The organism is Thalassotalea sp. G2M2-11 (genome assembly GCF_017168195.1).
Lineage (GTDB): Bacteria > Pseudomonadota > Gammaproteobacteria > Enterobacterales > Alteromonadaceae > Thalassotalea_E.
Genome location: NZ_JADNYL010000002.1, coordinates 1,038,083 through 1,095,753, shown reverse-complemented (window position 1 = coordinate 1,095,753; position 57,671 = coordinate 1,038,083). Strand labels below are relative to the sequence as shown.

The 57,671-nt window shown below is 40.7% G+C and carries 55 protein-coding genes and 1 riboswitch (2 of these 56 running past the window's edge); of the genes, 25 read left to right on the top strand and 30 right to left on the bottom strand.

The features are described 5' to 3' along the window. A protein-coding gene (locus IV514_RS10765; RefSeq protein ID WP_206485216.1) for an outer membrane lipoprotein-sorting protein crosses the window boundary here: on the bottom strand, positions 1-663 show its 5' portion. It extends 126 nt beyond the left edge of the window; 663 of the gene's 789 nt are visible here — the first part of the coding sequence; its start codon is at positions 661-663; its stop codon lies beyond the left edge, outside the window. A 9-nt stretch (positions 664-672) separates the two neighbouring features. After that, entirely contained in the window at positions 673-3,219 is a 2,547-nt protein-coding gene (locus tag IV514_RS10760; protein WP_346776916.1) for an MMPL family transporter, read from the bottom strand. Positions 3,220-3,317: 98 nt separating this feature from the next. Here IV514_RS10760 and IV514_RS10755 point away from each other — a divergent pair, with 98 nt between their 5' ends. Further along, on the top strand, positions 3,318-3,629 hold the full coding sequence (locus IV514_RS10755; RefSeq protein WP_206485215.1) for a metalloregulator ArsR/SmtB family transcription factor: 312 nt from the start codon (positions 3,318-3,320) through the stop codon (positions 3,627-3,629). Positions 3,630-3,646: 17 nt separating this feature from the next. On the opposite strand, the gene IV514_RS10750 is transcribed toward IV514_RS10755, so the two are convergent. Further along, a complete protein-coding gene (locus IV514_RS10750) occupies positions 3,647-4,660 on the bottom strand; it encodes a helix-turn-helix domain-containing protein (protein WP_206485214.1) in 1,014 nt (337 codons plus the stop codon). A gap of 131 nt (positions 4,661-4,791) precedes the next feature. Here IV514_RS10750 and IV514_RS10745 point away from each other — a divergent pair, with 131 nt between their 5' ends. After that, positions 4,792-6,693, top strand: a complete 1,902-nt coding sequence (locus tag IV514_RS10745) for a beta-ketoacyl synthase (RefSeq protein ID WP_206485213.1) — start codon at positions 4,792-4,794, stop codon at positions 6,691-6,693. Between the two features lie 62 nt (positions 6,694-6,755). Here IV514_RS10745 and IV514_RS10740 read toward each other — a convergent pair whose 3' ends face one another. The 4 genes from IV514_RS10740 to folE2 form a co-directional block, all read right to left on the bottom strand. Next, a complete protein-coding gene (locus IV514_RS10740; protein ID WP_206485212.1) occupies positions 6,756-7,529 on the bottom strand; it encodes a transporter substrate-binding domain-containing protein in 774 nt (257 codons plus the stop codon). Positions 7,530-7,671: 142 nt separating this feature from the next. Continuing rightward, positions 7,672-9,087 (bottom strand): FAD-dependent oxidoreductase, encoded by a 1,416-nt coding sequence (locus tag IV514_RS10735; RefSeq protein ID WP_206485211.1) that lies wholly within the window; start codon positions 9,085-9,087, stop codon positions 7,672-7,674. A 30-nt stretch (positions 9,088-9,117) separates the two neighbouring features. Further along, complete coding sequence (gene gltB / locus IV514_RS10730; RefSeq protein ID WP_206485210.1) at positions 9,118-13,578, bottom strand: glutamate synthase large subunit; 4,461 nt, start codon at positions 13,576-13,578, stop codon at positions 9,118-9,120. 469 nt (positions 13,579-14,047) lie between these two features. Next, positions 14,048-14,974, bottom strand: a complete 927-nt coding sequence (gene folE2 / locus IV514_RS10725; RefSeq protein ID WP_206485209.1) for a GTP cyclohydrolase FolE2 — start codon at positions 14,972-14,974, stop codon at positions 14,048-14,050. A 212-nt stretch (positions 14,975-15,186) separates the two neighbouring features. On the opposite strand from folE2, the gene IV514_RS10720 reads away from it, so the two are divergent. Next, positions 15,187-15,615: an Hpt domain-containing protein gene (locus tag IV514_RS10720; protein ID WP_206485208.1), complete on the top strand. Its 429-nt coding sequence runs from the start codon at positions 15,187-15,189 to the stop codon at positions 15,613-15,615. A 41-nt stretch (positions 15,616-15,656) separates the two neighbouring features. Here IV514_RS10720 and arcA read toward each other — a convergent pair whose 3' ends face one another. The 3 genes from arcA to IV514_RS10705 all read right to left on the bottom strand — a co-directional run bounded on the left by arcA (position 15,657) and on the right by IV514_RS10705 (position 19,336). Then, a complete protein-coding gene (gene arcA / locus IV514_RS10715; RefSeq protein WP_206485207.1) occupies positions 15,657-16,358 on the bottom strand; it encodes a two-component system response regulator ArcA in 702 nt (233 codons plus the stop codon). A 201-nt stretch (positions 16,359-16,559) separates the two neighbouring features. Further along, positions 16,560-18,188: an ATP-binding protein gene (locus IV514_RS10710; RefSeq protein ID WP_206485206.1), complete on the bottom strand. Its 1,629-nt coding sequence runs from the start codon at positions 18,186-18,188 to the stop codon at positions 16,560-16,562. Positions 18,189-18,301: 113 nt separating this feature from the next. Then, the gene (locus tag IV514_RS10705; RefSeq protein WP_206485205.1) at positions 18,302-19,336 is read right to left on the bottom strand and encodes a methyltransferase; all 1,035 of its coding nucleotides are present in this window, start codon (positions 19,334-19,336) and stop codon (positions 18,302-18,304) included. A gap of 149 nt (positions 19,337-19,485) precedes the next feature. Between IV514_RS10705 and IV514_RS10700 the strand changes: the two genes are divergently transcribed. The 7 genes from IV514_RS10700 (at position 19,486) to IV514_RS10670 (ending at position 26,420) form a co-directional block, all read left to right on the top strand. Continuing rightward, a complete protein-coding gene (locus tag IV514_RS10700; protein WP_206485204.1) occupies positions 19,486-19,710 on the top strand; it encodes a DUF4266 domain-containing protein in 225 nt (74 codons plus the stop codon). Beyond that, positions 19,701-20,990, top strand: a complete 1,290-nt coding sequence (locus IV514_RS10695; protein ID WP_206485203.1) for a DUF3570 domain-containing protein — start codon at positions 19,701-19,703, stop codon at positions 20,988-20,990. Before IV514_RS10700 ends, IV514_RS10695 begins: the two co-directional genes overlap by 10 nt. Before the next feature lie 27 nt (positions 20,991-21,017). Beyond that, on the top strand, positions 21,018-21,926 hold the full coding sequence (locus tag IV514_RS10690; RefSeq protein ID WP_241242285.1) for an FAD:protein FMN transferase: 909 nt from the start codon (positions 21,018-21,020) through the stop codon (positions 21,924-21,926). A gap of 122 nt (positions 21,927-22,048) precedes the next feature. Continuing rightward, a riboswitch (Lysine riboswitch) is annotated at positions 22,049-22,254 on the top strand. Between the two features lie 83 nt (positions 22,255-22,337). Beyond that, positions 22,338-23,279: a 4-hydroxy-tetrahydrodipicolinate synthase gene (gene dapA / locus IV514_RS10685; protein ID WP_206485202.1), complete on the top strand. Its 942-nt coding sequence runs from the start codon at positions 22,338-22,340 to the stop codon at positions 23,277-23,279. A gap of 2 nt (positions 23,280-23,281) precedes the next feature. Next, positions 23,282-24,031: a 2,3,4,5-tetrahydropyridine-2,6-dicarboxylate N-succinyltransferase gene (locus IV514_RS10680; protein WP_206485201.1), complete on the top strand. Its 750-nt coding sequence runs from the start codon at positions 23,282-23,284 to the stop codon at positions 24,029-24,031. 12 nt (positions 24,032-24,043) lie between these two features. After that, a complete protein-coding gene (locus IV514_RS10675) occupies positions 24,044-25,276 on the top strand; it encodes a PLP-dependent decarboxylase (RefSeq protein ID WP_206485200.1) in 1,233 nt (410 codons plus the stop codon). Positions 25,277-25,292: 16 nt separating this feature from the next. Next, the gene (locus tag IV514_RS10670; RefSeq protein WP_206485199.1) at positions 25,293-26,420 is read left to right on the top strand and encodes a succinylglutamate desuccinylase/aspartoacylase family protein; all 1,128 of its coding nucleotides are present in this window, start codon (positions 25,293-25,295) and stop codon (positions 26,418-26,420) included. Positions 26,421-26,504: 84 nt separating this feature from the next. Here IV514_RS10670 and yjgA read toward each other — a convergent pair whose 3' ends face one another. Then, complete coding sequence (yjgA, locus tag IV514_RS10665; protein ID WP_206485198.1) at positions 26,505-27,023, bottom strand: ribosome biogenesis factor YjgA; 519 nt, start codon at positions 27,021-27,023, stop codon at positions 26,505-26,507. Between the two features lie 92 nt (positions 27,024-27,115). Between yjgA and pmbA the strand changes: the two genes are divergently transcribed. Further along, on the top strand, positions 27,116-28,459 hold the full coding sequence (gene pmbA / locus IV514_RS10660) for a metalloprotease PmbA (protein WP_241242284.1): 1,344 nt from the start codon (positions 27,116-27,118) through the stop codon (positions 28,457-28,459). A gap of 5 nt (positions 28,460-28,464) precedes the next feature. Here the strand turns inward: pmbA and mgtE are convergent, their stop codons facing one another. The 12 genes from mgtE to IV514_RS10600 all read right to left on the bottom strand — a co-directional run bounded on the left by mgtE (position 28,465) and on the right by IV514_RS10600 (position 37,854). Next, on the bottom strand, positions 28,465-29,823 hold the full coding sequence (gene mgtE, locus IV514_RS10655) for a magnesium transporter (protein ID WP_206485197.1): 1,359 nt from the start codon (positions 29,821-29,823) through the stop codon (positions 28,465-28,467). Between the two features lie 202 nt (positions 29,824-30,025). Further along, positions 30,026-30,304, bottom strand: a complete 279-nt coding sequence (locus IV514_RS10650) for an HPr family phosphocarrier protein (protein ID WP_206485196.1) — start codon at positions 30,302-30,304, stop codon at positions 30,026-30,028. 19 nt (positions 30,305-30,323) lie between these two features. Next, positions 30,324-31,178 carry an RNase adapter RapZ gene (rapZ, locus tag IV514_RS10645; protein WP_206485195.1) on the bottom strand — a complete coding sequence of 285 codons (855 nt, stop codon included), beginning with the start codon at positions 31,176-31,178 and terminating at the stop codon, positions 30,324-30,326. Between the two features lie 36 nt (positions 31,179-31,214). Beyond that, positions 31,215-31,667: a PTS IIA-like nitrogen regulatory protein PtsN gene (gene ptsN, locus IV514_RS10640; protein ID WP_206485194.1), complete on the bottom strand. Its 453-nt coding sequence runs from the start codon at positions 31,665-31,667 to the stop codon at positions 31,215-31,217. A gap of 29 nt (positions 31,668-31,696) precedes the next feature. After that, positions 31,697-31,984 (bottom strand): ribosome hibernation promoting factor, encoded by a 288-nt coding sequence (hpf, locus tag IV514_RS10635; protein WP_206485193.1) that lies wholly within the window; start codon positions 31,982-31,984, stop codon positions 31,697-31,699. 23 nt (positions 31,985-32,007) lie between these two features. After that, a complete protein-coding gene (locus IV514_RS10630; protein WP_206485192.1) occupies positions 32,008-33,510 on the bottom strand; it encodes an RNA polymerase factor sigma-54 in 1,503 nt (500 codons plus the stop codon). 58 nt (positions 33,511-33,568) lie between these two features. Next, positions 33,569-34,300 carry an LPS export ABC transporter ATP-binding protein gene (gene lptB / locus IV514_RS10625; protein WP_206485191.1) on the bottom strand — a complete coding sequence of 244 codons (732 nt, stop codon included), beginning with the start codon at positions 34,298-34,300 and terminating at the stop codon, positions 33,569-33,571. Further along, positions 34,300-34,821: a lipopolysaccharide transport periplasmic protein LptA gene (lptA, locus tag IV514_RS10620; protein WP_206485190.1), complete on the bottom strand. Its 522-nt coding sequence runs from the start codon at positions 34,819-34,821 to the stop codon at positions 34,300-34,302. Before lptA ends, lptB begins: the two co-directional genes overlap by 1 nt. Further along, on the bottom strand, positions 34,787-35,353 hold the full coding sequence (gene lptC / locus IV514_RS10615; RefSeq protein ID WP_206485189.1) for an LPS export ABC transporter periplasmic protein LptC: 567 nt from the start codon (positions 35,351-35,353) through the stop codon (positions 34,787-34,789). Before lptC ends, lptA begins: the two co-directional genes overlap by 35 nt. Further along, entirely contained in the window at positions 35,350-35,898 is a 549-nt protein-coding gene (kdsC, locus tag IV514_RS10610; protein WP_206485324.1) for a 3-deoxy-manno-octulosonate-8-phosphatase KdsC, read from the bottom strand. Before kdsC ends, lptC begins: the two co-directional genes overlap by 4 nt. Beyond that, on the bottom strand, positions 35,898-36,863 hold the full coding sequence (locus IV514_RS10605) for a KpsF/GutQ family sugar-phosphate isomerase (RefSeq protein WP_206485188.1): 966 nt from the start codon (positions 36,861-36,863) through the stop codon (positions 35,898-35,900). The genes kdsC and IV514_RS10605 overlap by 1 nt, the downstream gene beginning before the upstream one ends. A gap of 7 nt (positions 36,864-36,870) precedes the next feature. Next, entirely contained in the window at positions 36,871-37,854 is a 984-nt protein-coding gene (locus tag IV514_RS10600) for a calcium/sodium antiporter (RefSeq protein ID WP_206485187.1), read from the bottom strand. 280 nt (positions 37,855-38,134) lie between these two features. Here IV514_RS10600 and mlaF point away from each other — a divergent pair, with 280 nt between their 5' ends. From mlaF to murA, 7 genes are read left to right on the top strand one after another with little or no spacing between them, the layout of a single operon-like run. Next, on the top strand, positions 38,135-38,938 hold the full coding sequence (mlaF, locus tag IV514_RS10595; protein ID WP_206485186.1) for a phospholipid ABC transporter ATP-binding protein MlaF: 804 nt from the start codon (positions 38,135-38,137) through the stop codon (positions 38,936-38,938). Continuing rightward, positions 38,938-39,717 carry a lipid asymmetry maintenance ABC transporter permease subunit MlaE gene (mlaE, locus tag IV514_RS10590; RefSeq protein ID WP_206485323.1) on the top strand — a complete coding sequence of 260 codons (780 nt, stop codon included), beginning with the start codon at positions 38,938-38,940 and terminating at the stop codon, positions 39,715-39,717. Before mlaF ends, mlaE begins: the two co-directional genes overlap by 1 nt. Before the next feature lie 50 nt (positions 39,718-39,767). Continuing rightward, positions 39,768-40,238, top strand: coding sequence for an outer membrane lipid asymmetry maintenance protein MlaD (gene mlaD / locus IV514_RS10585; protein WP_206485185.1), 471 nt, complete (start codon positions 39,768-39,770; stop codon positions 40,236-40,238). 2 nt (positions 40,239-40,240) lie between these two features. Beyond that, positions 40,241-40,981 carry an ABC transporter substrate-binding protein gene (locus IV514_RS10580; RefSeq protein WP_241242282.1) on the top strand — a complete coding sequence of 247 codons (741 nt, stop codon included), beginning with the start codon at positions 40,241-40,243 and terminating at the stop codon, positions 40,979-40,981. A 9-nt stretch (positions 40,982-40,990) separates the two neighbouring features. Then, the gene (locus IV514_RS10575; RefSeq protein WP_206485184.1) at positions 40,991-41,287 is read left to right on the top strand and encodes an STAS domain-containing protein; all 297 of its coding nucleotides are present in this window, start codon (positions 40,991-40,993) and stop codon (positions 41,285-41,287) included. A 40-nt stretch (positions 41,288-41,327) separates the two neighbouring features. Then, a complete protein-coding gene (locus tag IV514_RS10570) occupies positions 41,328-41,585 on the top strand; it encodes a BolA/IbaG family iron-sulfur metabolism protein (RefSeq protein ID WP_206485183.1) in 258 nt (85 codons plus the stop codon). Positions 41,586-41,613: 28 nt separating this feature from the next. Next, positions 41,614-42,876, top strand: a complete 1,263-nt coding sequence (gene murA, locus IV514_RS10565) for a UDP-N-acetylglucosamine 1-carboxyvinyltransferase (protein WP_206485182.1) — start codon at positions 41,614-41,616, stop codon at positions 42,874-42,876. 64 nt (positions 42,877-42,940) lie between these two features. Here murA and IV514_RS10560 read toward each other — a convergent pair whose 3' ends face one another. From IV514_RS10560 to IV514_RS10550, 3 genes are all read right to left on the bottom strand, one after another. After that, positions 42,941-43,942, bottom strand: a complete 1,002-nt coding sequence (locus IV514_RS10560; protein WP_206485181.1) for a trypsin-like peptidase domain-containing protein — start codon at positions 43,940-43,942, stop codon at positions 42,941-42,943. Between the two features lie 217 nt (positions 43,943-44,159). Next, positions 44,160-45,524 (bottom strand): DegQ family serine endoprotease, encoded by a 1,365-nt coding sequence (locus IV514_RS10555; RefSeq protein WP_206485180.1) that lies wholly within the window; start codon positions 45,522-45,524, stop codon positions 44,160-44,162. A 66-nt stretch (positions 45,525-45,590) separates the two neighbouring features. Further along, positions 45,591-46,058 (bottom strand): DUF1043 family protein, encoded by a 468-nt coding sequence (locus IV514_RS10550; protein ID WP_206485179.1) that lies wholly within the window; start codon positions 46,056-46,058, stop codon positions 45,591-45,593. Positions 46,059-46,221: 163 nt separating this feature from the next. Here IV514_RS10550 and zapE point away from each other — a divergent pair, with 163 nt between their 5' ends. From zapE to IV514_RS10520, 6 genes are all read left to right on the top strand, one after another. Beyond that, positions 46,222-47,337 (top strand): cell division protein ZapE, encoded by a 1,116-nt coding sequence (gene zapE / locus IV514_RS10545; protein ID WP_206485178.1) that lies wholly within the window; start codon positions 46,222-46,224, stop codon positions 47,335-47,337. A 193-nt stretch (positions 47,338-47,530) separates the two neighbouring features. Then, the gene (locus IV514_RS10540; protein ID WP_241242281.1) at positions 47,531-49,687 is read left to right on the top strand and encodes an adenosylcobalamin-dependent ribonucleoside-diphosphate reductase; all 2,157 of its coding nucleotides are present in this window, start codon (positions 47,531-47,533) and stop codon (positions 49,685-49,687) included. A gap of 23 nt (positions 49,688-49,710) precedes the next feature. Next, positions 49,711-50,376 carry an NrdJb gene (locus IV514_RS10535; protein WP_206485176.1) on the top strand — a complete coding sequence of 222 codons (666 nt, stop codon included), beginning with the start codon at positions 49,711-49,713 and terminating at the stop codon, positions 50,374-50,376. Between the two features lie 289 nt (positions 50,377-50,665). Next, the gene (gene rplM, locus IV514_RS10530) at positions 50,666-51,094 is read left to right on the top strand and encodes a 50S ribosomal protein L13 (RefSeq protein ID WP_206485175.1); all 429 of its coding nucleotides are present in this window, start codon (positions 50,666-50,668) and stop codon (positions 51,092-51,094) included. Positions 51,095-51,097: 3 nt separating this feature from the next. Next, positions 51,098-51,490, top strand: a complete 393-nt coding sequence (gene rpsI / locus IV514_RS10525; protein WP_206485174.1) for a 30S ribosomal protein S9 — start codon at positions 51,098-51,100, stop codon at positions 51,488-51,490. Positions 51,491-51,801: 311 nt separating this feature from the next. After that, a complete protein-coding gene (locus IV514_RS10520; protein ID WP_206485173.1) occupies positions 51,802-52,197 on the top strand; it encodes a hypothetical protein in 396 nt (131 codons plus the stop codon). Between the two features lie 42 nt (positions 52,198-52,239). On the opposite strand, the gene hemL is transcribed toward IV514_RS10520, so the two are convergent. The 4 genes from hemL to IV514_RS10500 form a co-directional block, all read right to left on the bottom strand. Continuing rightward, entirely contained in the window at positions 52,240-53,520 is a 1,281-nt protein-coding gene (hemL, locus tag IV514_RS10515; protein WP_206485172.1) for a glutamate-1-semialdehyde 2,1-aminomutase, read from the bottom strand. 24 nt (positions 53,521-53,544) lie between these two features. Then, positions 53,545-54,573: an aspartate carbamoyltransferase gene (locus IV514_RS10510; protein WP_206485171.1), complete on the bottom strand. Its 1,029-nt coding sequence runs from the start codon at positions 54,571-54,573 to the stop codon at positions 53,545-53,547. 226 nt (positions 54,574-54,799) lie between these two features. Further along, positions 54,800-55,228, bottom strand: a complete 429-nt coding sequence (locus IV514_RS10505) for a CopD family protein (RefSeq protein WP_206485170.1) — start codon at positions 55,226-55,228, stop codon at positions 54,800-54,802. After that, complete coding sequence (locus IV514_RS10500) at positions 55,225-56,904, bottom strand: chloride channel protein (protein ID WP_206485169.1); 1,680 nt, start codon at positions 56,902-56,904, stop codon at positions 55,225-55,227. Before IV514_RS10500 ends, IV514_RS10505 begins: the two co-directional genes overlap by 4 nt. Positions 56,905-56,970: 66 nt before the next feature. Here IV514_RS10500 and IV514_RS10495 point away from each other — a divergent pair, with 66 nt between their 5' ends. Next, a protein-coding gene (locus IV514_RS10495) for a DUF6776 family protein (RefSeq protein WP_241242280.1) crosses the window boundary here: on the top strand, positions 56,971-57,671 show its 5' portion. 55 nt of this gene lie beyond the right edge of the window; only the first 701 of its 756 coding nucleotides appear in the window; it begins with the start codon at positions 56,971-56,973; its stop codon lies beyond the right edge, outside the window.

The window sequence follows — 57,671 nt, the reverse complement described above, 5'->3', positions numbered from 1 at the left end:
CATTTTAGCGTGCAATACCGTAGGAAAACCTTGGATATTTTCAAGCTTCAACACCTTTAATTCCCGAATCGCAACATCCGATGGGTTAAAGTATTGCACTTGCATAGGAATATAATTTTGCTTGTCTATGGTGACATGATAATAGGCATATTCCACTGAGTTAGCATCTTTAGGTGTAGCCTTGATCACATAGTGCTCTGGTGTTTCTTTAATTAAACTAAAATTGTCTTCAGCTGGGTTTCTTCCTGATACATCTTCATAGTAGAAGTGAGCGCCAACAAACGAGGTACGTTTATCACCTGCGGAAATTCGTTTAACTAAATCAAGTGCGGGTAAATATAACCAACGGTCATCATCAGAGGTCATTTTTTTCGTTACACGAAATACTGTACCTTTGACATCGGTAGGGCGAGAAAAAAATACCAACATGTCTTGATCACCAAGATCAGCCTGATCTTTGCGTAAGATGGTAAACAGGCGCATTTGCTTATTACCATTGGCATCAACAATGATCATTCGTGCTTGGGCACGACCATCATCGCCTGCATAATATGAGGCTAAATTACTTTTTTTGATGATTTCATTGACATCTGCCGCATATATCAGCGATGACATTAGGCCACTGATGATGACAATAGCCAACAATCGTATAATTAATAACATGATAACTCCTTAAACTGCCTTGCTGGCGTTGGTTTTACCTTTAATAAGTGTTAATAGTGCCGGTAGCAACAATAGAGTCACTATGGCTGAGACCATCATAATGCTCGCCAGAAAAAAGCCGACGGTAATGTAAGGCACTAATGGCGACAGTAATAATGGTGTAAAGCCAACGGCGATAACGATAGCGTTGCGCGATATTGCTCTGCTTGGTTCTTCAAACATCATCGCTAACGCTTTACGCAGGCTTTGTGTTTCTTTTTCTAGTTCACGTGCTCGTTGTAAAAAGTGAATGGCAAAATCAATCGATAAACCTAAAGTGAGTGCCGACAACACCGCAATAGGCATATCATAGGCTTTACCGAACCAACCGATTAAACCGTAAATCATACTGATGGTGAAGGTCAGTGGTAACATGGCCATCACTCCGTATTTAAATGAACGGAATAATGCCACCATCATTAAAAACACGATGACAAAAGATGATAACAAGCTGTTGATCATGCCGTTGACCATGGCATCTTGCCACACTATGTTTAAGTAAGATTTACCCGCCCATTCAATATCAACAGGCATAGGGGAAGGGTGTTGCTCAATGTATTGGTTGACCCAATCAACCACTGCACTGGTATGTTGGTTATCACCACTGGTCATTTGCAGCCAGATCAACGATTGTTGATAGTCTTGACTAACAAAGTGCCATAAGTCTTGTGGGCGGTGCGATGATTGATATTGTAATAAGGTTTGTGCGACCCCTTCACTGCTGTTGGGAATAACAAAATCACTAGCTTGACCAGAATGTAGTTCACGATTAACGGTGCGAACAATATCACTTAAGCCATTAGACTTACCCACCAAGTCGGTTTGGTTCATTGCTTGTTGAAGCTTAGCGAGCCAATTGAGCATCGCAGGTTGCATAAAGAGTTTTTGCGCATTGATTTGCTTATCAACAAATTGTAATAACCGTTCAACATACGGCAGTTGCTCATCAGTGACACTAAAGGCTAAATCATCGATTGTAATTAACATGGCTTGATCAAAGAGTGCTTGTTGATTGCTTTGCTCAAGCTTGGCTTTGATAGCTGTCGTATCAATACCTGCAACAGTGGCTTGATTAACAAGTTCATTAAATTCAAGCGTATGTTGGCCATTGGTGTTTTCTTTGTTCTTAAATACTAACCACGCATCATACGTACCGGCAAAGTGTTGGTTAAGTACCTTGTCAGCAATACGAATTTCATGATCGGCTTTAAACCAGTTAACCGGATTATCATTGATTTCAATGCGTGAAATACCCACTAGGCTAAATATTAATAACAAGGAGAAAACGGTTAAAATCGTTTTTGTTTTTTGAGTGGCAATCGCACCCAACCAATGAAGTACCGAGGATAATTTCCCTTTTTGCTCCATGTGAGCAACGGCTGTTTGTAAATTGGTCAAAGCTTTTGGGCTTAATCTTGATAAATACGCAGGTAAATACAGCACGGTTAGGGCAAAGGCTAATAAAATACCGGTACCTATAAAGGCGCCAAATACTTTAACGGGTGGAATTGGGGTTAACAGTAAAGAGTAAAAACCGACTGCTGAGGTAATTGAGGTGTACAGCATCGGGGTAAACAGGTGAGACATCACTTTTTGAATGACAGAATCAACATGATCACCTTGACGATAACGATCCGCAAATTCTGACAGTATATGGACTGAATCAACGACCGCAATTGGCATCAAGAATATCGCAATCATCGACGACATAATATGGACAGTAAAGCCAAGACCAATTAATGAGCCCATAATAATGATTACTGTCGCCATCGCGACTGCCATTGGAGCAATGATCAATGGGATATTACGAAAGAAAAACCAGAGTAACGCAAAGATCGCACAACCTGCTAATGGCGCAGCTACCCCCATTTGGACAAACATTTCATAACCAAACTGATCTTCGGCAATGGGTAAGCCTGTGATGTGAAATTGCACGGGGTTATCGGCAAATTGCTGACTAATTGCTCGTATTTGCTGAGCCACTGGGTAGCTAAGATCTTTGGCTTCAATTGGGACATAAATAGCAGCGGCTTTATCGTCTCCTGATACCAAGGTATTATTTAGCATAGGTAATCTTTTTACCGCTTGAGCGACAGCTTGGCTTGCTTTTAGCGTTGTTGGTGCCTGTTTCATTAAATACTCAAAACGGATACCACCATTGCTTTCTTGGCGAATGTTATCCACGACACTGAGTGAGAGTAAATCTTGGGTGATAACACCATCAATGTCGAGAATTTGATCAGACAGTTGCTGTAATATTGCCAGTGTTTCTGGTTGATAAATGCTTTGTTCACTGACCACACCAACGACGATCATATCGGGCATATTAAATTGTGTTTTTACTTGGTTATGCAGTACACGATCGGGATTATCCTGACTGAGCATATTTTCAGGATCGGTATCTATCGTCAGTTTTGGCATCATGGCTAAACTGGTCACGACCATTAGCATGACAATTGCGTAAATGACTTTAGGCTTAGCTAAGACAAACTGTAGTAATTGTGAATAACGCAACACAATGTGGCCTCTTTATTATATTAGGTTTTGTTAATATACTTTTATATTAGCATATACTAATGTAAAATCAATTGTAAGTTTTACTAAGGTTAGTGCAGATGAGTAAAAATACTGAAATAGATATTGCCGAAATGCGAAATAATGCAGGACAAGCGGCTGATTTACTAAAAGCAATGAGTAATGAGAATCGCTTATTGATTTTATGTCACTTGGGGGAAAAAGAGCTTTCAGTGACTGAATTAAACCAGTTTGTAGATTTAAGCCAGTCGAGTTTATCCCAGCATTTAGCCAGATTACGTAACGATGGGTTAGTGAAAACTCGCCGAGTATCGCAAACTATTTATTACAGTATTGCTAATCACTCAGTGGTGCGTTTAATTGCATTCTTGCAAGATGAATTTTGTCAGTAAAAAACGTTGTCGCTCAATTACTGACTAAATAGTTTTCGTTTTACCATCTTACGGTACTGACTGGGAGTGGTGTTAAGATCACGTTTAAATAGTTTTGTCAGCTGTCCCTGATCTTGGTAACCCACTTGAAACGCAATTTCCTGTATCGACAAATTACTTGATGTCAGTAAATCCTTGGCTAATTCAAGTTTTAATTGCCGCCAATAGCTCATGGCGTTTACCCCGTTTGCGGCTTTAAAACGTCGGGTAAACGAGCGTTGACTGATGCCAAACTGTTCGGCTAATTCGCGTAATGACAGATCTGCACTTAAGTTGGTTTTCATCCAGAATTGAATTTGGGTGATCAACTCATCGGAATGCCTGTTGACGGCACCTTCTAAATAGCGTTGTTCTTCATATGGTTTACGAATTTCATGGGAGAAGTTACGTTCAACATGCTGTGCTGCACTTTTGCCATAAATTTGTTCAATAATATGAACGACAATGTCTGCCAGCGCATTTAAACTGGCTGCACAATAAATGCGTTCTGATTGGGTGATAAAAAAATCAGGCTTAAGTTCAACTTTTGGGTAATCACGTTTAAATTGTTCAACATAATGCCAATGGGTCGTTGCCGAGTGGCCGTCTAGCACACCGGATTCTGCTAAAAAACAAACACCAGTACCGCCGCCTACTAAGGTACTGCCTTGATGCCAAATATTGTTTAGCCATTTTATGAGTTGAGGTTGTTTTTTTATGCCAGGGCGTGGATTGCGCCATAAGCTGGGAATAAATGCGTAATCAGGTGTTATGGCCTGTGCAACACTGGTATCGGGCAGTAACTTGATTAAAGCTCGCGTTGTTACCGCTTCGGTTGTTTCTGCCACCATTTGAATGGCCAAACGTGGTGCTTTCTTGTTTTCTCTAATACCAATTGCTTCACCAGCACGTAGCATTTCTAACGGTAAACTCACGCTGGTCGCCAACATATGATCATATAACACTAGGGCGATAGTGATTTTATTGTCGCGTAACTTACGTGATCTCGGCATATGAATGATGTTTTGGTTACTTTTGGCTATTTTGGCATAATAAATGGCTAAATTTAACCATTATTTATGAAGGTTTATTTTTACACTAGTGTAATAAGTATTTTAGTTACCCTATATTGAGAGAAAATTTAATGACTGCATTACCAGTAATTGTTGGAATGGGTGGTATCAATGCCGCTGGACGAACTTCATTTCACCAAGGTTTTCGTCGTATTGTGATTGATAAATTAAATGAAGAAGCACGCCAAGAAACTTTTGTTGGCTTAGCGACTTTGATGAATTTATTAACTTACACAGATGGTAAGTTACAAGATCAAGACGGTAATGAAGTGACTCCAGATCAAGTGGAAGCAAAGTTTGGTGAACAAATTTTAGCAGGAACGCTTATTCGCAAAATTGAAGCAGAGCATTTTGATCCGGATGCGACCTCTTGGCAACAAAAATTAACCATGCAGTCTTCAGAGACAGGTATTTGTTTTGAAACGCGTGCTCGAGACTTACCAGTACCGTTACCGAGAAGTTGGAAAATCACAGAGCTTAGTGATAAGCGTGTGCGGGTTGAAATTGCCGGCGAAGTTGAAGTGATGCATGCCTCAACACGAGACAATCCGATTAAAGCCGCGGGGCAGTTTCCTACTGGGTTCGATCCAGCAGTGCTTTACAATAGCCGATACCAGCCTCGCGGGTTACAAGCGACAATTTTTGGCGCGGCAGATGCTATCCATTCCACTGGTTATTCGTGGGATACGCTGGCCAGTCATGTCAGTCCTGATGAGATAGGCACTTATTCAGCTTCGGTATTTGGCCAAGTTCAGGCCGAAGGCCATGGCGGTATGATGCAAAATCGTTTACGAGGAGAGCGTGTTTCAACGAAAAACTTAGCGCTTGGTTTAAATACCATGTCAACTGACTTTATCAATGCTTATGTCACAGGTAGTGTCGGGACAACATTTACTTCAACCGGAGCCTGCGCGACTTTTTTATATAATTTAAAAGCGGCTGTTCAAGATATCAAGGCTGGGCGTATTCGACTTGCTATTGTCGGTGGTAATGACTGCTCTATCACACCAGAGGTGATAGAAGGCTTTGGTAATATGAGTGCCTTAGCAAATGAAGAAGGGTTGAAGAAACTTGATGGTATCACCGAAGGTGAAGCCGATCATCGAAGAACTAGCCGACCGTTTGGCGAGAACTGTGGCTTTACTATCGGTGAAGCGGCTCAGTTTTTGGTGATTATGGATGATAGTTTAGCCTTGGAACTAGGTGCTAAAGTGTTAGGTTCTATCGCGGATGTGTATACCAATGCAGATGGCATCAAAAAGTCGATTACAGCGCCGGGTCCAGGTAATTATATTACTATGGCCAAATCGGTCGCTTTAGCAAAAAGTATTCTCGGCGAAGAAGCGGTACAACAACGTAGTTTTATCTTAGCGCATGGCTCTAGTACACCGCAAAATCGTGTCACGGAATCATTAATATATCACCGTATCGCTGACAGCTTTGGTATCTCAAATTGGCCTGTAGCAGCGCCTAAAGCATATTTAGGTCATACTATTGGCCCTGCTAGTGGTGATCAGGTTGCGTGGGCGCTAGGGGTTTTTGAATATAATATTATGCCGGGTATCACCACCATTGATAAAGTGGCAGACGATGTCTATGACGAGCGATTAAATATTGCCACTGAGCATTGGCAATGTCAGGATATGGATATTGCATTTATTAATTCAAAAGGCTTTGGTGGTAACAATGCAACCGCGACTATTTTCTCACCTAATGTGACCTTATCTATGATGGAGAAACGTCATGGCGCGAAAGCCATGGAGTGTTATCGTGATAAATTGATTTCCGTTGAATATGCTCAGCAAGCGTATCGTCATCAAGCGGATAATGCACAATTTGATTTGATCTATAAGTTTGGTGATGGTGTATTAGCGGATCAAGATGTGGAATTAACCGCGGCTAGCATCTCAATGACTGGTATGAAAAATACCATTGAATTGCCAAGCGTCAACCCTTTTAGTGACATGGTATAACCTACACTTTTACAATTATTAATAATTAAATGCGGGCAGTTGTCCGCATTTTTTTGATCAGGTTACTGTGTTTCTGTGATTTGCCATTTTTGTTTAAGCTGATTGAGTACCCCGTTTTTGCTGATCTCACCATAAGCTTGTTGAAAGTGTTTTACCATTTTTTCATCTGAGTTGAGATTAAAGGCGATAGCTAAATCATTGTTCAGCTCTATTACTTCGCCTATCTTTTTTATTATATCAATATCTAAGCCTAGGCTTCGTGTTTTTGCAATCATGTTAATTTCTGTGTCAATGATAAGATCTACTCGATTGAGATAAAGCATACGTATGGCTTGGGTTTCTCTGGTAATAAGGTGAGTGTTGAAAAAGTTATGACGGGTTAAGTATTTTTCAATGTTTGAATTTTTTGTTGCTGCGATTCGCTTACCTTTTAATAAAGCCAGAGGGATTTCATCCTGAAAGAATTGGTTTTTTAATCCCCAAAAAAATAACCGTTCTTTTGTTAACTTGCCAACCCAGCGAAATAAAGGTGTCCGTTTTGCTGTCTTGGCCATTGAATATATCATGATATTTTCATTAGTTATCGCGGTTTGGTAGGCACGAGCCCAAGGCATTACAGTGATGTTAGCTTCGCTTTGGGCTTGTTCAAATAAGGCGTGTATCACTTCAGTGGCAAAGCCGCCGAGCGAGCCGTCACTATTTTGAGTTTGATAAGGCGCTAAATACTCAGTGACGACATCAATTTGATAATAAGTTGTTTCAGCAGTAAAAGCATTCAGAGGGTATAGTGACAATAATACCAAGATATAACTGAAGAAGTTCACTAATTTGTACATCAACTACTACCCAATTGAACAATCAATATCTAGTATAACAGATTGTCATAGTACTGTTTTAATGACACCTTTGCAGAGACACTTTATTCAAATAAAAAAAGATAGCCAAAGCTATCTTTTTTGGGAAAGTTAGAGGGTTAGATTAGCTGAGCACGTAGTCTAATATTCCTAATGCAGCTTTTCGTCCTTGGTCAATCGCAGTAACGACTAAGTCTGAACCAAGTACCATATCGCCACCAGCAAATATGTTTTGCTTAGAGGTTTGTAAAGCGAATTCGCTATTATCTACTGCGATCACGCGCCCTTTTTCATCTAATTCAACACCGGCGTCTTTCATCCATTGTGGCGGGCTTGGTAAAAAGCCAAAGGCAATCACCACAGCATCAGCTGGCATGACAAATTCACTACCTGCTATAGGCTCTGGACGGCGACGACCGTTGCTATCAGCCTGACCAAGTTGGGTTTTAACAAATTTTACCCCACACGCTTTACCTTCATTATCTACAGCGATATCAAGTGGTTGAATGTTGAATTGGAAGTTAACGCCTTCTTCTTTAGCATTTTGTACTTCACGAGGTGAGCCTGGCATATTTTCTTCATCACGACGATAAGCGCAAGTGACTTGTTCTGCGCCTTGACGAATTGAAGTACGGACACAGTCCATCGCGGTATCACCACCACCAAGCACAACGACTTTCTTGCCAGAAAAGTTCACATAGGGCTTCACGTTTTCTGTTAACCCCATGACGTTTTGGGTGTTGCCGATCAAGAAGTCGAGGGCATTATATACACCTGGTGAGTTTTCATTGTCAAACCCTCCCGACATATCTGTGTACGTCCCTAAGGCTAAAAATACTGCGTCATATTCATCACTTAATTGCTTAAATTCGATATCCACACCAACATTGGTATTTAAGCGGAATTCAATGCCCATGCCTTCAAATATTTCACGACGTTTTTTAATCACCGATTTTTCAAGTTTAAATGACGGAATACCAAAGGTAAGTAAACCGCCAATTTCAGCGTGTTTATCAAACACGACACAGTCGACACCATTACGTGTCAATACGTCAGCACAGGCGAGACCCGCTGGTCCAGCACCAATAACGGCAACTTTTTTACCTACTTTCGTCACTTGTGATAAATCAGGTGTCCAACCTTGGGCAAATGCAGTATCGGTAATGTACTTCTCGATATTGCCTATGGTAACAGCACCAAACTCATCATTTAAGGTACAAGCAGACTCACATAACCTGTCTTGTGGGCAAACTCGGCCACACATTTCGGGTAAGCTGTTGGTTTGATGGCATAGTTCAGCGGCTTCAAATATTTTACCTTCGGTCACTAACTCTAACCACTGTGGAATATAGTTATGCACTGGGCATTTCCATTCACAGTAGGGGTTACCACAATCTAAACAGCGATCGGCTTGTCCTGCACTTTGATCGCTACTTAATGGATTATAAATTTCAACAAAATCGATTTTGCGTTGGTCAATCGGTTTTTTGGGAGGATCAATGCGATTGACATCGATAAATTGATAAACATTTTTACTCATGTGAACTCTTCCTCAATTCGCGTTCTATCATTACTGCGCTTGAACGCGAAGTTCAGCAGATGAACGGCTACGATGACCCAGTAGGGTTTTAACATCTGTAGCTGTTGGTTTAACTAATTTAAATAACGGGGCAAACTTATCAAAATTGGCTAAAATGTCTTGTGCCCGAAGACTACCTGTTTCTTCAAAGTGTTGACTGATGATGCCACGTAAATGCTCTTGATGTATGGTGAGATCTTCAATTGGTAAACTTTCAATTGATTCATTGTTTAAGCGTACCGCTAAGTCATCCGCTTCATCAAGTACATAAGCAAAGCCACCTGTCATGCCCGCACCAAAGTTAACGCCAACTTGACCAAGAATTGTGACAATACCACCTGTCATATATTCACAGGTGTGATCGCCTGTGCCTTCGACTACTGCATGACAACCTGAGTTTCGAACGGCAAAACGCTCACCCGCTCGGCCACAAGCATATAAATGGCCGCCAGTAGCACCGTATAAGCAAGTGTTACCCATGATCATGGTTTCATGGCTCTGATAAGCAACCCCTTTAGGTGGTTTGATTGTCAATTTACCACCTGTCATGCCTTTACCAACGTAGTCATTGGCATCACCGGTAAGTGTCATTTCTAATCCACCAGCATTCCAGACACCAAAACTTTGGCCAGCTGTGCCCGATAGTTGTACTTTTATCGGAGTAGATGCCATGCCTTGGTCGCCGTGATGTCGTGCGATCTCACCAGAAAGAGCTGCACCTACGGAACGATCTGTATTTTGAATGCTGAAGCGGAATTCACCGCCGCTACTGTGGGTAACCGCATCAAGACAAGTGTCAACAAGTTTTTGATTAAGCAGACCTTTATCAAATGGGATATTGGCTTCCGTTTGGTGTAATGCGGTATTTTCTCCAGCAACCACCGGGGCAATAATTGGCGATAAATCCAATTTTTGCTGTTTCGCACTAATACCGGCCAGCGGTGTTAATAAATCGGTGCGACCTATGATGGCTGTCAGGCTTTCCACGCCCAGCTTAGCAAGTATCTCACGGACGTCATGAGCAATAAATTTAAAGTAATTCATCACTTGATCAGGTAAGCCTTTAAAGTACTGCTCTCGTAATACATCATCTTGTGTGGCAACACCTGTTGCACAGTTATTTAAATGACAAATACGCAAGAATTTACAACCTAAGGTCACCATAGGAGCCGTACCAAAGCCGAAGCTTTCAGCACCTAAAATTGCCGCTTTAACAATATCTAAACCAGTTTTTAAGCCGCCATCGACTTGTAAACGTACTTTATGACGTAAGCCATTATCAACTAATGACTGATGAGCTTCCGCTAAACCAAGCTCCCAAGGACAACCCGCATATTTCACTGAGGTTAATGGGCTGGCACCTGTGCCGCCGTCATAGCCTGAAATGGTGATAAAATCTGCATAGGCTTTGGCAACGCCTGAAGCTATGGTACCTACACCTGGGCCAGAAACGAGCTTAACGGAAATCACGGCTTTAGGGTTGACTTGTTTTAAGTCAAAAATCAGCTGTGCTAAATCTTCGATAGAATAAATATCGTGATGTGGCGGTGGCGAAATTAAGGTAACACCAGGCACTGAAAAACGTAATTTTGCAATCAATGGTGTGACTTTATCTCCAGGTAATTGACCACCTTCACCTGGTTTTGCACCTTGAGCAACTTTGATTTGTAACACATCGGCATTCACTAAGTAATGCGGTGTTACACCGAAGCGGCCTGAGGCAATTTGTTTAATACGTGAATTTTTTACGGTACCAAAGCGGCGCTCATCTTCACCACCCTCACCAGAGTTTGAAAAACCACCGAGGCGGTTCATGGCAATCGCCAATGCTTCGTGAGCTTCAGGGCTCAATGCACCAATTGACATTGCTGCGCTATCAAAGCGTTTAAATAACTCACTTTCTGGCTCTACCTTATCAATACTAATGGCTTGCGTATCATCTTTTAGAGCAATTAAATCTCGCAATGCGGCGGCAGGGCGATTATTAACTTCTTGAGCGAATTGTTGATAGTCACTGTATTCACCACTGCGCACTGCTTTTTGTAACAAGCTCACTACGTCAGGATTGTAAGCGTGGTATTCACCACCGTGCACATATTTTAATAAGCCACCATGGTTGATTTTTTGGTGCGCTAGAAATGCCTTACGAGCGAGGTTGATATTATCTTGTTCGATATCAGCGAAGTCTGCGCCAGCGATCCTGCTTGGCAGCTCAGGAAAACACAGTTGCATAATGTTTTGGTTAAGGCCAATAACTTCAAATAACCCTGCACAGCGATAACTTGCTATGGTCGAAATACCCATTTTAGAGAGTATTTTTAGTAGTCCTTTATTAATACCATTACGATAATTAATTACGGCATCACGCGCCGATAATTCAATCTGTCCTTGATCAACCAATTGTTCGACGGTTTCTAACGCCAGATATGGATAGATAGCGGTAGCACCTAAACCAAGTAGTACCGCAAACTGGTGCGAGTCACGTACTGACGCAGTTTCAACAATAATGTTTGAATCACAACGTAGTTGTTCAGCAACTAAACGTTTTTGTACCGCACCTACAGCCATTGCCGCCGGAATAGGTAATAAGCCTTTTTGTATATTGCGATCCGATAGCACTAAAATAACAGTATTTTGATTTCTTACCAGATCAACTGCCTCGTCGGCAAGTCTTCTGATAGCAGCTTCTAAGCCTTCTTCAGGATCATAATTTAGCGTTAAAGTGTCTGAGCGATAATGCTTCGGATCGAGTTCGCGTAATTGTTTTAGACCGGTATACATCAAGATCGGTGTTTCAAACAAGATGCGATTAGCATGTCCGGTTGTTTCATTAAATACATTATGCTCACGGCCAATACACGTACCTAGCGACATTACATAGCGTTCACGCAATGGGTCTATTGGTGGATTAGTCACTTGGGCGAATTGCTGGCGGAAGTAATCATAAAGGGTACGAGGCTGGCTAGATAATACAGCCATCGGCGTGTCATCACCCATAGATCCTGTTGCTTCTTGGCCATTTTCAGCGAGTGTTTTAATCACTTGCTGAATTTCTTCATAACTATAGTTAAATAGTTTGTGATATTCAGCAATGTGTTGATCATCAAAAACGCGTTTACCGATTTGCTCTGCAGCTAATTTATTAAAGGGTACTAAGCGACGGATATTGTTATCTAACCACTCGCGATAAGGGTGACGACCTTTTAATTCATTGTCGATATCATTCGATAGAAACACTTTGCCGTTATAGGTGTCTATGGCTAACATCTCACCGGGACCAACACGACCTTTTTCTATCACTTCATCTTCACCGTAATCCCAAATGCCGACTTCAGAGGCTAACGTGATAAAGCCATTTCTGGTAATCACATAGCGGGCAGGACGTAAGCCATTTCGGTCAAGGTTACAGGCAACATGACGACCATTGGTCATTACTACCCCAGCTGGACCATCCCAGGGCTCCATGTGCATCGAGTTAAACTCATAGAATGCTTTTAATTCATCATCCATTAATGGACTATTTTGCCAAGCTGGTGGCATTAGCAAGCGCATGGCTCGGAATAAGTCCATACCACCGGCTAAAAACAGTTCTAACATATTATCGAGTGATGAAGAGTCAGAATCTGTTTCATTCACAAATGGCGCGGCATCACGTAAATCTGGCAATAAAGGTGATTGGAAACGATAAGTACGTGCTCGACACCACTGTCTATTACCTTTGATAGTGTTGATTTCACCGTTATGGGCTAAATAGCGGAACGGCTGAGCTAAGTGCCATTGTGGTGAGGTATTGGTAGAGAAACGCTGGTGGAAAACACAGATAGCCGTTTGCATGCGAATATCAGCAAGGTCTAGATAAAAGTTAGGCAAATCTACCGGCATGACTAAGCCTTTGTAGATTGTCACTAAGCATGACAAACTGGCAACATAAAACTTTTCATCATCAATACGGTTTTCAGCACGGCGACGTGCCATATATAAACGACGTTCTAGATCTCGATTGCGCCATCCAGGAGGGGCATCAACATATACTTGCTCAATAGCCGGCACATTGCTGGCGGCTATTTCACCTAAAATTGAAGGGTCGGTTGGTACTTTTCGCCAGCCAACAATTGTTAAGGTTTCTCGGTCTAACTCTTCTTCGAGTATTTGCTTTGATTTTGCTGCAATCACAGGGTCTTGATTCAAAAAAATCATACCTACGGCATATTTACGCCCTAGCTTCCAATTGTTTTCTTCGGCGATTGCTCGAAAAAAAGAATCAGGCTTTTGCATTAATAAACCACAACCATCGCCGGTTTTTCCATCTGCGTTAATACCGCCACGATGTTGCATGCGATCGAGCGCAGAAATTGCAGTTTTTACAAGTTTATGACTGGTTTCACCCTGCTGATGGGCAATTAGACCAAATCCGCAGTTATCTTTTTGACTATTGGGATCATAAAGTTGCATGTTGTTTCTCCTATAAAAATACCGACTTGGTTACAGATTTTAAAAAGGATAAAGTCATGCAAAAAATGCATAAATAATCTGTTTTGACCTAAGAGGAACCCCTAACATTAAACACTTATTTGGCAAAGGTCAATAAAAATAGAGTTTTTGCTCGTAATTTTTTTACATTTGTATATCTCGCTGTTTTTTAAGGGTTTAGGTGGTTATTTGTGGGTTTTTGATAAAATAAAATGAGAATAATAATCAGTTATGATGTGTTGTTGTCTGTTAAAGGTAATAAAATGTAGTTTTATTACATTTTATAGGTGCTTGATAAATTGTAAAAATATTGATTATTTATTCAAGAAATAGTCATGTTGTCTATACAGGTTTAGCGAGTAAATATTATTTTTTACTATGGTATAAACAAAGGTAACAAATAAAAAAGCCAGCAATGATGCTGGCTTAGTGATAATGAACTATTGCTATCCTAGGGGAGGTACCCTCCCGGAATGCCTTTTGTTGTGATACTTACTGCGTCATGAGCATGAAGGGATTCTAGGTGATTTATTTTTAACCAAAAGTCATCAAACTCGGAGGTCAGGTTCATTGCATGCTGTAAACGGCGTGCGGCGTCTTCACAAAACATTAAGTTTTGGCCATTGAGTCGGGCGAATTCTTGTTCGTCTTCACGTTTTACCGCTGCTTGTACTGGGGTTTGCAAAGCGGTTTCAACGAGGTTGACGATATCAGTAATAGGAAACTCTGTCGTGGCGGTATTAAGCTTTACCTTAATTTCAGCAACGGAGCGTTGGCTATGGGGGGTGGCAACTATGCCATCAGTGGTCCCTAACCATTCATGAATGCTATCTAAGTCAACATTATTGCTGTCATTAAACGACTCTTTAAATGCTTTTTGAATCAATTGGCGCGCCAAGGCTGCTGAACAAGGACAAGTGGATGAATAGCGCACATCAATGGCAAGTTCAATGGCAAGCTGTCCTTTATCTAAACGCCCCGTTATCGTGATCGGGTATGCTTTCCACCCTTGTTTACCACTGATTAATGACTTGCGACGTAAGTGATAGTCAAAGTGAAACACAACTTTTGCATTATCGCTTAGCTCTTGGTGACTGGAAATAAAACCATCTAATAGACTAACTAAGCTTTGATAATTCAATTCATTGTCTGTTGATAATTGATCAAGTAGTAGATACAAGCGCGACATATGTATGCCTTTAGCTTGCGGATCTTTAAGGTTTACTAGGGCATCAACGAACGCTGAAACCATGCGAGGTGACTCGCCTTTTGCGGTAAGCATAATAGGCATTTCTATGTTGCTCATCCCAACCCAATCTAACGTCCCTTCAGTTTGGGCTGTAGTGTGATTGGCTATATCAGGCATTATTGTAGACATGGTTTCTCCGAAGTGTGTTTTGTTATGTAAAGGGCTAGGTCTTTCCTAACTACAGTCATAACGAAAATAACGTTGATGCCTAACAATAATTTGCGTTAGCTAGGCGTTTGTTTAATGGTGAACGACATCGCACCACAAAAAGGCGGCTATTTTGAATGAAATGAGTAATAAAAGCAATATAAATAGCGGGATTTAGCTGGGGCAGAAATATTTTGTCAAGCGTTGGAGATGACATTATCAATGAGCTTGATACAATACCAATTAGTTACTTGAAAAAGGAAGTAGTTGTGCGAGAACATCATCAATTAGATACGACATTGTTAGCAGGTTACATGGATAACCTAGGTAAAGAGATTGTGCAGCAAATGTTGGATTTATATTCGCAACAATCGGTTGTATATTTACAAGATATTGACCAAGCACTCACCGATAAATCTCAACAGCAGTGGCAGGAATGTTGTCATAAAATGAAGGGCGCAACTGGCAGTGCCGGCTTAATTGATGTCCATGCTAAATTAGTTGATATTGAAAAATTGACAGACAGCTGGTCAGAAAAACAAATACATTTCACTGAACTTTCACAATTGAATACTGCGGCAATTGACGCTTTTAATCAGTGGCTGGAAAGTAATCAAGGCTAGTTTTGCTAGCCTTGATTAAATATGAAGAGCCGGTGAGACTGTTATTCAACATTACCAACAAAGCGATACCCTTCACCATGAATGGTATTGATTAGTTCGGGGCAATCTTCAACGGACTCAAAATGTTTACGTAATCGACGGATGGTGACATCCACGGTACGGTCGTTCGAGCGTAAATCACGACCAGTCATCTCTTTAATAAGCTGCTGGCGAGTGACTATTTGCCCTGTATTGGCAATTAATAACCTAAGTGCTCGATACTCTCCGCGAGGAATTGATATGACATTACCATCAGGTGCAGTCATTTTGCGAGAGTTACCGTCTAACTCCCATTGATTAAAGCGAATGATCGCATTATCTGATTCTTGCTTACCTTGGGAAATTCGATTGAGGATGTTGCGCGCACGAATCGTCAGCTCTCTTGGGTTAAATGGTTTAGTTAAATAATCATCCGCGCCAATTTCTAAACCGAGAATTTTATCAATATCACTATCTCGACCCGTTAAAAATATGAGCCCTAGCTCACTGTTGTCAGTGAGTTCTCGCGCAAGTAATAGTCCATTCTTACCCGGTAAATTGATATCCATAATGATGAGGTTAATGGCACTTTGTTTGAGTTGTTTTTCCATTTCCTCGCCATTAATAGCTTCTGAAACTGTATAGCCTTCAGCTTCAAATAAATTACGGAGGTTGAAGCGTGTAACGTCTTCATCTTCTACAATGAGAATGTGAGGTTTTTGCATACCTAAGTTTCCAGTTGTTATGCTATTAAGGTTTTGAATATTATAGCTGATTAACTAAATATTCATATTATTCACAAATGTTAATCTATCTTGTTATCTATGTTATACAGGCTGTCCCTAAAAAACAATGTGTACAGGCTATCTATAGCAGAAAATAGCAAAAATTTGACCAAAGTTGTTACCAGAGGCGGGGTTATCTTTCTATAACAATTGCTCACTAATAGGGAAGTTTATTTCAAATATCACCCCTTTATCGAGATCACTTTCCATACGAATATTCCCACCCAATGCTTGTGTGACTAGGTTATACACTAAATGTAAACCTAAGCCACTGCCACCTTCTCCGCGCTTAGTCGTGGTAAACGGCTCAAAAACTTTCTCTTTCATGGCGGGATCTATGCCTTTACCATCGTCTTGATAGTGGATGTTAAGTTGTTCGCCCAGCTTCATCACTTTCACTTTAATTGAACCATGATCTCGTTGGTCAAAGCCATGGGTGATAGAGTTTAAGATCAGGTTTATCATCACTTGGTTGATTGGCCCAGGTTTACTAACCACCATGAGTTCAGCGGGGCAGTCAAAGTCGATTTGATAAGGAGTGCTCTTAATTTGGGGGGCCAAGGTAAGTAAAATTTCACTGAGTAACTCTGAAAAGTTAAATTGTCTAAACTCTTCACTGGACTGATCGACGGCGACTTTTTTAAAGCTTGAAATTAATTCGGCTGCTCGCTTTAAGTTACGATAAATAATCCCGACGTTTTCTTCGCCATCAGCAAGGAATCTTTTTAACTGACTAGATTTTAGGGTTTTATCGTGAAATGCCGAAGAAATTTCATGCAACCTGTCTGATAGTAAGGTGGATGCGGTCACTCCTAAGCCTATCGGAGTATTTACTTCATGGGCAATACCCGCAACCATATCGCCTAGTGATGCCATTTTTTCACTTTCTACCAGTTGGTCTTGATATTGATGTAATTTTTCTAATGTAGATAACAATTCTTGATTAGATTCTTTCAGGGCGTTGGTTCGAGACTGTACTTTCGTTTCTAATTCACTTGTCAGTTTCAAACTTTGTTGTTCTGCTAGATCTAATTGTTTAATTTGTCGTTCAATTCTTCCTAAAAAATTATTAATGCTACGCGCAAGAAAATCGAACTCTTTAATCGGCATTTCACTTACCCGATCCGAGTAATTTTTAGATTTGGAGAGTTGTAAAATTTCATTGCGTAATACGTTAAGTGGAAGGGTGATTTGTTGTTCGAGCCTAAAAGCAATGAAAAATGCAATGATGAGTAAAATAATAAAGGCGATCGATAATGTGATAATAAGCTGACTCTTTAAGGTGAGTCCGTGGTGACTGTCTATTTGAGTAAATACATAACCAAGGGTTTGTTGATCTTTTTTTATCGGCAGAGCGTACCTGACAATGTCATTGTCGATACGGGGCTGATTATAAAGCTTAATATCTTGCTCTGATAATTGGCCGCTACTTGGCAATTCTGTACCTTTGATATAATCATAGCGCGCCACTAATTGAGTGTTATTGTTTATTAGTTGGTAAATATCTATATGCTGGATGTTATTTATTGCTTTAAAGGTTGTCAGTTTCTCCGCGAGCGATTGCTGCTGTCCTGTATAGAGATCATCGGCGGTTAACGCACTCACATAGCGAGTTAAATTAATAATATTTTGTTCTTGCTGTTGTTCGGCTTCATCAAGAAAAATGCTGGCGACAAAAAGCATGGCAATAAAAACAAAGGTAAATATAAGCCCTAGCATTGACACTAGGATCATATGACGAACTGACTTTGTATTATTTTGTGCTTGCATGCGTTACTGGTTAAATTGTTAATTCATCTCTTTGGATAATTGTTGAATTTTCACTAGATTGCAACTATTTCGTTATATTAATAACACGGGCTAATAAATTAATTTACTTAGAGTTATTGTCGTTTTGCTTGGTAGACACTAAAGCCTTGCTTTTTAACGATGGTATTTACATGACCAAACGCTTGCTCAATAATTGGTTGATATTGTAGAAAACTGTTGGCAACAATCAGTAATCTCCCCTGAGGTGTGAGCTGTTGGTAAACCCCTGCTAAAAATTGTTCTGTGGCAAGGTAATGGGTTTTAATGCCTTGATGGAAAGGTGGGTTTGAAATAACAAATTGATACTTTTCTTGGATATGTGACAAGCTATTGGTTGCAATTGTTTTTCCGGTTAAACCATTAATGGCTAATGTTTTTTGCGATGAAGTTAATGCAAGAGCATTGACGTCAGCTAATGTTAATTCTGTCTGTGGATGGGTTAAGCCAATAAAGGTGGCGATAACGCCTGCGCCACAACCAAAATCAAGTAAGCTGCCTGTAATGCTATTAGGTAGATGTTCGAGTAACACTTTACTACCCGTATCTAAGCCTTTTTGACTAAATACCCCTGGCAATGCTGCGACCTTAAATGATGTCTGACCTAGCTCGACTTGATAGTAGTTATACCAATCATCAAGGTTAAATGCCTGTTGAGAGTTGCTTAGTGTGATTTCAAACATAAGACAATGGCGAGCAGCATCAACTTTGTTGCAGTAGGTACAGAGGTCTTTGATCAGCTTCGCGATTGATTTTATGCCACTTTTGTTTTCACCTAACAATAAAATATTGGTGTCTTCAGTAGTGCAGTCAGCCAACATGCTGAGGGTAAACAATAATTCATTTTTACTTTTGGGAAAGGTGATGATCACTAAATCATGAGTGATGTCGGTTTGATATTGTGCCGCAAAAATACAAGCATGGTTAGGTTTAGCTTGATGAGCAAGGTGTAATTCAAAGTTCGTATCGTAATAACTGACTTGGCTTTGCGGATTTTGCTGTTTGATTAACTGGGCTGCATCATCATCAGGCATGTTAATTAGCAATGGAGTTTTAGCTTTTAATAGGTCTTCGTTGCGTGCAAGTAATTGGCTTAGATTGGTAAGATGCATTACAGAGTCTAACTTATGTCTTATTATTTTTATATTCTACCGTGGATTGTGGTGAGCACCAAACAGTAATGAACATCTGGCACAAGTCACCTTAAGGTTGCCTTAAGGTTGGAAAGTTATAAATCAAGAATAAACTTAATGGGGTAGTTATGAAAAACAAAAATCTGTTATTTACCGCAACTTGTTTTGCTTTATTGCTTTCTGGTTGTTCTTCACTTGGTGTAGAGCCTTGGGAAAGAGATATTTTAGCAAAAAAGGAAATGGCATTAACGGCTTCACCAATCGATGCTGCTTTGGATGATCATATCTATTTCAGTAAAGAAGCTTCAAGTGGCGGGAAAAGCTTTGGTGGTGGAGGTTGCGGATGCAATTAAGTAAAAGACGTGACGTAAAAGCACTTTTAACCACAGCTACTTGCGCGTTATTAGGCGGAGCGCAGGCAAGTGCAACAGAAAGTAGCAGTGAGCAATGGCAATTTGATACTGCGGTGTTGTTCTACAGTGAAAGCGAACGTGTAAGTGCTGTCGAAGCGATAGTGGCTGGGCAAAAAAGTTTCGCCAATGATCAACGTTTAAATGTCAAATTAACCATAGACTCTCTTACGGGAGCATCGGCAAATGGTGCGGTTGCTCAACCAAATGCTCAAACCTTTACTCGTCCTTCTGGCAATGGTCAATATCATATCAAAGCGGATAAGACTCCACTAGACGATACCTTCAAGGACACGCGTGTACAGCTGACCGGACAATGGACACAACCTTTATTTAATGATTATACCTGGAGTGTTGGTGGTAACCTTTCAAAAGAATATGATTATTTATCGCTTTCAGTAAACAGTAATTTAGCGCGAGACTTTAATAAGAAAAATACCACTGTTTCAGCTGGTTTTTCTTATGCTTTTGATCAAATAGAGCCAGAAGGTGGCTTAGCTAAGCCCTTTACGACTATGGCAGTTGATTCTTTTGGGACGCCTGAATTTGATGATGCCTTTGCTCAAATAAGAGATGGTTCAACGGAGGATAAGAATACCTTAGATTTATTGTTCGGCCTCACCCAAGTGATCAACCGTAACACTATAGTACAGCTCAATTATAGTTATTCAGATGTTAGTGGCTATTTAACGGATCCGTTTAAAGTTATTAGTGTGGTCGATCAACATGGCATGAGCCAGCGTGCTATCTATGAAAATAGGCCAGATACTAGAACCAAACATGCATTTTTTGGTCAAGTTAAAACTCATTTCAATAATACCATTTTAGATGCATCTTATCGCTTTATGACCGATGATTGGCAAATTGATTCTCATACACTTGATATGCGTTACCGCATATCACTGAATAACGGCCACTTTGTTGAACCTCATGTACGCTATTATACGCAGTCTGCGGCCGAGTTTTATCAACCGTTTATTCAAGACGACGCTATGGCGCTAGATTACTTGAGTGCTGATTATCGGATTGGTGAGATGGATGCGTTTACTGTTGGAATTAAATATGGGCTACCAATGAGCAGTGGTGATAGTTTGTCATTTAGATTGGAGTATTATCGCCAAACACCAAAAAACAATGGCACTGAGGCGATTGGTGCGCTCAAGGATGTTGAACTTTATGAGCCTGTTGATGCAATCATTGCACAAGTTAGTTATTCTTTTTAAATTGAATAATTATTTGTAGGGAAATCAATGGATAGGCAGGTCGAATGTATCACCAGAGATGGTGGTTTTACCTTAACTTTCTTTGCCATGGCAAGTCCTTGTGAAGTGCTCATTGATACGCTTGATAAAAGATTAGCCATGCTGATAGGACAAAAGGTTGCTGCTGAAGCTTGGCGCATTGAAGATAAGTATTCTCGTTATCAAACCACCAGCGTTTGTGGGCAGCTAAATACAAACGCTGGTACGCGATGCCCGATAGATGAAGAAACGTATTTATTGTTACAATTTGCCGAACAGTGCTACCAGCTCAGTGATGGACTTTTTGACATCACTTCTGGCGTGCTGCGCCGAGCATGGCATTTCGACTGTTCTGATAATATTCCTACCGAGCAACAAATAGCAAAATGGCTACCTTTGGTCGGCTGGCAACGGGTAAGCTTTGATCGTCATGGATTTACTATGGCTAAAAACATGGAGATTGATTTTGGTGGTATCGGCAAGGAATATGCGGTGGATAAGGCGATGGATATTGTCCAAAGCATTATTAAACAACAGACAGAAGCCGTAATGCCTGTATTGATCAATTTCGGTGGCGATCTCGCAGTGAATGGCCCTCGCAATAGTGATCAAGCATGGCAGGTTGGCGTTGAACACCCAAGTTTAACTGAGCAAAGTGTGATGATGGTCAGTATTCGTTATGGGGCGATTGCCACCAGCGGCGATGCTAATCGTTATTTACTAAAAAATGGTGTTCGTTATAGCCATGTGCTGGACGTTAAAACAGGCTGGCCAGTCAAGAACCCACCCAAATCAATTACCGTCGCAGCTCCTAAATGTATTCAAGCAGGTTTATTAGCGACTCTCGCCTTGTTACGAGGAAGTCAGGCCAGTGAATACTTGTCTGAGCAAGAGATCAAACATTGGGTGATTGATTAAAGGAAGTTTAGTTTTGAATACATTTATCGACTTACTTTATTGATAAAGTTTAGAATAAATGTTCTAATAATCGCGTCCCTTATTCCTGTTGGCCAGCACCATAAAGTGTGTTGGTAGACAAAAGGGCCAGAAGAGGAGCGTTAACTAGGTAGTTTTCATGAAGAGATCAAACTCTAATGATTGATTACGATGGAGATTAACGCCGAGGTAATAATATATTTGATGATGTTATTATCGGTTGTTTAGGTTGAATCCTAACAATTGTCACCTTGTTTAACTAATCATTTTAGTTAGTTAAGTTAGTAAATGGTGGAGAGCTTCTGGCCTTTGTAAGCCTCTCTGCCATTCTCTTGGTAAGTGAGCGTATTGCAAACGCCACTAAGTTCTCCGAACAAATAGAGTTCGTGAGAAATGAATCAAACAACACAAAATATTCACAATACTGTACTATGGACAGCCTTGGTTACGCCAATGCATGAAGATGGTTCGGTTGATTTTGACTCCCTAGTATCACTGGCAAAGCGTCAAGCTAATGCTGGCAATGGTATCACTTTGCTTGGTAGCACAGGTGAAGGGCTGGCACTCAACGCCAGTGAACAATTTGCCATTGTTGAGTGTGTTACAAAACTGGCACTCGATGTGCCTATTATGGTCGCGGTTGGCGGTTATAACTTAGCTGCGCAACAAGCATGGATCTCACAATGTGATCAACTGGGTGTCGATGCTTATTTAATTGCTTCACCTATTTATGCAAAGCCCGGTGTTCAGGGATTAACCCACTGGTTTCAAACCTTATTATCGCAAGCAAACGCCCCTTGCATGATTTATAACGTGCCATCGCGAAGTGGCGTCAATATTCCCGTAGCGGCAATACAAAACATTCAAGATCATCCTAATTGCTGGGCGATTAAAGAAGCAAGCGGTGATCTAAATACCATTTTAAATTTTCGACAACATTGCCCCAAAGTCGCGCTATACAGCGGCGAAGATGCCATGATGCCATATTTAGCTGGCGCGGATGTGCAAGGCTTAGTATCTGTCGCAGGTAATGTTTGGCCAAAAGCAACGAATCGATACGTAAAACAAGCACTGGCGGGAGAGCATAAAGGCTTATTTCCGCTTTGGCATAATGCGGTAGCAGCGCTTTTTCAAGTGGCAAGCCCAATAGCCACCAAAGTGTTGATGGCTGAAAAGGGCTTATTAATTTCCCCGAAACTGCGTGAGCCTTTGACCGAGAAAGAACTATCCACATCACAGCAACTCACTGAAATTGATCAACAAATTAATCAGTGGTTGACCCAAAGTCAGCCCAGTGAAGCGAATAATATTCAACAAATTATCGGAGTTAAGTAGTAATGAATTGGCAAGAAACATTAGCACAATTAGAAGCAGGTACTGTGCGTGCAGCAAATCAAGATGAGCAAGGTAACTGGCATGCCAATGTTGCTGTAAAAGAAGCAATTCTTGCGGCGTTTAAAGCGGGCGAAAACGTTGCTTTTGATAGTAACTATCAAGGGTTTGTCGATAAGCATAACTTACCTGCTCGCCAGTTTAGTGTTACAGATGGTGTACGATTGGTCCCTGGTGGTTCATCGGTTCGAAGCGGAGCTTATGTTGCACCTGGGGTGATTATCATGCCACCGGCATATATTAATGTCGGGGCATTTGTTGATAGTGGCACTATGGTTGATAGCCATGCGTTAATCGGCTCATGTGCACAAGTTGGCAAAAACGTTCATGTGTCGGCTGCGGTACAAATTGGCGGAGTGTTAGAACCGATAGGGGCTAGCCCGGTGATTATTGAAGACGATGCGTTTCTCAGTGCCGGCGTGGTTATTGTCGAAGGTATTGTGGTGAAAAAGGGGGCAGTGTTAGCGCCAGGGGTTTCATTATCTGCTTCTGTGCCTGTTTATGACTGTGTCAATCAAGTGATGCTTGAAAAAGGTGCGGATATTCCTGAGCGTGCTGTTGTTGTGCCGGGAACTCGACCAATCAAAGGTGAGTGGGCAAGTTCACACGGATTGAATATGGCATGTGCGCTGATCGTGAAATATCGCGATGAAAAAAGTGATGCCTCACTAGAACTTGAATCTGTCTTACGTTAATAGGTTGCTACTATGGCTAATCATCCTCAATGGCTATCGCCCGCTATTAGTGCTGAATTGCAACAACAAGTGCTTGAATCAAAAACGTTAGACGTTGCTAATGGCTGTTTTGTATATGATCTGGAACAGCTCCAAGCTCACTTAGCAAGTTTACAACAGCAAGATGTGATCAAGCTGTGGTTTGCGGTGAAAGCGAATCCCTTATCACGTGTGATTCAAACACTGGATAGTGCAGGCTTTAATTTTGATGTCGCCAGCAGTGGCGAACTTGCTCAGGTGCTGCAACAAGGCATTGCACCTGAGCGTATACTCAATACAGGACCTGCAAAGTCCAAACAACAGATCCATGCCTTTATTAAGCAAGGCGTTAGGGTTTTTGTTGCAGAAAGCTTAAATCAACTGCAATGGCTCAATGAGGCGTCACAGGCTGAAAATGTGACCCCTCAAGTCTTGTTACGTGTGCAATTGCAGTGGCCTGAAGGTGAAAAAAATCCCCTTGGTGGCAATGCACTAACCCCTTTTGGATTATCGGTGGCAGAGTGGCAAGGTATCAAGGTGACTGACTTCCCAAGTGTGGATATCTGCGGTTTACATATTTTCCAATGGGGCAATATGCTCAGTAATCAGAAGATGTACCAATTGTGGCAACAAATGGTCCCGCCTTTGTGTCAGTTAGCAAATGATATTGGTATGACACTGAAAATACTCGACTTAGGTGGTGGTTTAGGTATTGATTACTTACAGCAAGGTGTTGGTTTGTCCTGGCAGCAAATTATAACGGATCTGGCCAAAATCAAGCAGCAAGCCGGTGTTGATGAGCTTTGGTTAGAGCTTGGACGATTTGCGGTGGCACATTGTGGTTATTATCTCAGCCCTGTGGTAGATAAAAAAATGAATTATCAGCAGGCGCAGTTAGTACTTGCTGGCGGTATTAACCACTTATTACGGCCCGCTATTACTGATCAGCCTTTTCCTGTTGCCTTATTGCGCACATCACAATCTGAGTCAAAACAATATGATGTACATGGACCATTATGTACCAGTATGGATAAATTAGGCCAATTCTCTCTACCGGAAGATGTTTCGGTTGATGATGTTTTAGTATTTGGGCTATGCGGAGCGTATGGATTTACTGAAAGTATGCCGTTTTTTCTTTGTCACGAAATTGCCAGTGAGTGGGTTTGGCATTCAGGCAAGTTAACAGAGATTCGCACAGCTGAGTCAGCTAACTGGTATTTACGTTAAGTAGTTAGGTATAACAATGACAGAATTTACAAAAGAAGTGATGCATGTAGGGGAAATGGCCAGCGGTGCGGCATTAACTGTACCTGTTTATCGTTTTAAAGGAAGGGCAGGTGCGCCAAGTGTGTATATTCAAGCGAATATGCATGGTGCAGAAGTGCAGGGTAATGCGGTTATTTTTCAGTTGCTCGAATTACTGCGTGATTTAAAGGTAAACGGTGATATTACCTTAGTACCGTATGCTAATCCTGTGGGCTGTAATCATAAAAATGGTGAATATACCTTAGGGCGTTTTGATCCTATTACCGGGGTTAACTGGAACCGGATGTATCATTTTGATGAGTCGATCATAAAACCATTTGTGCAACAATGCATTGGTAAAGATAACGCTACCATAGAGCGTGACTTTAAAGCCTTGATGCTTGAGACAATAAATCAAAAGCTTGATCATAATATTTATGGTTTGACCACGGGGCAGCGCATTGCTTATCAACTTCAACAGTTGGCTCATCAAGCCGATTTTGTTTTAGATTTACATACAGGGCCTATCTCAAGTAAGCACTTGTATTGCCCAGAATATGCCCAAGAAAGCGCACAGTATTTCGATATTCCTCATACGTTACTAATCCCTAATGTCTTTGATGGAGCGCTGGATGAAGCTACCTTTTGTCCCTGGTGGAAACTGCAGCAAGCTTTTGCTGAATTAGGCATTGAGTTTTCGATTGATGCGAATGGGATAAATAAAGAAAGCTTTACGGTTGAGTTAGGCTCACAGGAACAAATTGATCTGGATGTAGCATTAACGGATGCCAAAAGTATTTTATGTTATTTGCAGCATAAAGGGGTAATAGATAGTACTGAGTTTGTCCCACAAGAAATGACCCGTTATGGCTGTTATTTAAAAGATTACAAGGCTTATTATTCGCCGATGGGAGGCATGGTGGATTATCTTGCTGAATTTGGTCAACCGCTAGCCGCAGGACAGCCATTGGCGCGTATTTTGCGCATGGATAATTACGGAGATGGTGATCCGTTACATTATTTATCATTGGATCAAGATGTGATCCCTATTCTTCACTTTGCATCAGCGAGTGTGAATCAGGGGACTGAGCTTTATAAAGTGTTTGCTAAGTATTTTATTTTATAGCTAACACTTCGCTTTTGAGAGTTAAATATAATACGCCAAGCATGTAACATGCTTGGCGTATTATTGATGTATTACTTCGTTAGTCTATACAGCGACATGCTGCTTTAGGTAATTGAGTAGCTCTTGATGGCCTTTGGCTATCTTTTCAGCTTTCTTCTCTTTATTGGCATTTCGAATAAGTTGGCGCAACTTTTGACGTTCCATGGTGTCATTGTCAGAAAGCACGCTTTCAATAAAGTCATTGTCTTGGCTGAGTAAATCTTCACGTAACTGTTCAAGTTGTTGATGTCTAATAGAGTCTTGTTGATGCTTGTTCGCCATGATATCAAGTGCCTTATGAATAGGCTCAAGATCATTTTCTGTTAATACTTTCGCCATATATCTGACGTGACGACGCAAAGCTTCAGGCTTGTTTTTGATCTTATCGGCTAAGGCTAGGGATTCTAATAATCCGTCGCTAAAGGGGACTTTGCTGCGTTGATGCTTACTGAGTTTCACCAACTTAAGGGCAAAATCTTGCATAGCGTGCATTTCACGCTTTAAGTCTGTTTTACTTTTATATTCTTCATCGAATTCATCGATATCGTGTTCAGACTGGGGCATAATAATAACAATTGATAAATTTACGTTGTAATAAGCATTATACATCAATCGGTGTCAGAGGCTCTAGCAACAAATATGAGATATTCGTTTAAATGACAGATTCAATTAGTATTCCCAAACAAATGGAACAAGTAGAAAGCCGAGTTGCCGAGGTATTATCGCTAGCAAAATCACTGGGTGCAGATGGCGCTGAAGTGTCAATGAGTAAGCAACAAGGGTTGAGTGTTAGTACTCGTTTAGGTGAAGTGGAAACGGTTGAATTTACCAATGATGGTGCATTGGGTATTACTGTGTACCAACAAGGTCGAAAGGGTAGCGCTTCGACTGCTGATTTATCTGATGGTGCATTAAAACAAGCGGTACAAGCCGCGGTCAATATTGCAAAATACACATCAGTAGATGAATTTTCTGGTTTAGCAGATAAAGAACTGTTGTCGATGTCACCCATCGATCTCGACTTATATCATCCTAAAGAATTGTCAACTGACGAAGCGATTGCGATTGCTAAAACATGTGAAAATGCCGCGTTATCCAGTGATCAACGTATCACTAATTCTGATGGCGCGACATTAGCATGCTTTGAAGGCTTTAAGGTGTACGGAAATAGTCATGGTCAATTAGTTGGTTATCCAAGTTCTCGTCACTCGTTAAGCTGTGTTGCGATAGCGAGTGAGGGTGAAGATATGCAGCGTGATTATGATTATACAATTAATCGCGATTTTGCTTTACTAGCACAAGCAGAAAAAGTCGGTATTAATGCAGCGAATGAGGCGCTTTCAAGGCTGCATGCTAGAAAATTACCAACGGGGAAAGTACCCGTCATGTTTCGCGCAGATATTGCGAATACCTTTTTTGGTCATTTTATTGCGGCGATTAGTGGAGGCAATTTATATCGACAATCGTCGTTCTTACTTGATGCCTTAGGGCAGCCTATTTTTCCTGAATTTTTAACGATTAAGGAACGCCCGCACATTAAAAAAGCGTTAGCCAGCAGTGCGTTTGATAGTGAAGGTGTTGCTACCGTTGATCGGGACATTGTCAAAGACGGTGTATTGGAAAGCTTTTTATTAACCAGTTACTCTGCGAGAAAACTTGGCATGCAAACTACTGGTCATGCTGGCGGTATTCATAATTGGCAAGTATCATCGACTGGAGGTGACTTTAATCAAATGCTTAAACAGCTAGGTACGGGATTATTAGTTACTGAATTAATGGGGCAAGGGGTGAATGTTGTCAACGGCGATTACTCACGCGGTGCGGCAGGCTTTTGGGTGGAAAATGGTGAAATAGCCTATCCTGTGTCTGAAGTGACCATTGCGGGTAATTTAGCCAACATGTTTAAGCAGATTGTCGCCGTTGGTAATGATATTGACATGAAAGGCAGTATCCGCACTGGCTCACTCTTGCTAGATGAAATGCAAGTGGCGGGTAATTAAGCAGACTAGCCCAGCAGAAGTGTGGCGGTACCAAGGAAAGCAAAAATACCGACAACATCAGTGATGGTTGTTAACACCACGCTTCCTGCTAATGCGGGATCTATGTCTAGCTTTTTCAATACAAGAGGAATACTAACGCCTGCAATCCCTGCCGCGGTTAAATTCATTAACATCGCAAACGCAATCACTCCACCTAGCATAATATCTTGTTTCCAGACTGTAACCACAGTGGCAATTAAAAGCGCCCAAATAACGCCGTTAAGAAAGCCTACGGCAAGCTCTTTATAAAGTAAGATTTTTGCGTTACTTTCACCGACATGACCGAGAGCCATACCACGGATCACCAGTGTTAATGTTTGGTTACCGGCGACCCCACCCATACTGGGTACTAAGGTATTTAAAATAGCCAAAATGGCTAGTTGACCGAGAATGTCTTCAAACATGCTGGATACGGCAACCGCCAATAATGCGGTGATAAGATTGATACCCAACCAGATGGAACGTTGTTGTGTACTTTTAAGAATTGGCGCAAAAGTATCGGCTTCGTCATCTAAACCCGCCATACTCATCATTGAGTGTTCAGCTTCTTCACGAATAATATCGATGACATCATCAATGGTGATACGGCCTAATAAGCGATTTTCTTTATCTATTACTGGCGCTGATACCCAGTCGTAACGCTCAAAGAGCTGAGCAACTTCTGTTTCTGGCATATCGGCATCAACAGCCGTGATTTCTTCATCTATCAGGTTCGAGACAATTTCTTCAGGTTTGCTGGTGATAATGGCGGTGAGCGACACGGCACCAATAAAAATATCATTGCGATCAACCACATAGAATGAATCGGTTGCTTCGGGTAAATCTTTTTTCAACCTGAGGTAGCGTAATACCACATCAACCGTGACATCAGGGCGAATGGTGATGGTATCGGTATTCATGATACCGCCAGCGGTATCTTCTTCAAAAGATAACGCGGCTTCTACTCGACTCCGGTCTTGGGAGTCCATCGAATTAAGTACTTCACGATAGACGCTGTCTGGTAATGTACGAAATACTTCAGCTAAATCATCAACATCCATGCCCTCAGCAACAGCGGCTAATTTTTCTGGACGTATATTTTTCAGTATACTTTTACGAACTTCTTCATTGAGTTCTTCAAGTACTTCACCATGATGGTCATGATCAATTAATTGCCATAGCACAGTACGGCTTTTGGTGGGGGACGATTCTAAAAGCAGCGCTAAATCGTAAGCCGTCATGTTCTGCAATAATTTGCGAACATAGACGAACATACCACTGCCAAGTGCTTCATTGACTTGTTGTAATCGTTGTTGGCTGTATTCTTGCTCTGAACTTTCCGGCATATAGCTGTCCCGTGCCGTTATAAAACGAAATTAGAAATAACTGAAAATACTGAGACGAAATTACGAAAAAGTTAAATAATTATTAAATTTATTAGCTGCCCAGTAGCAATTAGTTTATCTCAACTTACTGGTTTTATCAGCTTTTTTTTCTGGCTTTAACAAAAAATAACGTACGAAAAGTGATGGCTAAAATGAAGAAAGCTTATTCTTCTTCATCAAATTTATCGGTAAATAATTGACAAACATCCGCCAGCGCTTGCTCTGCATCTTGACCATCGGTAATGATGGTAACGGTTTTTCCTTGACCACCGGCGAGCAACATTAATCCCATAATACTGGTGGCATCTGCTTGTTTACCATCAAGTTCAATGGTAACTGTTGCATCAAATTTTTGGCTTAACTGGGCAAGCTTAGTGGCGGCTCTTGCGTGTAAACCAAGCTTGTTTGAAATGACTAATGAGCGTTTTTGTTGCGTTGACATCGATATATCCAAAAGTGAGTTAGGTGGCTTTTACTTGCAAATCACGATGCCTAGCCTGTACATCACTACGCTCTTTTCTGAAGCTTTCCGCTAATAATTCAGCAATATACACTGACCGATGTTTACCGCCAGTACAGCCTATGGCAATGGTGATGTAGCTGCGGTTATTACGCTCTAAATGAGGTAACCAAGTCATCATAAAACTATTAATTTGCCAGACAAACTTAGTGACAATCGGCTGACTTGCTAAAAAGTCTTGTACTGGTTTATCAAGGCCGGTGAATGGTTTGAGATCCTTTTCCCAGAATGGATTAGGCAGAAAACGGGCATCAAACACAAAGTCAGCATCTTTGGGCATGCCATGCTTGTAACCAAAAGATTCAAATACCACCACCATGTTGCCAGTCGTTTTGCCAAGCACACGTTCACGGATCAAGTCAGCTAACTGGTGTGGCGTTAGTTGACTGGTATTAATGTATAAATTGGCTCGGCTGGAAATAGGCTCTAATAATTTTTTCTCTAATGAAATCGCCTGATCTAAAGCTATATTTTGTTTAATCAATGGATGTAGGCGACGAGTTTCACTAAAACGACGAATTAAATCACTGTCATCAGCATCTAAATAGACAATGCTCATTTCTACCGCACTGGGTAAGTAATCTAAAATTTCTGAAATGTCAGTGGGTTCGTCAGGTAAATTACGAACGTCTAAGCTAACGGCAACCGTTTCGTAGTCATTGATCACTGTATGGGTCAGCGCAGGTAATAAATTAACGGGAATATTATCGACACAATAATAGCCGAGATCTTCAAGCACTCTTAATGCTACGGTTTTTCCTGAGCCTGAACGACCACTGACGATGGTAAGCTTCATTATGATAAGTGATCCTTGTGCGTGATTAAGCAGGCGTTAATGGGCATGCTTAAGTAGTTGAAAAAGTTCGCTATCTGATTGACACTTTCTCACTTGTTTGCAGGTTTGTTTGTTTGACAACACTTGCGCAATACTTTGTAAGGTCGATAAATGCTGCTGACATTGTGCTTCAGGGACAAATAAAGCAACAAATATATCAACAGGACGGTTATCGATGGCATCAAATTCAATCGGCTCAGCTGAGGTCGCTACGACAATAATGACTTGCTCACTTTTGTTTAACCGACCATGAGGGATAGCGATACCATTGCCAATACCGGTTGAACCAACTTTTTCTCTGTCCATTAAGCTCTCAAGCAGCTCATAGGTTTGATAGTCGCTCGTCAGCTCAGCAGCTTTTTCACAAAGCATTTCTAATATTTTCTTTTTACTAGTAGCAGAAACTGCACACAAGGTGCAGTTCTGAGTAATTATATCTGGTAAATTCATAATACTTGTTGGTATTTGATAAAAGAGGATTAATGCTTATTAAGCTTACCCTTGTATTTCAATACTTGTTTATCAAGTTTTGACACTAATAAGTCGATCGAAACATACATATCGGCATTTTCTGCTTTGGCATGAATTTCATTACCATTCATATGGACCGTTGCTTCGGCAATTTGATTCAATTTTTCTACTGTGAGTACGACATGCACGTTATTAATGTGATCAAAATGTCGTTCTAGCTTTGCAAACTTGGTGTGAACAGATTCGCGTAATGAGTCGGTAATTTCTACGTGGTGACCGGCAAGATTAATTTGCATAAGCGGAAATCCTTATTGTTAAGTTAAAGTAAACTTTTACGTTGATTTGACGGTGGAATCGATAATGATTCACGATATTTGGCTATCGTCCGACGAGCAACGTTGATGCCTTGCTCAGCGAGTAATTCAGCCATTTTACTATCACTTAATGGCTTAGCTGGCGTTTCAGCTGCGACAAGCTTTTTAATTAAAGCGCGTATCGCAGTAGATGAACATTCTCCACCATTTTCAGTACTGACATGGCTAGAGAAAAAATATTTCAATTCGAAAATACCTCGCGGGGTATGCATGTATTTTTGCGTGGTCACACGAGAAATTGTAGATTCGTGCATATCTACCGCTTCGGCAATATCATTGAGTACCATGGGCCGCATAGCTTCAGGGCCATGTTCAAAAAAGCCCTGTTGACGTTGCAAAATACAATTTGATACTTTTAATAGCGTTTCGTTTCTGCTTTCTAAGCTTTTAATAAACCATTTTGCTTCTTGTAGATTAGAACGAATAAATTGGCTATCGCTTGAAGACTTCATTGAACGCGCCATCGAAGCGTATTGTTGGTTTACTGAAAGTCGAGGTGCTGTATCTGGATTTAATTCCACCACCCAACGACCATTTTTCTTTTCAACGGAAACATCGGGGATGACATATTGCTCTTCACTTTTGATGACACTATCACCAGGGCGAGGATCAAGAGATTGAATTAATCTGATAACTTCTCGTAATTGATCTTCTTTTAAACGTGTTTTACGCATAATCTGGCGATAATCACGGTTTCCGAGTAGGTCGATATGTTCGGTAATGACCTGTTTCGTTTCTGCTAACCAAGGCGTTTCTTTATCAAATTGATTTAATTGGATCAACAGACATTCTGAAATTGAGCGAGCCCCAACACCGACAGGATCAAACATATTAATGCGCTTTAACACCGCCTCAACTTCATCTAACTCGACATCTTCTAAGCCAAGTGACTCTAGGATCTCTTCTGTGGTCACCCGTAAGTAACCAGCGTCATCAATTGCATCGATAATCGCTGTGGCAATCGCTAAATCTGTTTCACTAAATGGGGTTAAGCCCATTTGCCAACGCAGGTGATCTTGAATGGAATCGGTTGTTTCGCCTTGGTAAGTATAATCTTCAGAAGCAACGCCAATCCCTGTGTTCGATACACCAGCACTAAAGGACTCATCCCATGTGGTATCGATATTAAGATCTTCAGGAATATCCGATTTACTCATTGCTTCGGTGGTGCTGATTTCGTCTGCCGTTGGGCTAGAATCTTCACTGCCATCACTGGTATTGTTCTGTTCCGTGCTATTGGCAGAAAATGCTTCTTCTAAGTTATCAGGCTGAGATTCTTGGTTGTTAGGTGTTGATTCATCGACTTCGAGTAATGGGTTACTTTCTAACGCCTCTTGGATCTCTTGTTGAAGATCTAAGGTGGATAGCTGCAACAGCTTGATTGCTTGTTGCAATTGCGGCGTCATGGTAAGTTGTTGTCCAATTCGGAGCTGCAGACTAGGGCGCATTAATGAATTATTTTCCTGTTAATTATTATCATTTACTTTAATCAAAAGCATACCATAACTATAGCGTGAATTGCTCACCAAGGTATACATCTCTTACTTGTTGATTCGCAAGAATTTGATCCGCATCACCTTCGGCAATAAGTTCACCGTGGCTAACAATATATGCATGCTCACAAACATCTAATGTTTCTCGTACATTATGGTCGGTGATTAATATCCCGATGCCTCGTTGTTTTAAGTGTAGGATAATTTTTTTTATATCTCCTACTGAAATCGGGTCAACACCTGCAAATGGTTCATCTAATAGAATAAATTTAGGTTCTGCAGCCAGTGCTCTTGCTATTTCTACACGGCGTCTTTCGCCACCGGAAAGGCTCATCCCTAAGTTTTCAGTAATATGACCAATATTAAATTCTTCAACTAAGTGCTCAAGTTTTTCTTCTCGTTCAATGTCGTTGAGGTCTTTTCGGGTTTGTAAAATCGCCATAATATTTTCATAAACCGTGAGTTTACGAAAAATGGATGCTTCTTGTGGTAAGTAACCTATACCTTTACGTGCACGTTCGTGCATCGGCAACAAGGTGATATCTTCGTCATTTAAAATGATGCTACCGCTATCGTTACTGACTAGACCAACAATCATATAAAATGAGGTTGTCTTGCCTGCACCGTTTGGCCCAAGCAACCCAACGATCTGCCCTTCTTGGACTTTCATGCCGACATTTTTAACGACTTTTCTGCCTTTGTAGGCTTTAGCAAGATTTTTGGCAATAAGGGTGGCACTGTTCATTATTTTTTCTTTTCTAATGCGTTAGGTTGTAATACGGTTTTCACCCGCTCTTTATTGTCGCCATTGGCTAAAACTTGTTCTGTCAGAAAGTTATAGGTGATCACGCTACTGCTAACTTTACTACCTTCTTGGCGTAGTTCGGCATTGCCAGAAATAATCACGGTACTTTTAGCTGGCTCGTACTTGATTTCGTTAGCTTGAAGAAAAATGGGCGTGCCATCTTCAAGTGTTTGAGTAAATGTTGCCGGCTGTCCTTTAGCAATATAGGTTTTATTGTTGGTGTCCGTATCGGTTAATACTTGTACCAGATCTGCTTTAATGGTGAGCGAACCTTGAGAGATGACAACATTATCAATATAACTAAAAATTTTATTTTTTAAGTCAGCGGCTTGCCTGCTTGCATCAATGTTGATTTCTTGCTTGAGATCGAATTCGGCAGCATGAGCATATCCAAGTAACGATAGGAAAATAGCGAAGCTTAGGACACTACTCTTGAATTTGTTGATATATGGTTTTTTCATGGTTTGTTAGGGTTACTTGTTTGGTATTTAAGTCAACGATTAGTCCAGAGCCTAGCATTGAAAAATCTTTACCTCTGATCTCAATTTTTTCAACTGAACTAATAATATTAGTTTTTAAATCTAATTCTAAATGTTTACCATTAATTTCTTGAATTAAGCTTTTGTCATCTAATGAGATCAAGCTAACACGGTTTGCTAATTTTACCCTATTATTATTGTAAAGTGTGCCTTCATTAGCACTTATTTTCCATGGTGATTCGCTATCTTTTGGGTATAAGGTATATTTAGGAAACTCAAAGTGTGTGACTGCTAATTCGGCGTAATGTTCCATCCGATCGGCATTTATCTGGTAACTTAGCTGTCCATTGGCTTTAAATATTTCACTGTTCAGTGCTTCAGCAATAAAGTCAGGGTTGACTTGCTGATCAATAAAATGCTCATCTTCTACATTTGCTTGACGCCACTCAATAAAGGCATAAGTGATCACTGAGATTATAAAAAAGGCTAAGGTGAGCGCATTCGTTTTACTCATACACTGGCGCCTGATGCAAATTGTAGGGTGTTTTGACTTTGCATGATGAGATCACATACTTCGCGCACAGCACCGAAGCCACCGCGAGTTTGGGTGGTATAGTCGGCAAGTGATAATATTGCTGGGTGGGCATCACTGACAGCAATGCTGAAACCAATATGATTCATGCATTCAAAATCCGGCATATCATCACCGATATAGGCGACCTGCTCTTTGGTTAAGTTTAGTTGCTCTATCATAGCGGTTAGCGCTGGCAGTTTATTTTCTTCCCCCTGAACAATATGTTTAACATTAAGTGCGGTCATACGGTTTTGGACGATATTAGATTGTCTGCCGGTGATCACGGCAACATCAACGCCACTGGCGCCTAATGCTTTAATGCCATAACCATCTTTAGTATGAAAGGCTTTTAACTCTTCACCGTCATTACCTAAATATATGCGGCCATCAGAAAATACACCATCAATGTCACAGACGAATAGCTTAATTTTTTTTGCTTTCGCTAGAATTGTTTCACTCACTTCACCGTACAGAGTGTTAACCATCATAAGACTCCTGACTTGAGTAAATCATGCATGTTCATTGCGCCAATCGGTTGATTGTTATCATCGATGATGATCAAGCCGTTAATTTTTTTATCTTCCATAATTTTTAATGCCTGAGCGGCAAGCATTTCTTGATTGGCAACGGTCGGGTTTTTCGTCATCACTGATGCTATTTCATCTTGGTGAATATCAATTTTTTCATCGAGAATGCGACGTAAATCACCATCGGTAAATAAGCCCGATAGTTGTTGTTCGTTATTAATCACCGCCGTCATGCCCAGACCTTTGAGTGACATTTCCACCAACGCATCTTTAATTTTCGCTTGCTCATTGACAATTGGCAGGCGCTCTCCTTGATGCATAATATCTTGTAAACGCAATAGTAAGCGTTTGCCTAAGCTGCCGCCAGGATGAGATAGCGCAAAATCATCTGCGGTGAACTCTTTCGCATTTAACAAGGCAACAGCAATAGCATCACCCATCACTAAGGTTGCAGTGGTGCTTGAAGTCGGCGCAAGCCCTAATGGACAAGCTTCTTGTGATACTTTGATACAAACATGTGTATCTGCCAGCTTAGCTAAGGTTGAGCTTGGATTACTGCTCATGGCAATTAATTTTGCCCCGATGCGCTTTATCACAGGAATTATAGCCAGAACTTCACTGGTTTCCCCTGAATTGGAAATACTGAGCACAACATCATCTTGGGTGATCATGCCTAAGTCGCCATGACTGGCTTCACCTGGGTGTACGAAAAATGCAGGAGTGCCAGTACTGGCTAGTGTAGCGGCAATTTTACCACCGATGTGACCTGATTTTCCCATGCCGATAACAATGACACGGCCTTGACAGTTAAACATGAGTTGGCAAGCGAGCTCAAAGCCATCGTCAATATATTGCACAAGCTCAGCAATGGTTTGTTGCTCAATGTTGATCACTTGCGTGGCTAACTGTTTAAAATTTTTCATGGCGTGATTAATTCTTTAATTGACTAAATAATAGCAGTTGATAAGCGACAAAGGTAATGAGTAGTAGAATACCCTTGAAGCGGGTGATACGGAAATTACCAAAATGACGGCTAAAGCACAAAATAAACAACAGCAGTGTGACCCCTAACATATAAGGCGCATCACGTAATGAGGCATTGTTGTCTATTTCACCTGGGGCGATTAGGCCTGCCAACGATAGAACTGCCAGTATATTAAAAATGTTTGAGCCAATAATATTACCCAGGGCGAGATCGTCTTCTTTTTTGACTATGCTCATTAAACTGGCAGCAAGTTCGGGCAAACTAGTACCAATGGCAATCACTGTTAAGCCGATAACCAAATCACTAATCCCAAATGCTTTGGCAATAAAGACAGAGGCATCGACAAGATAATGAGCGCTTAACGGTAAAAGAATCATGCCGACTGTAAGCCATATTAGGGCGGTTGGTGTTTCTACGCCTTCAGGTATTTCTTGCTCTGCTTCAATGAGCATTGCATCGTCAAATGTATCTTCTTTAGAACGTTTGAGTGTGATGACTAAAAGAGTAATGATATAAGCAAAAAAACCAATAATCAGTATTAGCCCCTCAATAAAGCTGAAGTGATGATCAGACAGCATCCAGTAAGCTAATGCGGTGATGGCTAAAATGAGCGGTATTTCACGCTTTACGGTACTTGATGAGACAGAAAGCGGGTGAAGTATCGCAGTGATCCCTAGCACTAAAGCGATATTGGTAATATTTGAACCAATGGCATTACCAATAGCAGTGTTTGGATTATCATTTAAAGAGGCGGTGGCAGCTATCATCATTTCTGGCGCTGATGAACCCATTGCAACTATGGTTAAGCCGATAATCATTGGCGGAATACCAACATTTCTAGCCAGAGAAGAGGCGCCAAAAACAAACTTGTCAGCACTCCAAACTAAGGTCACTAATGAAATAAGTAAAATTATTATTTGAACAAGCATTAAACACTCCAGAATCTGAGGCTGAATTGTCGCTGGTTGCGAGTAAAAAAAAAAGGGCAAAAGAGTAAAATGTTCAAAAGAGTGGTATTTTTATGGCAAAAAATCAAGAAAACCTGCTGACATCAGCATAAAACCCCCTTGGAACTGAGAATACTCACATTTTTTTACATTTCACTCGGTAGGCTGATTACAATAAATTACGATTTTCGGATGAAGTCTAAGTATTGCTGAGGTAGAATTCACCGTCTATTAACAATTTCGATGGTTCAGTTGATTTTATATGTCAGAAACTCTGGTTGATATTCAAAATATGACGTTTAAACGGGAAGAGCGTGTTATCTATGATGACATCAGTTTAACCATCCCGAAAGGAAAAGTGACCGCGATCATGGGGCCTAGTGGTATAGGTAAAACAACCTTATTGCGCCTGATCGGTGGCCAGTTAAAACCTGAGTCTGGCAAGATATTGTTTGATGGCAAAAATATACCGACTTTGTCTCGCCAGGAGCTGTACTCAGTGCGTAAACGTATGAGTATGTTATTTCAAAGTGGCGCCTTGTTCACGGACATGTCGGTTTACGACAATATTGCATTTCCCATTCGCGAGCATACTAAATTATCAGAAACACTGATTGAAAAAATGGTGTTGATGAAGCTTGAAGCGGTAGGCCTTCGAGGGGCGCGCGAGTTAAAACCCAGTGAATTATCTGGCGGTATGGCAAGACGTGCCGCATTAGCACGAGCAATAGCGTTGGATCCTGAATTGATACTCTATGATGAACCTTTTGCTGGTCAAGATCCTATTTCTATGGGCGTTATTGTGCGCTTGATCAAAGCACTCAATGATGCTGCCGGTTTAACTTCTGTGGTGGTTTCTCATGATGTGGCTGAAGTGATGTCGATTGCAGATTACATTTATATCATTGCTGAGCAGAGAATTATTGGTCATGGCACGCCTGAGCAAATTACTCAACAACAGTCGCCTTTGGTGCAACAATTTGTTAAAGGTGAAGCTGATGGGCCGGTACCGTTTCATTATAAAGCAGCCGCTTATCAGGACGAATTACTAGGTAAATCAATATGATCATTGACTCACTTATTCGATTAGGGCGCAAAGTTATTGAACGCACTAGTGCATTGGGGCGTGCTATTTTAATGCTGGTGTCTGCGTTGTCACACATACCTAACCCGCGTAAAGGCACGCCATTGCTTATCGAGCAATTGTTTTCCGTTGGGGTATTATCGCTGATCATCATTATTGTCTCTGGTACTTTTATCGGTATGGTACTCGCCTTACAGGGTTATACCATTTTGGTCGGTTATGGTGCGGAAGCAAGTTTAGGTCCTATGGTCGCTTTGTCTTTATTGCGAGAACTCGGCCCTGTAGTTGCCGCGCTCCTTTTTGCTGGCCGTGCAGGCTCTGCATTGACTGCTGAAATTGGTTTGATGAAAGCGACGGAGCAGTTGTCTAGCTTGGAGATGATGGCGGTAGATCCTTTACGTCGTGTAATAGCGCCACGTTTTTGGGCTGGTTTTATTTCTCTACCTTTATTAGCGGCAATTTTTTCAGCCGTGGGAATATTAGGCGCTCATCTTGTTGGTGTCGATTGGCTTGGTGTCGATAGCGGTACTTTTTGGTCGGTAATGCAGTCGCAGGTTTCGTTTGAAAAAGACATATTAAATGGCATGATCAAAAGTGTGGTTTTTGCTTTTGTTGTGACTTGGATAGCGGTATATAAAGGTTACGATTGTGAGCCAACATCGGAAGGTATCAGTCGAGCAACGACTGCAACTGTGGTGCAATCGTCATTATTAGTATTAGGGTTAGATTTTATTTTAACAGCACTGATGTTCACTAAATAATAGAGTGAATTAGGTGTTTTTGTTTTTATTTTGAGAACTTGGTGGATGACATGGTGTCAAAAAAAGTTGAATTATTCGTTGGATTATTTGCAGCAATAGGTATTGCTGCTTTGTTGATGCTATCACTGAAAGTTGCTGATAGTGGCATTTCAGGTAATGGTGAAACGTATAATTTGTATGCGAAATTTGATAATATTGGTGGTTTGAAAGTACGTTCACCAATTAAAGTTGGTGGTGTTATTGTCGGGCGAGTCAGTGCGATTTCACTTGATGAAGAAGATTATACACCGGTTGTCACGTTAGAAATTTATGCACAATATGACAATTTTTCTGAGGCAACGTCGGTCTCCATATTGACGGCAGGTTTGCTTGGTGAACAATATATCGGGTTATTGCCTGGGTTTATTGATGAGTCAGTTGAAACGCTAGTTGAAGGCGACTTTATTGAAGACACTAAACCGGCTCTCGTGTTAGAAGAACTGATCGGACAATTTTTATTTAGCCAAGGGAGTGGTGATTAATAATGGAAGAGAAATTAATGTTTAGTCATAAAAAATCGTGTTTATTAGCCAGTGCCATATTTGCTAGCACTTTATTGACAACGAACAGTGTTGCGGCATTTGATTTCCATGACGCGGCAGTAGCTTCACAAGCAACAATTTATAATGCTGCTGCAGATGGTGGCTCTGAGCAAAGGAGCGAGGTCAATACCAAAGACCCCTATGCCATGATCCGTGCTGTTGCTGATATGACATTCAAACGATTTGCTAATGAACAAAACCAAATTAGGCAAACACCTAATTTACTTAAGACTATCGTACGTGAAGAATTGTTGCCTTATATCAATTATAAATATGCGGCGTTTAAAGTGATCGGTAGTAACTTTAGGCAAACAACTAAAAGTGAGCGAGCGGAATTTGTGCCGGTATTTCGTGATTACTTGATCACCTCATATGCGCAAGTATTTACTTTGTATGATCAGCAAGAAGTTAAGTTTGCCCCAGCAAAAGATTTTAGTGACGAGCGGGTTGTTGCCGTTAAAACCACCGTTGTTGAACCAGGTAGAGAACCCATTGATATTTCATTTCGTGTGCGAAAAAGTAAAAATACCAATGAATGGAAAGCATATGACATGGTCGCTGAAGGCGTGAGTTTATTAGATAGTAAGCAGGCGGAATTAGGTAGTCTTATCAGACAAAAAGGCTTGCCGCATGTGACCGCTATGCTAAAAGAAAAAGCCGACAAAGACATTGTTTTTAAGTAGGTTCTGCTAGTGGATAAAGTCAATGTTCAACAACAAGGGAAACGATTAGTTGTTACCGGTGAGTTAACACGTCGTACCGTGATAAAGCGTTTTGAAAAACAATCAACTGGCTTGCTCAACCAGCAAATTCAATTGATTGATTTAGCTAAAGTGACTCAGTCAGATACTGCCGGTCTTGCTTGGTTGTTGCTCATTATTGAGTATGCGAAACAACAGTCTATATCGTTGAAAATTATCAATATACCGCACGAGTTAATCAAATTAGCAAAATTAAGTGCGGTAGATTCTTTCTTGCCAGTGGAATAACACATATAATCACTGTCACTATTGAAAATAGGAGAGATATGTGGAAGTTTCTGATATAGAAAAATTACTTAATGACGCACTTGATTTAGCTGAATTACACGTGAAATTTGATGGTTCACAATGTACGGTAATTGCGGTCGCTGATTTTTTTGCGGATTTAAGTCGGGTTAAAAAGCAACAAACTGTCTTTGCCCCTTTAGCATCGGCAATTAATGACGGTTCAATTCATGCTGTGACTGTGAAAACATTTACCACTGCTGATTGGCAACGTGAGAAAATGTTTAACCTTCCTCTATAATTTCAGTTAATTTATAAAAGAGACTCTTTTGGACGCATTTAAAATTATTGGCGGAAAGCCACTACAAGGTGAAGTTACTATTTCTGGCGCTAAAAATGCTGCCTTGCCTATATTAATGGCCACCTTATTATCTGAAACTGCAATTACTATTCATAATGTACCTAAGCTAAATGATATCAATACCAGTGTTAAGTTATTAACTCAATTGGGCGCGGATGTTAAATGGTTAGATGAAAGTTCTCTTATCATTGATGCCAGTAATGTTGACCAACATCGGGCTTCTTACGAGTTAGTCAAAACTATGCGTGCATCTATTTTGGTCTTAGGGCCATTGTTAGCGCGTTTTGGCCATGCTGAAGTTTCATTACCTGGCGGTTGTGCTATTGGCGCTAGACCAGTGAATTTGCATATTCATGGTTTGAAGTTAATGGGTGCTGATATTGATGTTGAAAATGGCTACATTATTGCCCGTAACCAAGGTCGCCTAAAAGGCGCCAATATTTTCATGGATACTGTCAGTGTTACAGGTACTGAAAATTTGATGATGGCTGCGGCATTAGCACAAGGCACTACGGTTATTGAAAATGCAGCACGTGAACCTGAAATTGTTGATTTAGCTAATTGCTTAAATGCGATGGGCGCTAAAGTTTCAGGTGCAGGTACTGATACTTTAACCATAGAAGGTGTAGAGCGTTTATGTGGCAATGAATACCGAGTGATGCCTGATCGCATTGAAACAGGCACATTTTTAGTGGCTGCTGCCGTGACACAAGGTCGAGTTAAGTGTTTACATACTGAGCCGAGCAGTTTAGATGCGGTCATTCGTAAGTTAGAAGAAGCCGGAGCGACGGTGAATACTGGTGATGATTGGATCGAGCTATCGATGGATAAGCGCCCAACAGCGGTGAATATTCGCACCGCTCCTCACCCTGGTTTTCCAACTGATATGCAAGCGCAATTTGTTACGCTGAATGCGGTTGCCAAGGGCACGGCAACCATCACTGAGAACATTTTTGAAAACCGTTTTATGCATGTGCCAGAGTTACAGCGTATGGGAGCTGATATTACCTTAGAAGGTAATACTGCTATTACCAAAGGGGTTGAAAGTTTAACTGGTGCGCAAGTAATGGCAACCGATCTCCGCGCTTCTGCCAGCTTAGTGATTGCAGGGCTGGTTGCAGACACTGAAACGCAAGTGGATCGCATTTATCATATCGATCGTGGCTATCAGCATATTGAAGATAAGCTACAAGCACTCGGTGCAAATATTACTAGAGTTAATGTGAGTTAATACTGATAACAAACACTCTCTGAGCTAAAAAAGCGGCGTTAATATCAATGATATTAGCGCCGTTTTAAATTCCACGTTTTTCGATGATTTTTACCGGAATCGTTAGTGATTGCTTGTCACGGTACACTTGAAATTGTAATACCGTCTCAGGATCTGTTTCAGCCACTAAATCTAAGGCATGAGTAATACTTTCTATCGGTTTACCGGCAATATTGTAAACTACGTCGCCAATTTTCAGTCCGGCTAGATCGGCTGGGCCATTAGGCTCTATGCCGGTAATAGTAAAACCTTTAACAGTGTGATTGTAATGATCTGAAATAACGCCCAAGTAGCCTCGCACTACCCGACCGTTTTCAATAATTTGTCGCATGACTTTATAGGCCAACTGATACGGCACAGCAAAAAATATTCCCTGAATATCATTGAGTTGTGGATTGATTTCAGTGAATTGTCTTGAGTTGATACCAACCAATGTACCATTGGTATTGACTAATGCGCCTCCGGAATTGCCTTTATTGATCGCCGCATCCATTTGTAAAAAGTGGAGGTAACTGGTGTTACTCAAGCCAATACGGCCAGTGGCGCTAATAATGCCTTGCGTGATGGTTTGCCCTAAGTTTAATGGGTTACCAATTGCTAGTACGACATCGCCTGCCATTGATTTTTGATTGACGTTTTGCGGGATGACCGGCAAATTTTTAGCATTCACTTTTAAGACTGCTAAGTCAGTATAAATATCATAACCAATTAATTCCGCATGATGCTGTTGACCATTTTGTAAGAGTACATTGATCAGGTTAGCATTTTGTACGACATGATAATTTGTCAATAAGTAGCCATTACTATCCATAATCACGCCTGAGCCTAATCGATTGATTTTACGAGGCGAACGAAGGTAATTTGGATTACTTTGTATTTCTTCTGAATAGATATTAACAACAGCGGGCGCGGCTAGCTTAACGGCTTTGGCGTATGACAGTGCAGGTTGTGGTTTATCTTTTAGCTGGAATATATTCCACCATGAAGCATTACTTTCGCGCAACTCAGGCACAAGCAATAAGAGCATTACCGCAAGTAGTATTCCATAACTTGCTGAATTTAATATGTATTTTATTATGTTTTTTAGTTTCAAAGCGGTGGTTTTATTATTCTATTTTAACCGAAAGAGTAGCATAAACTTTTAACTTCGTTAATGATTTTTGTTGGATTTGCGCTAAATGGCTATTTGAGCAGGCATAAAAAACGGTGCTCAATTAAGCACCGTTTTCACTTATCAATATAGGTTATCGAATACGAATAAACAGGTTAGTATTACCGCGGATAATGTTCAGTAATGAGATACCTTTGTTATCTTTTAAATAATCCCTTAACTCGGCAATATTTTTTATACGTTGACGATTGATGCCAGCAATAATATCGCCTTTGCGCAGGCCTATCATAGCTGCAGGGGAGTCACTTTCAACATCGGTAACATTGATACCATAGCCATCGGTGTTGTTATCGAGCTTAGCACCTTCAAGCATCCGATGAATACTGGCAGGCTCGACACTGGCTGATTCGGTATTTTTGAGGGTAACAGTGTAGGTTTTGGTTTTACCGTTTGATTTGATCACGGTTAATTTGACTTTATTACCCGCACCGATAGAACCAATTTTTCCGCGTAACTCACTAAATGAGCGTATTTTTTTACCATTGACTTTAGTGATCACATCGCCAGCTTCAATACCGGCCTCTTGAGCTGCTGAATCTTTAGTGACTTGTTCAACAAATGCGCCTTGTGCCTCTTCTAACTCCATCGCCTCTGCAAATTCGCCAGTGACACTTCGGCCAGCAACACCAAGTACACCACGGCGTACTTCACCATATTCAATAATCTGATCGACTAGGTTTTTCACCATATTACTTGGGATGGCAAAACCAATGCCGACATTGCCACCACTAGGACCAATGATGGCAGTATTGATACCGATAAGATCGCCATTTAAGTTGATCAGTGCACCTCCAGAATTACCACTGTTGATCGCGGCATCCGTTTGAATAAAGTCTTCAAAATTATCGGCATTTAAACCACTACGGCCTAAGGCACTGACAATACCTGAGGTTACAGTTTGACCTAAGCCGAAGGGACTACCGATAGCAACGGCGAAGTCTCCGACCCTTAATTTGTCAGAATCGGCAATGGTGATTTGTTTTAAATTTTCTGCATCGACTTGTAACAGTGCGATATCGGTATTTTCATCAGCACCAATTTTTTCTGCTTCTAATTGTCGGCCATCTTTTAAAGTGATTTGAATTTCATCGGCTTCATTAATGACATGGTTGTTGGTGACGATGTAACCTTTTTCGGCATTAATAATCACCCCAGATCCTAATCCCTGAAAAGGCCGTTCTCTTGTCGGGGATTGTTGTTGCCTTGGGTTGCCAAAGAAAAATTTAAAGGCGTCGGGCACATTACGCTGCTTGATTTCATGAGTGCCTCTAACGGAGATCAGCACCACTGCAGGAGTCACTTGTTCTAACATCGGGGCTAAACTTGGTAATTGCTGCCCATTTATTGATGGTGGCAAGTTGGCATGACTGGGTAAACTGGATAAAGCTAAAGAACTTGAAAGTAAAATACTACCCACTAAAACAGACATTTTTTTCATGTGTAAAAATTCTCCTAATGAACTATTTTATACCCAAGTAGAGACTTTCTTAGCGTAAAGAAGTTCCTACTCTTTATTTTCAGTATTTGTAACAGGTTGTTTCATATCAGCAAACAGGCCACTCGATTCTCCTGAGTAATCTAATGGTGGCTCAGTGATGGCACCTTCCTGTTGTCGAATCGCTTTTTTAGTGTGACGAAGTGCTACGGTTTGTGCTAATTGCTCCTGAGTTTCTTTTGAGAAAAATGGCATCACGTCACTTTCATCTGGGGTCGCTTGTTGCAATAACTTAGTACTTTGCTCCATTTGTTTCATGGCTTTTTGGCAAGTAGCATTCATCTGCTCTAGCAATTGCGTGGAATTATCTAAATGCTCAGCGACATCTAATTTATATTGGGCCAGCGTTGCTTCGCTTTGATTGGCTTTTTCAGCAAGTTGTTTCTGTTCTTGTTCATTTGCTGAAAACATTTTATTAGCGACGAAACCTACTAAAGCGCCAACAGCAAAAATGATGATTCCAATAACGATATTCATAACGGTTATACCTTTTATCTAGTCGCGGAAAATTGTATTCGCGGAAAAAATTGGTGAAAATAGAGATTAACACACTCTAGTAAGTTTCATTTACTTGAAAATTAAATATGTATACTAAATTTTATTTTTCAAGCATAAAAACTTACCTAATTAAATAATAGCAATGATTAATCTGTCTCCCATAGAAAAGTATAACCAAGATTTAGCTCGTGATGATTTTCAATATGATGCTGCGCAAGAACACGCGGTAAAACAATTACAGCGATTGTTTGAAGATCTACAAAATAAACCCTTACCGGTAAAAGGTTTTAAAAAGGTGTTAAACCGTTGGAAGCGTGTGGTGGCAAAGTCTGAGCGTCGGCATGTGCAAGGGTTATATTTTTGGGGCGGTGTTGGTCGTGGTAAAACTTATTTAGTGGATACTTTTTATGAGTGCTTACCCTTTAATAATAAAATGCGCGTGCATTTTCACCGGTTTATGCACCGTGTTCATCAAGAGCTTAAGTCTTTATCTGGTCATGCAGATCCTCTGAAAATTATTGCTAAACGTTTTGCCGACGAAACATGCATTATTTGTTTTGATGAGTTTTTTGTATCAGACATAACCGATGCCATGATCTTAGGCACCTTGTTTGAGGAATTATTTGCTCATCATGTCACCCTAGTGGCAACGTCGAATATTATCCCTGATGAGCTCTATCGTAATGGCCTGCAACGTGCCCGTTTTTTACCGGCAATTGCATTGATCAACGCTAATTGTGATGTGGTTAATGTTGATAGTGGTGTGGATTATCGTTTACGCACCTTAGAACAGGCGGAAATTTATCACTTCCCACTCGATCAGAAAGCTGAACAAAATTTACATCAATATTTTGAGCAGTTATCGGTAGAAAAAGGGCAGGCCAATATTGATATCGAGATCAACAATCGTCAACTCGCGGCAATTGAAGAATCTAAAGGGGTGATACATTTTGATTTTGCGGTGTTATGTGAATCAGCGAGAAGTCAAAGTGACTATATGGAATTAAGCCGAATTTATCACACGGTTTTACTCGCTAATGTCAAACAAATGGATGTGGATTGTGATGATGCCGCACGAAGATTTATCGCCATGGTGGATGAATTTTACGAACGAAATGTGAAATTAATCATTTCTGCCGAAGTTGCGATGGAACAACTTTATCATCATGGTGGCTTAGCATTTGAGTTCAAGCGTTGTTTATCGCGCTTACAGGAAATGCAGTCTCATGATTATTTGGCGAGTGAGCATTTGCCTTAACTCCTTTTGGTGATATTTGTCACAAAATAATGAAATTGAGAGCTGCTATTTTATTTTCATGCCAATTTTTAATTTTATCTATATATTGTGTTTTTATTTGATTTAGATCGCAATATATAGTGTTTTGGCTTTTCCTTTTGTCTTTGCTTCGTAAACTATTGCAAAAAATAACAATGATAAAAGGATGGAAAACATGTCTGAGACATTGCTCGAATCTGCTGATACTCAAGTTCAATTACAAGCGGCCTCACTCGATATTTGGGATAAAAAATATCGACTCAAAGATAAAACGGGTCAGCCACAAGAACATTCTATTGAAGAAACCTTTACCCGTGTTGCTAATGCGTTAGCAGATATTGAACCTAAGCAAAAGAAACAATGGCGTGAGAAGTTTCTTTGGGCGCTTAAGTCAGGCGCGTATCCGGCGGGCAGGATCATTGCTAATGCAGGAGCTAGTGAGTTTAAACCCTCAACATCAACCATAAACTGTACTGTGTCTGGCACTATCGAAGATTCAATGACCGGCATACTTTCACGTGTTCATGAATCCGGCCTAACACTCAAAGCTGGTTGCGGCATAGGTTATGAATTTTCAACCTTGCGCCCTAGTGGTGCTTATGTTGCCGGTGCTGGTGCCCGTACCTCTGGCCCAATGTCATTTATGGATATATTTGACAAAATGTGTTTTACCGTCAGTTCGGCAGGCGGAAGACGCGGCGCACAAATGGGGGTATTTGATATCTCTCACCCCGATGTGAAAGAGTTTATTTTAGCAAAACGTGAAGATGGGCGATTAAGGCAGTTTAATTTGTCGTTATTGATCACTGATGAATTTGTTGAAGCAGTAAAAAATGAGCAAGACTGGCCATTGGTGTTTCCCATTTCGCAAAAAGAATTAGCGGCAGATAAAATCGAACTATCAGATACGGCTAACATTCATTTTCGCGAAAACTACTTTGCCGATGATTATGTAAAAAAACATGATTATATTGTCAATGAACAAGGGCAAATCGCCTGTAAAATATATGACAGCATCCCAGCAAGCCGTTTATGGGATATGATCATGAGTAATACGTTTGATTACGCTGAACCTGGATTTTTATTGATTGATCATGCCAATGAATACAATAACAATTGGTTTTGTGAACAGTTACGTGCCAGCAATCCATGTGGCGAGCAAATCCTTCCTCCTCATGGTGCTTGTTTACTTGGTTCGGTGAATTTAGTGAAGTTTGTTGAGCAACCGTTTACCGATGAGGCTCAATTTGATTGGACCAAATTTAAAGAAGTGGTCAATGTTTTTACGCGTATGCTAGATAATGTTGTTGAAATTAATGGTTTACCGCTTAAACAACAGCAAGAAGAAATTCAAAACAAACGCCGACACGGTATGGGATATTTAGGGTTAGGCTCTGCCTTGACCATGTTGAAAATTCCTTATAATAGCCCGCAAGCCGTGGCATTTACTGAAGAAGTGTCAAAAGTTATGGCCATTACCGGTTGGCAGGCGGCACTTGATTTAGCCAAAGAGAAAGGTCCAGCACCAGTACTTGCTCAGTCTTTTGTGGTCACCGAGCATATGCTAGCCAAACGCCCAGAAATGAGAGCTGATGGTATTAAAGTTGGCGATAAGATCAAAGGTTCGGTACTACATGCAAAATATAGCCGTTATATGCAACGTATCGCTGAAGAACAACCAGAGCTAATTGAAGCACTTGCAGAAGTAGGGGCTCGCTTCACTCATCATACCTCGATCGCGCCTACTGGCACATTAGCGCTAAGTCTAGGCAATAATGTCTCGAATGGTATTGAACCAAGCTTTGCCCATGAATATCACCGCAATATTATACGTGAAGGTAAAAAGTCAAAAGAATCGGTTGCTGTGGCCAGTTTTGAATTACTTGCTTATCGCCACTATGTCAATGGTGACGCTCAAGTGTATGGTGCGGATGAGCAAAACAAGCTACCTGAATACTTTGTGGCCAGTGAGAGCATCACTCCTGAGGAACATGTTGATATTCAATCTGCGGCACAATATTGGGTAGACTCTTCTATTTCAAAAACCATCAATGTACCGACAGACTTTGATTATCAGGCATTTAAGAATGTTTATATGTATGCCTACGATAAAGGTCTTAAAGGCTGTACCACCTTTAGATTTAATCCTGAAGTACATCAAGGAGTGTTAGTTAAAGAAACGGATTTAGCCTCTGTAGAATTTGAGTTTACCTTAGATGACGGGACAGTGATCACGGCTAAAGGTAATGAAGAATTAATCTACGACGGTGAAACACACACCGCTGCTAATTTGCATGATGCGTTAAAAGAAGGCTATTACGGCAAGCTTTAATCTTAGAGCTAGAGGACAAAAAAATGAGAGAAATTAATCAAACAATCACGGCGGTTAAAGTGAAAAGCGCCGAAGCAGAAGAAACCGAAGCGGCGAATGCGCCAACCACCAATTTAAATGAAAACATTCAACGGCCTGAAATGTTAATTGGCTCAACCTATAAGATCAAACCACCAATTTCTGATCACGCCTTGTATATCACTATCAATGATATTTTGCTTAATCAAGACACAGAACAGGAAATTCGTCGTCCGTTTGAAATTTTTGTCAATTCAAAGAACATGGAATTTTATTCTTGGGTAGTCGCTTTGACGCGCGTGATCTCAGCGGTATTTCGCAAGGGAGGGGATTGCACCTTTTTAGTCGAGGAATTAAAAGCAGTATTTGATCCAAAAGGGGGTTACTATCAACGGGGAACAGGTATTTTTATGCCTTCCGTGGTGGCTGATATTGGTCATACTATCGAAACGCACCTCAAAACCTTAGATATGCTACCGAGCAGCGAAATTGACGCGCATCAGCAAGCTTATATTCAACAAAAAAAGCAAGCAGCGATGGCAGAACAACAAAGTGAGCAAAACGCCTTTCCGGCAACGGCAAGTAAGTGTGCAAAATGCCATCAAAAATCCGTGGTGTTACTCGATGGTTGCGCCACCTGTTTAAATTGCGGCGATTCTAAATGTGGCTAGCGTTGATGTTGTCTCTGTGGTTGAAATTACCTTAGATTAAGTGAAGACCTTGCCGATTTGAGACTATCAAAAAGGCCTTCATTGTTATTTTAAAAAAAGATTAAAAAACATACGTGATTTCTTTGGGTTTCTTCTGTATAATGCGCGCTCCCTGACGTTACAAATGTCTATTATCTCCCAAGATATAGACACAAGGCTCGATACTCGAAGGGGTAATAGCGTAGTCTTTTAACTGATAACCTTAGTAAAAGGTTGTTTTTTAGTAACATTTTAATATTGGGTTTTTTAAATGAAAACTTTTGTAGCTAAGCCAGAAAGCGTACAACGCGAATGGTTTTTAGTGGACGCTGAGAATAAAACTCTTGGTCGTATCGCTACTGAAATTGCAAGCCGTTTACGCGGTAAGCATAAGCCAGAATATACTCCTCACTGTGATACTGGTGATTACATCGTTGTTATCAATGCTGAGAAAGTAAAAGTAACTGGTAATAAAGCGAAAGGTAAAATTTACTACTCGCATACTGAATTCCCTGGTGGTCTTAAGCAAATTAGCTTTGAAAAGTTAATTGATAAAGCACCAGAGCGTGCGATTGAATTTGCTGTTAAAGGTATGTTACCTAAAGGTCCTTTAGGTCGTGAAATGTACCGTAAGCTTAAAGTGTATGCTGGTGCTGAGCACAAGCATGCTGCACAACAACCACAACTTTTGGAGCTGTAAGCAATGGCTGATAATCAATATTACGGTACTGGTCGTCGCAAGAGCTCAACTGCTCGTGTGTTTATGAAAGCTGGTAACGGTGCAATTACAATTAATAAGCGTGACATTTCTGAGTACTTCGGTCGTGAAACAGCTCGCATGGTTGTTCGTCAACCATTAGAGTTAGTTGAAATGTTAGAAAAGTTTGATCTTAACATCACTGTTGTTGGTGGTGGTATCTCTGGTCAAGCGGGTGCAATTCGTCACGGTATTACTCGTGCGTTAATGCAGTTCGACGAAACATTACGTGGTGATCTACGTAAAGCTGGTTTTGTTACTCGTGATGCACGTAAAGTTGAACGTAAGAAAGTTGGTTTACACAAAGCGCGTAAACGTCCACAATTCTCAAAACGTTAATCTTTATTTTTCTGCGCAAAAAGCCGACATTATGTCGGCTTTTTTTTATCCTATTATCTTTCGTTTTACTATTATTGCGCGAGTCTTGAGAGGCCAATAAAAGTAAAAAGTTTGTAAAGTGTTACATTTATAATTCTTTAAATTCTTCATTAACTTATCTATTGTAAACTTCTTTCAACGCCTTTTATTTATTGGTTTTGACAGGTTGTCAGTTGTATTTTTATTAAACTCAACTAGAGTTAAATCAAGTCGTATGATTTTAACAAAATAATAATATTTTCACTTTTTAGAGAGTTTAAATAGGGGGCTATATGAAGCATCGCTTGAGTTTTGCTTATTACAATATTTTGTCAGACAATATTGTAGAAGTGGTTGCTGATGAAGGGGTTGAAGTGTCGTTGGAGATGCTCGAAGAAGGTCATGATTTTATCAATCGACACATTGATTCTGATTTTGGCTTGCTTATTAACCGTGTGAATAATTACAGCTATAGTTACGAAGCAAAACTGAGTGTTGCTTCGTATGAACGGTTAAAGGCGATTGGTTTTGTTTATTATTCTGAAATCAGCAAAGAGATGATTGAAAACTTGTCGCAAATTCGGGCTTTTGATCGGTGGAATTATCGTGTGTTTTCGGGGTTAGAATTGGGCTGGCAGCAAGCGTACCAATGGCTTGAACAGCAGCTAATAGCTCAGCAGGTAGATTAGTCAGTCGCACCTATTGTTAAGGTGCGACTATATGGTCACTGTTTATAACTTCGCAAAACAACGGTCGGCTGCCGCGAGGGTTTTTTCGATATCTTCTTCAGTATGTGCCGTGGATAAGAAGCTTGCTTCAAAAGCAGATGGCGCTAAATAAACACCCTCATCTAACATCATATGGAAAAAGCGTTTAAATTTTTCCCCATCGCAAGCGGTTGCTTGAGTGAAGCTGGTTACTTGCTCTTCTTCAGTAAAGAAAAAGCCAAACATTGCGCCAACATAGTTAATGGCTAATGGTACCCCATTTCTATCAGCTGCCGCTTTAAAACCCATCGCCAGTTTTTCTGTGGTTTGTGCCAGTGCTTTATGTTTGTCACCTTGGCTTAATTCATTTAAAGAAGCTAAACCTGCTGCCATCGCAATTGGGTTACCCGATAGAGTACCTGCTTGATATACAGGGCCAACGGGCGCGATGTAATCCATGATTTCTGCTTTACCACCGAAGGCACCCACTGGCATACCACCACCAATAACTTTACCGAGTGTTGTTAAGTCAGGTTTTATTTGATAATGCGCTTGAGCGCCACCTAATGCGACACGAAATCCGGTCATGACCTCATCAAAAATCAGTACCGATTTGTATTGATCGCACACCTCTCGTAAGCCTTCAAGAAAGCCTTCTACCGGCGGGATACAATTCATGTTACCAGCAACAGGCTCAACAATAATACAGGCAATCTGATCACCGATTTCAGCAAATACTTGTTTGACTTGCTCAATATCATTATAAGTAACTGTGAGTGTGTGCTTAGCAAAGTCATCAGGGATGCCAGGTGAATTTGGTACACCCATGGTTAATGCGCCTGAGCCTGCTTTGACTAATAGTGAATCGGCATGACCATGATAACAACCTTCAAACTTTAAGATCTTATCTCGCCCCGTATAACCACGAGCAAGTCTAATGGCACTCATGGTCGCTTCTGTGCCCGAACTGACCATACGCAATTTTTCCATTGAAGGCACAAGTTCTCGCACCTTCTCAGCCATGGTAATTTCAAGTTCAGTGGGTGCACCAAAACTTAAACCATTCTTAGCGGTTTCCATTACTGCTTCGAGAATTTTTGGGTGGTTATGTCCTAAGATCATTGGTCCCCATGAACCAACATAATCAATATATGATTTATCGTTGGCATCAAAGATGTAGGCGCCTTGCGCTCGTTTGATGAAACATGGTGTGCCACCGACGCCGTTAAAAGCACGAACAGGAGAATTAACTCCACCAGGAATAATTGCTTGTGCGTGATCGAATAATTGTTGCGATTTATCCATTATCTTGCCTTGTAGTTAATGCTGTTAGTAATTGGTAGCCAAAGGGCTTTTTTGAGAATGCCAAGTGACAGGTTTTTCATATTGGTTAAGCTTATTTTCAACACCTAAGGTTAACGCGAATAAAGCCATACGCACCAGTACACCATTTTGTGCTTGTCGGAAAATGGCGAGGTTTTCAAAATCATTTAAATCATTATCTAATTCATTGGCTTCGGGACGTGAATCGCGAGGCAATGGGTGCATAATGACGGTATGTTTTTGGCAATATTGTTGATAAACCTCTTTATTTAAACTGAAGTGTCCGCGGTACAGCTCTGCTTCATCTGGGCTGGCAAACCTTTCTTGTTGAATGCGTGTTTGGTAGATGACATCACAAGCTAAGTTACCTTCAACGGTATCGGTTAAGGTGATCTTGTGGCCTGCATTATCGAGTACCGATAGGACATCATCCGGCATTTGCAAGGCCTTTGGCGCGATCATTGTGATGTGCACATCGTTATATAGACTTAATAGCTTCGATAGTGAATGCACTGTTCTACCATGTTTCAGATCACCCATTAAGGTGATGTGAATGCCATCAAGTGTTTTACCATGCGGCTTCATTTCTGATTGTATGGTAAAAAGATCAAGTAATGCTTGTGTTGGGTGCTCATTGGCACCGTCACCACCATTGATCACCGGCACGGTACTGCCTTTAGCAAACTCACTTACTGAATGCATTTGTGGGTGACGCATTGCAATAACATCAGAATAGCCACTGATAACACGAGCAGTATCAAATAATGATTCACCTTTTGCTAGTGACGAGTTTTCTTGACCAACGGTTTCACGGACAAAGCCGCCCAATAAGTTAAATGCCGAACCAAAACTAACTCGGGTACGGGTACTCGGCTCAAAAAATAAGTTGTTTAAAATCGCACCTTCAAGCACATGACAACGCTTTTGACGCATGGCATAAGGAGTCATTTGGGCTGAGACAGTTAGTATTTTACCAATGGCATCACGATCAAACTGTGAAACGGAGAGAATGTGATCGCCTTCAAAGATCATCATATTGTTTTACCTAATGTTTGTAAGGTCATAGAAATATGTCGGAATATGCTTTAACACTGACAACAGGGGCAGTCTTTCGCTCCGATTTTGCGGCTGAAATATAGCATAACTTATAGCAATTGAGAATTTTAACTGAACAATTGCCACCTTTTATTCATTGCTTGTTGATTTAGGTCAGCTAACCTAGATTGTCATTGTGTTGAGCATAAGTTGATAACCCAAATCGCTAAAACGGCTTGAGGTAAGCGAGAATGATTACTGCAAATAGTATTAATACTGGTACCTCATTGAATATACGATAAAACTTGCCAGAGCGCTGATTTTTGTCTTGCTGAAACATTTTAACGAGTTTAAAGCAATAGCCATGATAAATAATTAATATAAGTACTAAGGTAACTTTGATATGCAACCAAACCGCATTGGCAAACCATTGATAACCATATTGATAGATAATGGCAATACCAAAACCTACGGTTAAAAATGCAAAAGGGGTAACAAAGTATAGTAGGCGTTTTTCCATGCCTTTTAATTGGTCGATCACCTTAGGTTCATCACTTTCTGCATGATTAACAAATAGGCGAGGTAAATAGAATATGCCCGCAAACCAAGCAACCATGAAACTTACGTGTAATGCTTTGAGCCAAAGAATTGTCATGAGTCAATTTTTCCTTCCAATAAATATTGTCGTATTTGTTCAAATGTTACCAAACCAAGAATATCATCTTGATGCTTATCATAAATAGCAACAGCCCCTTGTCGTCGGTTAACTAGCGAGAGGTATGCTTGTGCTAAGGTAGCTTGAGATGATAACGGCTGTAATTCATGCTCGATGATATTACGTTGCTCGCCTAAGGTATTGATTTCGAGCCAACTGAGGTTTTCTCCTGATGAGGAGTGTTTGGTGAGGATAAAATCACGGCTTTGTAATAACTCTTCATCCATTAATAATTGTTCTGGCGTAAGCTCATCATAAATGATGAAATTCTCCTGCATTGCTCCGATGACCCCAATGCGTTGTAATGATTTTTCAATAGGGGGCTCGCGGTAAAGCAAGTTTTGTATTTCTAATTGCATGATAACCACGGAACGGTTACCGAAAAATTGTCCAGAGGTCAAACAAGAAGAGGTGATCACGATCAGTGCGGGGATGATAATTTCGATTTGATGCGATAGTTCGACTACCGTAAGTAGCGCGGCAAGAGGAGCATTTAAGGTGGCGGCTAAAAAACCTGCCATGCCCATTAGAGCGAAATCAGTATGCAAGTGCTCACTAGGAAGATAATGCATGACAATGGTTGAGGCACAAGTGCCGGCAATGGCGCCTATGCCCAAGATTGGGCCAATAATTCCACCAGGTATACCAAGGCCTAATGCGGATATGGTCATCAGCATTTTAGCGATAAGTAAACCAAGTAGTAATTGAAAGCTTTGCTCGTTAGCAATGGAAAAGTTAACGGCACTAACATCGGTACCCATTGCGTAAGGAATAGTAAAACCTAATGCACCAGTAATAAAAGCGGCGAGTAGCATACGTGGCACAATATGAATGGTACTCGAGTGTTTAATCAGTAAGGTGAGATAGCGGTTGAAAGCAAAAGCTAAGACACCCAGAATAATACCCAAAATGATGATAGCAGGGTAATGGCTGACGGTTAATTGGATCTTATCAAAATACTCTAAGGCATGGGCGGGGCCAAATACTTTTTGGGTGATCATTGACCCGACGATAGCAGCAATCATTACCGGAATGAAAATATGGATTTTATATTCGCGAAGAATTACTTCCATAACAAAAATAACTGCTGCGAGTGGGGTATTAAAGCTAGCAGAAATACCGGCAGCGATACCACAAGCACATAAAGTACGTATGGTATTAAATGGTAGTCTTAGCCAGCTACCTAAATAACTGCTACATGCCGCCCCTAAATGCACTGCTGGGCCTTCTCGACCTACCGAGAAACCAGATGCTAACGCAATCACTGTTCCGACAAACTGATTTAAAGTGTTTCTCAATGGCATGATGCCATGAGCGACCCTTAAACGGTGAAGTACAAACGGAATACCGGTGCGTAAATACTGGTAACCGGTTAAGCGAGCAAAGATTAAAATTAATAATGCGCCAATAATTGGTAAATGAAAACGACTTACCATATCTAAAGTGCTATAATCTCCGATTTGGTCAGTGTAAATTTGTTGTAACCACTTGATACTTAAAGTAAATAGAATTATTAGTAATGCAGAGAATGCACCGCCAATAGCGGCAAGTAGGCAAAGCTGCCATGACGTTCTTGGTAATGCTAATCGTTTTTTTAGTGAGATTAACGACATCATATACAGAAATACTTTTGGCTAGAGTCAAATAGAACATGAGTTATTGGATATCATAATACTTTTAATATGAGTTGGTTAGCAAAAATAAATTTAAATACGGTTGTTACGCGCCTTGGAACTTTCAAGTCTGCAGTGTTATTGCTGCTGTTGATCATCACTTGTTTGTTTTGTGGTTATCGTATTGGAAATTTTTTCCATGGCTATCAAAAGCAGACTATGCTTGAGCAACAGCAACGACTTGATAAACTTTATGCGCAACAAGAACAACAACAGCGCCGCATTAATACGCTTGAGGTTGAATTAGAAGTTGAGCGTTTAGCGAATCAGCGTTCTCAAAAGCTATTAAAAGAAATGGAACAGCAGCACTTTCAAGTAAAAAAAGAGCTCGCGTTTTATGAAAAAGTGATGGCACCAGAAAAACAAGCTGATGGCTTAGTGATAGATAAACTTTCAGTCTTTCCGACAGCAAGCCCAAATCATTACCGTTTTGAACTGACCTTAGTACAGCAAAAAGTCAGGAGACGATACGCTAAAGGCTATGTTGAACTGACGCTAAATGGTAGTCTGAATGAGAAGCCTCATAAGTTAGCAATGACAACAATATCGTCGCTGACCAAAAAGGATTTAACGTTTAATTTTCAATATTTTCAGGTGTTTGAAGGTGAGTTTACGTTACCTGAACAATTTAAACCTGAACAATTTAACATTGCAGCCACTTTGCCCAAACGCCGTAATCAAAAGTATTTTCGTATTGATAAAACTTACTT

Coding starts and splice junctions, on each gene's coding strand:
- IV514_RS10755 (WP_206485215.1), top strand. CDS start 3,318: ATGAGTAAAAATACTGAAATAGATATTGCCGAAATGCGAAATAATGCA.
- IV514_RS10750 (WP_206485214.1), bottom strand. CDS start 4,660: ATGCCGAGATCACGTAAGTTACGCGACAATAAAATCACTATCGCCCTA.
- IV514_RS10745 (WP_206485213.1), top strand. CDS start 4,792: ATGACTGCATTACCAGTAATTGTTGGAATGGGTGGTATCAATGCCGCT.
- IV514_RS10740 (WP_206485212.1), bottom strand. CDS start 7,529: ATGTACAAATTAGTGAACTTCTTCAGTTATATCTTGGTATTATTGTCA.
- IV514_RS10735 (WP_206485211.1), bottom strand. CDS start 9,087: ATGAGTAAAAATGTTTATCAATTTATCGATGTCAATCGCATTGATCCT.
- gltB (WP_206485210.1), bottom strand. CDS start 13,578: ATGCAACTTTATGATCCCAATAGTCAAAAAGATAACTGCGGATTTGGT.
- folE2 (WP_206485209.1), bottom strand. CDS start 14,974: ATGTCTACAATAATGCCTGATATAGCCAATCACACTACAGCCCAAACT.
- arcA (WP_206485207.1), bottom strand. CDS start 16,358: ATGCAAAAACCTCACATTCTCATTGTAGAAGATGAAGACGTTACACGC.
- IV514_RS10710 (WP_206485206.1), bottom strand. CDS start 18,188: ATGCAAGCACAAAATAATACAAAGTCAGTTCGTCATATGATCCTAGTG.
- IV514_RS10705 (WP_206485205.1), bottom strand. CDS start 19,336: ATGCATCTTACCAATCTAAGCCAATTACTTGCACGCAACGAAGACCTA.
- IV514_RS10700 (WP_206485204.1), top strand. CDS start 19,486: ATGAAAAACAAAAATCTGTTATTTACCGCAACTTGTTTTGCTTTATTG.
- IV514_RS10695 (WP_206485203.1), top strand. CDS start 19,701: ATGCAATTAAGTAAAAGACGTGACGTAAAAGCACTTTTAACCACAGCT.
- IV514_RS10690 (WP_241242285.1), top strand. CDS start 21,018: ATGGATAGGCAGGTCGAATGTATCACCAGAGATGGTGGTTTTACCTTA.
- dapA (WP_206485202.1), top strand. CDS start 22,338: ATGAATCAAACAACACAAAATATTCACAATACTGTACTATGGACAGCC.
- IV514_RS10680 (WP_206485201.1), top strand. CDS start 23,282: ATGAATTGGCAAGAAACATTAGCACAATTAGAAGCAGGTACTGTGCGT.
- IV514_RS10675 (WP_206485200.1), top strand. CDS start 24,044: ATGGCTAATCATCCTCAATGGCTATCGCCCGCTATTAGTGCTGAATTG.
- IV514_RS10670 (WP_206485199.1), top strand. CDS start 25,293: ATGACAGAATTTACAAAAGAAGTGATGCATGTAGGGGAAATGGCCAGC.
- yjgA (WP_206485198.1), bottom strand. CDS start 27,023: ATGCCCCAGTCTGAACACGATATCGATGAATTCGATGAAGAATATAAA.
- pmbA (WP_241242284.1), top strand. CDS start 27,116: ATGACAGATTCAATTAGTATTCCCAAACAAATGGAACAAGTAGAAAGC.
- mgtE (WP_206485197.1), bottom strand. CDS start 29,823: ATGCCGGAAAGTTCAGAGCAAGAATACAGCCAACAACGATTACAACAA.
- IV514_RS10650 (WP_206485196.1), bottom strand. CDS start 30,304: ATGTCAACGCAACAAAAACGCTCATTAGTCATTTCAAACAAGCTTGGT.
- rapZ (WP_206485195.1), bottom strand. CDS start 31,178: ATGAAGCTTACCATCGTCAGTGGTCGTTCAGGCTCAGGAAAAACCGTA.
- ptsN (WP_206485194.1), bottom strand. CDS start 31,667: ATGAATTTACCAGATATAATTACTCAGAACTGCACCTTGTGTGCAGTT.
- hpf (WP_206485193.1), bottom strand. CDS start 31,984: ATGCAAATTAATCTTGCCGGTCACCACGTAGAAATTACCGACTCATTA.
- IV514_RS10630 (WP_206485192.1), bottom strand. CDS start 33,510: ATGCGCCCTAGTCTGCAGCTCCGAATTGGACAACAACTTACCATGACG.
- lptB (WP_206485191.1), bottom strand. CDS start 34,300: ATGAACAGTGCCACCCTTATTGCCAAAAATCTTGCTAAAGCCTACAAA.
- lptA (WP_206485190.1), bottom strand. CDS start 34,821: ATGAAAAAACCATATATCAACAAATTCAAGAGTAGTGTCCTAAGCTTC.
- lptC (WP_206485189.1), bottom strand. CDS start 35,353: ATGAGTAAAACGAATGCGCTCACCTTAGCCTTTTTTATAATCTCAGTG.
- kdsC (WP_206485324.1), bottom strand. CDS start 35,898: ATGGTTAACACTCTGTACGGTGAAGTGAGTGAAACAATTCTAGCGAAA.
- IV514_RS10605 (WP_206485188.1), bottom strand. CDS start 36,863: ATGAAAAATTTTAAACAGTTAGCCACGCAAGTGATCAACATTGAGCAA.
- IV514_RS10600 (WP_206485187.1), bottom strand. CDS start 37,854: ATGCTTGTTCAAATAATAATTTTACTTATTTCATTAGTGACCTTAGTT.
- mlaF (WP_206485186.1), top strand. CDS start 38,135: ATGTCAGAAACTCTGGTTGATATTCAAAATATGACGTTTAAACGGGAA.
- mlaD (WP_206485185.1), top strand. CDS start 39,768: ATGGTGTCAAAAAAAGTTGAATTATTCGTTGGATTATTTGCAGCAATA.
- IV514_RS10580 (WP_241242282.1), top strand. CDS start 40,241: ATGGAAGAGAAATTAATGTTTAGTCATAAAAAATCGTGTTTATTAGCC.
- IV514_RS10560 (WP_206485181.1), bottom strand. CDS start 43,942: ATGCTCTTATTGCTTGTGCCTGAGTTGCGCGAAAGTAATGCTTCATGG.
- IV514_RS10555 (WP_206485180.1), bottom strand. CDS start 45,524: ATGAAAAAAATGTCTGTTTTAGTGGGTAGTATTTTACTTTCAAGTTCT.
- IV514_RS10550 (WP_206485179.1), bottom strand. CDS start 46,058: ATGAATATCGTTATTGGAATCATCATTTTTGCTGTTGGCGCTTTAGTA.
- zapE (WP_206485178.1), top strand. CDS start 46,222: ATGATTAATCTGTCTCCCATAGAAAAGTATAACCAAGATTTAGCTCGT.
- IV514_RS10540 (WP_241242281.1), top strand. CDS start 47,531: ATGTCTGAGACATTGCTCGAATCTGCTGATACTCAAGTTCAATTACAA.
- IV514_RS10535 (WP_206485176.1), top strand. CDS start 49,711: ATGAGAGAAATTAATCAAACAATCACGGCGGTTAAAGTGAAAAGCGCC.
- rplM (WP_206485175.1), top strand. CDS start 50,666: ATGAAAACTTTTGTAGCTAAGCCAGAAAGCGTACAACGCGAATGGTTT.
- rpsI (WP_206485174.1), top strand. CDS start 51,098: ATGGCTGATAATCAATATTACGGTACTGGTCGTCGCAAGAGCTCAACT.
- IV514_RS10520 (WP_206485173.1), top strand. CDS start 51,802: ATGAAGCATCGCTTGAGTTTTGCTTATTACAATATTTTGTCAGACAAT.
- hemL (WP_206485172.1), bottom strand. CDS start 53,520: ATGGATAAATCGCAACAATTATTCGATCACGCACAAGCAATTATTCCT.
- IV514_RS10510 (WP_206485171.1), bottom strand. CDS start 54,573: ATGATGATCTTTGAAGGCGATCACATTCTCTCCGTTTCACAGTTTGAT.
- IV514_RS10505 (WP_206485170.1), bottom strand. CDS start 55,228: ATGACAATTCTTTGGCTCAAAGCATTACACGTAAGTTTCATGGTTGCT.
- IV514_RS10500 (WP_206485169.1), bottom strand. CDS start 56,904: ATGATGTCGTTAATCTCACTAAAAAAACGATTAGCATTACCAAGAACG.